46 protein-coding genes and 1 pseudogene are annotated in these 53455 nt (G+C 60.1%); 33 read left to right on the top strand and 14 right to left on the bottom strand.

What is annotated here, in order from left to right; genetic code table 11:
• The 5 genes and pseudogenes from B2P82_RS12450 to B2P82_RS12430 form a co-directional block, all read left to right on the top strand.
• Positions 1–117: pseudogene (locus B2P82_RS12450) on the top strand (ubiquinol-cytochrome c reductase iron-sulfur subunit); the annotation flags it as partial.
• A 16-nt stretch (positions 118–133) separates the two neighbouring features.
• The gene (locus B2P82_RS12445) at positions 134–1591 is read left to right on the top strand and encodes a cytochrome b (RefSeq protein WP_290497267.1); all 1458 of its coding nucleotides are present in this window, start codon (positions 134–136) and stop codon (positions 1589–1591) included.
• A gap of 18 nt (positions 1592–1609) precedes the next feature.
• Positions 1610–2602, top strand: a complete 993-nt coding sequence (locus B2P82_RS12440) for a cytochrome c1 (protein WP_034810471.1) — start codon at positions 1610–1612, stop codon at positions 2600–2602.
• Between the two features lie 80 nt (positions 2603–2682).
• Positions 2683–3561: an S-methyl-5'-thioadenosine phosphorylase gene (locus tag B2P82_RS12435; protein ID WP_290497266.1), complete on the top strand. Its 879-nt coding sequence runs from the start codon at positions 2683–2685 to the stop codon at positions 3559–3561.
• Between the two features lie 74 nt (positions 3562–3635).
• Positions 3636–4547 carry a hypothetical protein gene (locus tag B2P82_RS12430; protein WP_290497264.1) on the top strand — a complete coding sequence of 304 codons (912 nt, stop codon included), beginning with the start codon at positions 3636–3638 and terminating at the stop codon, positions 4545–4547.
• A gap of 6 nt (positions 4548–4553) precedes the next feature.
• Here B2P82_RS12430 and B2P82_RS12425 read toward each other — a convergent pair whose 3' ends face one another.
• Entirely contained in the window at positions 4554–6077 is a 1524-nt protein-coding gene (locus B2P82_RS12425; protein WP_290497262.1) for a helicase HerA-like domain-containing protein, read from the bottom strand.
• A gap of 131 nt (positions 6078–6208) precedes the next feature.
• Here B2P82_RS12425 and B2P82_RS12420 point away from each other — a divergent pair, with 131 nt between their 5' ends.
• On the top strand, positions 6209–7336 hold the full coding sequence (locus B2P82_RS12420; protein WP_290497260.1) for an AI-2E family transporter: 1128 nt from the start codon (positions 6209–6211) through the stop codon (positions 7334–7336).
• A gap of 358 nt (positions 7337–7694) precedes the next feature.
• Positions 7695–12422: an NAD-glutamate dehydrogenase gene (locus tag B2P82_RS12415; protein WP_290497258.1), complete on the top strand. Its 4728-nt coding sequence runs from the start codon at positions 7695–7697 to the stop codon at positions 12420–12422.
• 287 nt (positions 12423–12709) lie between these two features.
• On the opposite strand, the gene B2P82_RS12410 is transcribed toward B2P82_RS12415, so the two are convergent.
• Positions 12710–15433, bottom strand: coding sequence for a M1 family metallopeptidase (locus B2P82_RS12410; RefSeq protein ID WP_290497255.1), 2724 nt, complete (start codon positions 15431–15433; stop codon positions 12710–12712).
• Positions 15434–15557: 124 nt separating this feature from the next.
• Between B2P82_RS12410 and B2P82_RS12405 the strand changes: the two genes are divergently transcribed.
• From B2P82_RS12405 to mtgA, 3 genes are read left to right on the top strand one after another with little or no spacing between them, the layout of a single operon-like run.
• Complete coding sequence (locus B2P82_RS12405) at positions 15558–16232, top strand: glutathione S-transferase family protein (protein ID WP_206991358.1); 675 nt, start codon at positions 15558–15560, stop codon at positions 16230–16232.
• Between the two features lie 3 nt (positions 16233–16235).
• Positions 16236–17348 carry a tRNA epoxyqueuosine(34) reductase QueG gene (queG, locus tag B2P82_RS12400; protein ID WP_290497254.1) on the top strand — a complete coding sequence of 371 codons (1113 nt, stop codon included), beginning with the start codon at positions 16236–16238 and terminating at the stop codon, positions 17346–17348.
• Positions 17348–18379 (top strand): monofunctional biosynthetic peptidoglycan transglycosylase, encoded by a 1032-nt coding sequence (gene mtgA, locus B2P82_RS12395; RefSeq protein ID WP_290497253.1) that lies wholly within the window; start codon positions 17348–17350, stop codon positions 18377–18379. Before queG ends, mtgA begins: the two co-directional genes overlap by 1 nt.
• 9 nt (positions 18380–18388) lie before the next feature.
• Here the strand turns inward: mtgA and B2P82_RS12390 are convergent, their stop codons facing one another.
• Complete coding sequence (locus B2P82_RS12390) at positions 18389–19969, bottom strand: mechanosensitive ion channel family protein (protein ID WP_290497251.1); 1581 nt, start codon at positions 19967–19969, stop codon at positions 18389–18391.
• 11 nt (positions 19970–19980) lie between these two features.
• A complete protein-coding gene (locus tag B2P82_RS12385; protein ID WP_290497249.1) occupies positions 19981–20898 on the bottom strand; it encodes an SDR family NAD(P)-dependent oxidoreductase in 918 nt (305 codons plus the stop codon).
• Between the two features lie 102 nt (positions 20899–21000).
• Here B2P82_RS12385 and B2P82_RS12380 point away from each other — a divergent pair, with 102 nt between their 5' ends.
• The 5 genes from B2P82_RS12380 to B2P82_RS12360 all read left to right on the top strand — a co-directional run bounded on the left by B2P82_RS12380 (position 21001) and on the right by B2P82_RS12360 (position 23823).
• Positions 21001–21651 carry an HAD-IA family hydrolase gene (locus B2P82_RS12380; protein ID WP_290497247.1) on the top strand — a complete coding sequence of 217 codons (651 nt, stop codon included), beginning with the start codon at positions 21001–21003 and terminating at the stop codon, positions 21649–21651.
• Positions 21638–22222 carry a hypothetical protein gene (locus tag B2P82_RS12375; RefSeq protein WP_290497245.1) on the top strand — a complete coding sequence of 195 codons (585 nt, stop codon included), beginning with the start codon at positions 21638–21640 and terminating at the stop codon, positions 22220–22222. Before B2P82_RS12380 ends, B2P82_RS12375 begins: the two co-directional genes overlap by 14 nt.
• A gap of 3 nt (positions 22223–22225) precedes the next feature.
• Positions 22226–22519: a 4a-hydroxytetrahydrobiopterin dehydratase gene (locus B2P82_RS12370; protein ID WP_290497243.1), complete on the top strand. Its 294-nt coding sequence runs from the start codon at positions 22226–22228 to the stop codon at positions 22517–22519.
• A gap of 99 nt (positions 22520–22618) precedes the next feature.
• Positions 22619–23389: an SDR family oxidoreductase gene (locus B2P82_RS12365; RefSeq protein ID WP_206991351.1), complete on the top strand. Its 771-nt coding sequence runs from the start codon at positions 22619–22621 to the stop codon at positions 23387–23389.
• A 62-nt stretch (positions 23390–23451) separates the two neighbouring features.
• On the top strand, positions 23452–23823 hold the full coding sequence (locus tag B2P82_RS12360) for a VOC family protein (protein WP_034810488.1): 372 nt from the start codon (positions 23452–23454) through the stop codon (positions 23821–23823).
• Here B2P82_RS12360 and B2P82_RS12355 read toward each other — a convergent pair.
• The gene (locus B2P82_RS12355; RefSeq protein WP_290497242.1) at positions 23810–25054 is read right to left on the bottom strand and encodes an MFS transporter; all 1245 of its coding nucleotides are present in this window, start codon (positions 25052–25054) and stop codon (positions 23810–23812) included. The genes B2P82_RS12360 and B2P82_RS12355 overlap by 14 nt on opposite strands.
• Before the next feature lie 159 nt (positions 25055–25213).
• Between B2P82_RS12355 and B2P82_RS12350 the strand changes: the two genes are divergently transcribed.
• From B2P82_RS12350 to B2P82_RS12335, 4 genes are all read left to right on the top strand, one after another.
• Positions 25214–25507 (top strand): YggT family protein, encoded by a 294-nt coding sequence (locus tag B2P82_RS12350; RefSeq protein ID WP_034810489.1) that lies wholly within the window; start codon positions 25214–25216, stop codon positions 25505–25507.
• Positions 25508–25511: 4 nt separating this feature from the next.
• Positions 25512–25808 carry a DUF167 family protein gene (locus B2P82_RS12345; protein WP_290497240.1) on the top strand — a complete coding sequence of 99 codons (297 nt, stop codon included), beginning with the start codon at positions 25512–25514 and terminating at the stop codon, positions 25806–25808.
• A complete protein-coding gene (gene folD / locus B2P82_RS12340; RefSeq protein WP_206991349.1) occupies positions 25789–26676 on the top strand; it encodes a bifunctional methylenetetrahydrofolate dehydrogenase/methenyltetrahydrofolate cyclohydrolase FolD in 888 nt (295 codons plus the stop codon). The genes B2P82_RS12345 and folD overlap by 20 nt, the downstream gene beginning before the upstream one ends.
• A gap of 86 nt (positions 26677–26762) precedes the next feature.
• On the top strand, positions 26763–26927 hold the full coding sequence (locus B2P82_RS12335) for an HNH endonuclease (RefSeq protein ID WP_242517395.1): 165 nt from the start codon (positions 26763–26765) through the stop codon (positions 26925–26927).
• Here B2P82_RS12335 and B2P82_RS12330 read toward each other — a convergent pair.
• The gene (locus tag B2P82_RS12330; protein ID WP_290497239.1) at positions 26924–27664 is read right to left on the bottom strand and encodes a LytTR family DNA-binding domain-containing protein; all 741 of its coding nucleotides are present in this window, start codon (positions 27662–27664) and stop codon (positions 26924–26926) included. The two genes, B2P82_RS12335 and B2P82_RS12330, sit on opposite strands and share 4 nt — an antisense overlap.
• Positions 27665–27826: 162 nt before the next feature.
• Here B2P82_RS12330 and B2P82_RS12325 point away from each other — a divergent pair, with 162 nt between their 5' ends.
• The 8 genes from B2P82_RS12325 to odhB all read left to right on the top strand — a co-directional run bounded on the left by B2P82_RS12325 (position 27827) and on the right by odhB (position 38311).
• Positions 27827–28249 carry a DUF2141 domain-containing protein gene (locus B2P82_RS12325; RefSeq protein ID WP_290497237.1) on the top strand — a complete coding sequence of 141 codons (423 nt, stop codon included), beginning with the start codon at positions 27827–27829 and terminating at the stop codon, positions 28247–28249.
• Between the two features lie 23 nt (positions 28250–28272).
• Positions 28273–28824, top strand: a complete 552-nt coding sequence (locus tag B2P82_RS12320; RefSeq protein ID WP_290497236.1) for a DUF2306 domain-containing protein — start codon at positions 28273–28275, stop codon at positions 28822–28824.
• 75 nt (positions 28825–28899) lie between these two features.
• Positions 28900–30072 carry an alkaline phosphatase D family protein gene (locus B2P82_RS12315; RefSeq protein ID WP_290497234.1) on the top strand — a complete coding sequence of 391 codons (1173 nt, stop codon included), beginning with the start codon at positions 28900–28902 and terminating at the stop codon, positions 30070–30072.
• Between the two features lie 37 nt (positions 30073–30109).
• The gene (locus tag B2P82_RS12310; RefSeq protein ID WP_206991344.1) at positions 30110–31360 is read left to right on the top strand and encodes an MFS transporter; all 1251 of its coding nucleotides are present in this window, start codon (positions 30110–30112) and stop codon (positions 31358–31360) included.
• Between the two features lie 122 nt (positions 31361–31482).
• Positions 31483–32679, top strand: coding sequence for an ADP-forming succinate--CoA ligase subunit beta (gene sucC, locus B2P82_RS12305; RefSeq protein WP_206991343.1), 1197 nt, complete (start codon positions 31483–31485; stop codon positions 32677–32679).
• Positions 32680–32685: 6 nt separating this feature from the next.
• Complete coding sequence (gene sucD / locus B2P82_RS12300; protein ID WP_034810499.1) at positions 32686–33588, top strand: succinate--CoA ligase subunit alpha; 903 nt, start codon at positions 32686–32688, stop codon at positions 33586–33588.
• Positions 33589–33752: 164 nt separating this feature from the next.
• A complete protein-coding gene (locus B2P82_RS12295; RefSeq protein ID WP_290497230.1) occupies positions 33753–36761 on the top strand; it encodes a 2-oxoglutarate dehydrogenase E1 component in 3009 nt (1002 codons plus the stop codon).
• Between the two features lie 29 nt (positions 36762–36790).
• The gene (gene odhB / locus B2P82_RS12290) at positions 36791–38311 is read left to right on the top strand and encodes a 2-oxoglutarate dehydrogenase complex dihydrolipoyllysine-residue succinyltransferase (protein WP_290497229.1); all 1521 of its coding nucleotides are present in this window, start codon (positions 36791–36793) and stop codon (positions 38309–38311) included.
• Here odhB and B2P82_RS12285 read toward each other — a convergent pair.
• Positions 38308–39009 carry a class I SAM-dependent methyltransferase gene (locus B2P82_RS12285; protein WP_290497227.1) on the bottom strand — a complete coding sequence of 234 codons (702 nt, stop codon included), beginning with the start codon at positions 39007–39009 and terminating at the stop codon, positions 38308–38310. The genes odhB and B2P82_RS12285 overlap by 4 nt on opposite strands.
• 520 nt (positions 39010–39529) lie before the next feature.
• On the opposite strand from B2P82_RS12285, the gene B2P82_RS12280 reads away from it, so the two are divergent.
• Both B2P82_RS12280 and B2P82_RS12275 read left to right on the top strand, forming a co-directional pair.
• Positions 39530–40717 carry a mechanosensitive ion channel gene (locus B2P82_RS12280; protein WP_034810502.1) on the top strand — a complete coding sequence of 396 codons (1188 nt, stop codon included), beginning with the start codon at positions 39530–39532 and terminating at the stop codon, positions 40715–40717.
• A gap of 151 nt (positions 40718–40868) precedes the next feature.
• A complete protein-coding gene (locus B2P82_RS12275) occupies positions 40869–41213 on the top strand; it encodes a chorismate mutase (RefSeq protein WP_290497225.1) in 345 nt (114 codons plus the stop codon).
• Here the strand turns inward: B2P82_RS12275 and B2P82_RS12270 are convergent.
• Complete coding sequence (locus B2P82_RS12270) at positions 41174–41554, bottom strand: Hpt domain-containing protein (RefSeq protein WP_290497224.1); 381 nt, start codon at positions 41552–41554, stop codon at positions 41174–41176. The genes B2P82_RS12275 and B2P82_RS12270 overlap by 40 nt on opposite strands.
• A 187-nt stretch (positions 41555–41741) precedes the next feature.
• On the opposite strand from B2P82_RS12270, the gene B2P82_RS12265 reads away from it, so the two are divergent.
• Entirely contained in the window at positions 41742–41885 is a 144-nt protein-coding gene (locus tag B2P82_RS12265) for a hypothetical protein (protein WP_156947764.1), read from the top strand.
• 77 nt (positions 41886–41962) lie between these two features.
• Positions 41963–44068: a hypothetical protein gene (locus tag B2P82_RS12260; RefSeq protein ID WP_290497223.1), complete on the top strand. Its 2106-nt coding sequence runs from the start codon at positions 41963–41965 to the stop codon at positions 44066–44068.
• Here B2P82_RS12260 and B2P82_RS12255 read toward each other — a convergent pair whose 3' ends face one another.
• The 3 genes from B2P82_RS12255 to B2P82_RS12245 all read right to left on the bottom strand — a co-directional run bounded on the left by B2P82_RS12255 (position 44069) and on the right by B2P82_RS12245 (position 47434).
• Positions 44069–44962, bottom strand: coding sequence for an EamA family transporter (locus B2P82_RS12255; RefSeq protein ID WP_290497222.1), 894 nt, complete (start codon positions 44960–44962; stop codon positions 44069–44071).
• A 33-nt stretch (positions 44963–44995) separates the two neighbouring features.
• Complete coding sequence (locus B2P82_RS12250; protein WP_034810507.1) at positions 44996–46537, bottom strand: 2-isopropylmalate synthase; 1542 nt, start codon at positions 46535–46537, stop codon at positions 44996–44998.
• 153 nt (positions 46538–46690) lie between these two features.
• Positions 46691–47434 (bottom strand): TVP38/TMEM64 family protein, encoded by a 744-nt coding sequence (locus B2P82_RS12245; RefSeq protein WP_206991336.1) that lies wholly within the window; start codon positions 47432–47434, stop codon positions 46691–46693.
• A 140-nt stretch (positions 47435–47574) separates the two neighbouring features.
• Between B2P82_RS12245 and bioB the strand changes: the two genes are divergently transcribed.
• The gene (bioB, locus tag B2P82_RS12240) at positions 47575–48576 is read left to right on the top strand and encodes a biotin synthase BioB (protein WP_290497220.1); all 1002 of its coding nucleotides are present in this window, start codon (positions 47575–47577) and stop codon (positions 48574–48576) included.
• A 3-nt stretch (positions 48577–48579) separates the two neighbouring features.
• Here the strand turns inward: bioB and B2P82_RS12235 are convergent, their stop codons facing one another.
• The 3 genes from B2P82_RS12235 to B2P82_RS12225 all read right to left on the bottom strand — a co-directional run bounded on the left by B2P82_RS12235 (position 48580) and on the right by B2P82_RS12225 (position 50553).
• The gene (locus B2P82_RS12235; protein ID WP_206991335.1) at positions 48580–49353 is read right to left on the bottom strand and encodes an SDR family NAD(P)-dependent oxidoreductase; all 774 of its coding nucleotides are present in this window, start codon (positions 49351–49353) and stop codon (positions 48580–48582) included.
• A 106-nt stretch (positions 49354–49459) separates the two neighbouring features.
• The gene (locus B2P82_RS12230) at positions 49460–50050 is read right to left on the bottom strand and encodes a fatty acid desaturase CarF family protein (RefSeq protein ID WP_290497218.1); all 591 of its coding nucleotides are present in this window, start codon (positions 50048–50050) and stop codon (positions 49460–49462) included.
• 140 nt (positions 50051–50190) lie between these two features.
• Positions 50191–50553 carry a YbaN family protein gene (locus tag B2P82_RS12225; protein ID WP_290497217.1) on the bottom strand — a complete coding sequence of 121 codons (363 nt, stop codon included), beginning with the start codon at positions 50551–50553 and terminating at the stop codon, positions 50191–50193.
• A 171-nt stretch (positions 50554–50724) separates the two neighbouring features.
• Here B2P82_RS12225 and B2P82_RS12220 point away from each other — a divergent pair.
• The coding region (locus tag B2P82_RS12220; RefSeq protein ID WP_290497215.1) for an alpha-2-macroglobulin family protein at positions 50725–53455 on the top strand (2731 nt) is incomplete at its 3' end.

Genomic DNA, 53455 nt, shown 5'->3' with positions numbered 1-53455 from the left:
TGCCACGGCTCGCACTACGATACGTCTGGCCGTATCCGCAAAGGCCCGGCCCCCACAAACCTCCCGGTTCCGGACTACAATTACGTGTCCGACTCCGTGATCAACATTTCGCTTTAAGGGAAGGATACCGCAGATGAGTGGACACGAATCCTCCTACACGCCGACCAATGCCTTTACGAAATGGCTTGATACGCGTTTGCCGCTGGTCCGGTTTGCCCAGGACACGGCGATCAATTTCCCGACCCCGAAGAATTTGAACTACTGGTACACGTTCGGCGGCATCCTTGCCGTCTGTCTCGTGATTCAGATTCTGACCGGTATCATCCTGGCCATGCACTATGAGGCCAGTGTCGACGGCGCGTTTGCGTCTGTTGAGCGTATCATGCGCGATGTGCCCTATGGCTGGCTGCTCCGCTACATTCACGCCAATGGCGCGTCGATGTTCTTCCTTGCCGTCTATATTCACATGTTCCGCGGGCTCTATTACGGCTCCTACAAGGCGCCGCGCGAAGTGCTGTGGATCCTTGGCTGTGTCATCTACCTTCTGATGATGGCCACCGCCTTCCTCGGCTACATGTTGCCTTGGGGCCAGATGTCCTATCACGGCGCCAACGTCATTACGTCGCTGTTCGGCGCCATCCCGCTGATCGGCGAGAGCCTCCAGACCTGGATCCTCGGCGGACCATCGATTGGTAACCAGACTCTGCAGCGCTTCTTCTCGCTGCACTATCTGCTCCCCTTCATGATCGTCGGCGCTGTCATCCTGCACGTCTGGGCGCTTCATGTGCCGGGCAACAACAACCCGACCGGTGTTGAGGTTCAGGACGTTGCGAAAGACACCGTGCCATTCCACCCGTATTACACGGTGAAGGACGCCTTCGCGATCGTGATCTTCCTGATCATGTTTGCCGTCTTCGTCTTCTACGCACCGAACGTGCTGGGCCATGCCGACAACTATATCGAGGCCAACCCGCTGGTGACGCCTGCGCACATCGTGCCGGAATGGTACCTGCTGCCATTCTACGCCATCCTGCGCGCGATCACGTTCGATCTCGGCCCGATCCCGGCCAAGCTGCTCGGTGTGATCTTCATGTTCGCAGCCATCGCGGTCCTGTTCATCCTGCCTTGGCTCGACACGTCGAAAGTGAAGTCCATGCGCTACCGTCCGGTGGCCAAGCAGTTCTTCTTCGGCTTTGTCGCCGTCTGCCTGCTGCTCGGCTGGTGTGGCGCGGCCAATCCGGACGATGCCGTCATCCCGGCGCTGCAAGGTGACCCGAAACTCGTGGTCAGCTACACGGCGGATGGTCAGGAAGCGACCAGCGAATACAAAGGTGGTGGCGAAGCCTATATCGACGCGAAACGGTTCATGGAGAGCCTGCCAGCTGACTCGAACCCGTCTCTGTCGGCTGTGTCGGCTGAGACCTTCAGGTTCCGTCACTTCTCGCTGTTCCTGACCTTCTGTTATTTCGGCTTCTTCGTTCTTCTGTTCTTCCTTGGTCTGACCGAGAAGCCGAAGGAATTGCCGGAATCGATCCATAAATCCGTGCTGAAGCGCCACAAGGCGTCAGCGTCGGCCGTGCCGGCTGAATAGGGAGCTTTGGGGAAAATCATGAAAGCGTTCCGCATTCTTACTGCCGGTCTTGCCGGTCTCATGATCGCCGCGTCAGCGCATGCTGCCGGCGGCGCTGCTCACCCGCACGAACCGGAAGAGGGCTGGCCCTTCGAAGGCGTGACGGGTCAGTTCGACCAGGCCTCGCTGCAGCGTGGCTATCAGGTGTACCAGGAAGTCTGTTCGTCCTGTCACTCCATGAAGCTGCTCAGCTACCGCAACCTCGGCGATCCGGGTGGCCCGTTCTATGACGAGGCCTATCCGAACCCGAACGACAACCCGTATGTGAAGGCTCTGGCCGCGCAGAACGAAATCCTCAGCCCGACGCCAAATGAAGTCGGTGACTATGATTTCCGTCCGGCGACGCCCGCCGACACATTCCGCAGCCCATATGCGAACGACAGTGCGGCCCGTGCGGCCAATGGCGGCGCTGTGCCACCAGACCTGTCAGTGATCTACAAGGCCCGCCATGATGGCGCGTCTTATGTGTACAGCCTGCTGGCAGGCTATCCGGACGAGGACGTATTCTCAGAGCGCGTTGTCGCTGAAGCATCTGACGGGGGCACGCCGGATGATCCGAGCGACGATACGCCTGCCGAAGTTCAGACCGTTATCGACGCGTCCAAGCTGCATATTGGTCATGGTGATGACCATTACGAAGGCTACCTGATCCAGAATGCCGGCCAGTACTACAATCCGTACATGCCGGGCGATACGGTTCCGCAATTCGAAGGCGATCCCCGCCATGCGCCTCCGGGTGGCTTCCTTGCCATGCCGCCGCAGCTCGTTCCGGGCCGCGTCGAGTATAGCGACGGCACCGAAGCGACCATCGATCAGATGGCCTATGATGTCGCGCAATTCCTCGCTTGGGCAGGTGAGCCGAAACAGACCAACCGCAAATCGCTTGGCCTTGCCGTGATGGTGTATTTTGGCATCCTCGCGATCCTGCTCTGGTTCTCCTACAAGCGCATCTGGCGCAACGTAGAGCACTAGGCAGTTCTGACAGAACCTTGAATTGACGACCCCGCCCCTGGCTGATCCAAGGGCGGGGTTTTCTTTTTCCGGAGCAGATCATGAGCAAATGGACCCTCGGCATTATCGGAGGCTCGGGCCTTTACGAAATTGACGGCCTGGAAGACCGCCGCGAGGAACAGGTCGAAACGGCCTGGGGCAAGCCATCTGACGTGCTGGTGCGCGGCCGGATAGGGGAGGTGGAGCTGGTCTTCCTGCCGCGCCACGGAAGAGGTCACCGCATCACGCCGACCGAGGTGCCTTACCGCGCCAACATCGCCGCACTGAAGGCGGCGGGTGTGACGGACATCCTGTCAATTTCGGCTTGCGGCAGCCTGAAAGAGGAATACGCCCCCGGTGACTTCGTCGCCGCAGACCAGTTCATCGACCGCACATTTGCGCGCGACAAAACCTTCTTCGCAGCTGGCATGGTGGCGCATGTCTCCATGGCCTACCCGGTCTGCCCGCGCCTGTCGGGGCTTGCAGCAGATGCGGCGGAAGCTGTCGGCTCAAAGATGCATCGCGGCGGCACGTATCTGGCCATGGAGGGGCCGCAATTCTCTTCGCTCGCAGAATCAAAACTCTATCGGCAATGGGGTTGCGACGTGATTGGCATGACCGCGATGCCGGAAGCCAAGCTCGCCCGAGAGGCCGAGTTGCCCTACGCCATTCTTTGCATGGTCACCGATTATGATTGCTGGCGGGCAGAAACCGAGGCGGTATCGGTGACGAATGTGCTGGAAATCATGGGCCAGAACAGCGCGGTGGCCCGCAAGGCTGTTGTCCGGCTTGCTGAAGCCCTGTCCGGAATGGAGCGTACGCCGGATCCGAACGGCACGGATACGTGTCTGGATTATGCGTTGATTACTGCGCCACAGGCGCGCGACCCGGATTTGCTCGACCGTCTTCAAGTGATTGCAGGACGTGCGCTCAAGGGCTAAGGTTTACCAACACTTAACCGGTCGCCATGCGGGGGAAGCATGGTTTACGGTGGACGCGTTGAGGGGATCTCAGAATGAGTGAAGCGCAATTCTACACATTCTTCACCGGCGGGCTCGGCCTGCTTATCGCAGCAGCATTGATGATCGCCTGGCAGCTTTGGCGGCTGAGGGATGAAGAACGCGATGGCGCGATCTCCGCCCTCGACGGCATCAGCCATGAGATGCGAATAAATCTCCAGCGCATGGTGAATGAGGTCGCCCAGATCGTCGACACGCAGGAAGCCGGACCAGATGTCCTGCTGCCTGTCCAGCATCCGCAGCTCGACGGTGTAAACGCTTCCCTGATCAAGACCAATCGCAATGCGATCGCCGTGATCGGCGCGACCTATCAGGAACTTGAGGCGCGCAAGATGGCGTTGCGGGCGGTGCTGGCCCAGAAGCGCGATCTCAGCGCAACGCTCGACGATGCGATGGATGCGACGATCAACGGCATTGCGACGCTCTACATGTGGGAAGAGCACGCCGGTGTACGTCCTTCAGAGGCGGGCACTGTGCGCAGCTGGCACGTGCGCGACTGGATGAAAGCGCATGGCTTCTCGGCAAATTCCTTTCCGGGCATGCATCTGCGCGATGAAGTCGTTGAACGTCTGCGCCAGTACGGTCTGCACCTGACGCCGCGCCCGCTGACCCATACCGCTCATGAATATTACAGCATGCAGTATGACCGGAAAGCCGATCCGCATGCGCCATTCTGGAAGCGCAAGCCGAAGACCGACGAAGTCATGGCCGTCGCGGCAGCCGACGAAGCAGCTGAATATATCGATGAGGACTTCGAGGACACCTATGAGGGCGAAGCCGATATCACGCCGTCGGAAAACGTCGATGCCGCCCTGGCCGAGATTGAAGCGATGGACGACGACCTGTCGGAAGAGGACGAGGCCTATGCCGAGGAAGACTCCGACGAAGCCGGCCGCTTGCCCAACTGATCCCCGCTAGCGTTTGAACGTGCCCATGATGCCGCGCAGGATGTAGCGGACGACTTCCCGGCTGGCCGTTCGGGCGGCCTGATTTCCCGCTTTCTCGAGCGAACTCATCCGGCGGGAGCTGCGGCGCGTGGTCGTTTTCTTTTTCTTCTTGTCCAGCTCGGCTTGAGCCTTGGCCTCTTTCTTGGCGAGTTCCTCAGCTTCCTTGGCGGCTTTCACTTCGCGCGCTTCCAGCACTTCATAGGCCGACTCACGGTCAATCGACTTCTCGTACTTTCCGGCGACGGGACTGGCATTCTGGACCGATTTGCGCTCCGCGTCCGTTGCCGGGCCAAGTCGTGAGGCTGGTGGGCGGATCACGGTCCATTGTACCACGCTCGGCGCGCCCTTGGCGTCCAGCGTCGAGACAAGTGCCTCGCCAACGCCAAGCTGGGTGATGACTTCCTCTGTGTCAAAAGTCTCATTCTCGCGGAAGGATTGCGCCGCAGCGCGTACGCCTTTGCGTTCGGCGGGCGTATAGGCGCGCAGGGCATGCTGCAGCCGGTTGCCCAGTTGTGCGAGCACGCTTTCCGGCAGGTCGCGCGGGTTTTGGGTAACGAAATAGACGCCTACACCCTTGGAGCGGATCAGCCGCACGACCTGCTCGATCTTCTGCATCAGCGCCGCAGGAGCGTCGTCGAACAACAGGTGGGCTTCATCAAAGAAGAAGACGAGGCGCGGCTTGTCCGGATCGCCAATCTCGGGAAGCTGCTCGAACAGTTCCGACAACAGCCAGAGCAGGAATGTGGAGTAGAGTTTTGGACTGTTGATCAGGCGGGTGGCATCCAGCACGTTCACGATGCCGCGCCCATCGGTATTGGTGCGCATCATGTCCGACAATTCCAGTGCGGGTTCGCCGAAGAAGAAATCGGCACCTTCGCGTTCCATGACGAGCAAGTTGCGTTGCACCGCGCCAAGTGACGCAGAGGCAATGTTGCCGTATTCCTTGCTGAGTTCGTCGCGGACCTCCTTGTCGCTCATATGAACGAGCAGTTTGCGCAGATCCTTCAGGTCAAGCAGCAGCAGGCCATTATCGTCGGCATATTCGAACGCGATGTTCAGCACGCCTTCCTGCGCGTCGGTGAGGTCCATCAGCCGCGAGAGGAGCAGGGGCCCCATTTCGGAAATCGTGGTGCGGATCGGATGGCCCTTCTCGCCGAACACGTCCCAGAACACGGTTGGCGCAGACGTGTACTCATACTCGCCGAGCCCGATCTTGTTGGCGCGTGCAACGAATTTGTCGTGCAGCTTGTGATCCGTGCTGCCGGGTATGCAGATGCCCGAAAGGTCACCTTTCACGTCTGCGCAGAAGACAGGAACGCCCGCATCGGAAAAGCCCTGAGCCAGGTTTTGCAGGGTGACTGTTTTGCCGGTGCCGGTTGCGCCCGCGATCAGGCCATGCCGGTTTGCGATTTTCAGCAACAGGTTCTGCGCCACATTTGGCGTGCCGGTGCCCTCGGCATCTGCCCCCCCGATAAAGATGGAATCCATCATCCTGTCCCCTTCATTCCTTACAGGCTGCGACGCTAGAGAATTCGCCGGATTCGGCAAGGGTGGAGGCGCAGGCTCTTGACGGCGCGCGAGGCTCTCCTCACCCTGTGGTAACCACAGCTCCGGGGGATATTATGGATCGCGCGACGAAGACCGGCATCTGGATCATCGCGACCGGCGTCATCCTGACCTTCCTTCATTTTGGCCGCAGCATCCTCGCGCCCTTTGCGCTGGCTGTGTTCCTGTTCCTCGTCATCGAGGGCTTTGCCACTATGATCGATAATTGGTCTCGCGCGCTCAAGATCGGGCACGCCCGGGTTTTCGCGGTCCTGATTGTTTTGGGTGGATTTTTCGGATTCATGGCGCTGCTCGCAAATGGCATCGCCGAATTTGGGCGCGACGCCGGAGAGTATGAAAACCGGATCAACGACATGATCGCGGACATGTATGAGGTGGTGCACATGTCGGGTGCGCCGACACTGCAGGAACTGCTGTTCAACGAAACCGGACAACGTTTCTTTGCGACCATCGCCAACGAAACCGGTGACCTGTCCGGCGATCTGGTCCTGATCCTGATCTATGTCGCCTTCCTGTTCCTGGCGCAGTCCAGTTGGACCCGGAAACTGGACAATATCTTCCCCGGTTTCGAGCAACGCGCGCAGGTGCGCCAGGTGGGCGATGAAGCGCGGCGCAGTATCGAAACCTATCTGTGGACCCAGACTGTGATCTCCGCCCTGATCACCGCATTGACCTATTTCTCATTGCTGGCCTTGGGGGTGCAAAATGCGCTCTTCCTGTCGGCTTTGATATTTGTGCTCAATTATATCCCGACTGTGGGGTCAATTGTTGCGGCACTGGTGCCCCCGCTGTTTGCCATCGTGCAGCCGGAACTTCCGGCCTGGGTGCCGGGCACACCACCGCAAGACAACTACATCTATGCGGCGATCGTGTTTGCTGCCGTCAGTTTCTGGCAGTTTTCGATCGGCAATTTCATCCAGCCGCGCATGATGGGGGAGTCGCTTAATTTGTCAGCTTTGGTCGTCCTGCTTTCCCTGGCCATCTGGGGTGCAATCTGGGGCATTCCCGGCATGTTCCTGTCGGCACCTTTGACGGTTTTGATGATGATATTCTTTGCGCAATCTTCCAGCACCAGATGGATTGCAATCCTGCTTTCTGCAGATGGTAATCCACAAGGCAAGGGTACCAATACGGAGCCGCCGGGTGCAGTCAGCGCTGCTCAGACCTATGGTGAAAATCGATAAATTATGCGAAGTGTTAGGCAAGTTAATAATTGCGAATCCGGTTCAGAGCCCATACTCAATTATTGGTAACATCAGGCGCTGCTGACGATGACTTGTATTCGGCACAGCGCTTGCAAATTTAGTGAGATCAGGCCCTCCGCGTGCGTCCCCCCACCCAGCCTGCGGAATAGGCCTGTAGGACCCGCCGGACACGTCCCCGTTCGGCGGGTCCGCTTATAACGGGCCCTGAGGGCCCAGGATGCAATCCCCCAAAGACCTGTCATGACGCTGGGGCAATTCATTTGCCCCTATGTGTTGTGCCGGTGTGCCAACGCAGTCTAGATGGGAACATCGTTAAGTTCTTTCGCGAGACACCCACATGACAGTAAATTCTGCTTCACATGAGCCGTTGGAGCAAGTTTTCGACCAGATTCAGCGGGAATCAGGGCACGAAGACCTCACCGGACTGACGGATGGCGACCTAAAATTTCTTGCGCGCCGCCATTGGGAATGGGCAGAGACGGTCGCTCCGGGAGAGCAGGATGTGCGCGTCCTGCTGGAGGTCGATGGGGAAAACGGGGCCTCCCTGTCACGTACCATTCTAGAGACCGCCAGCCCGGACATGCCATTCCTCGTGGATTCGGTGCTTGGCGAGTGCGGCGCGCAGGGGTTTGAGGTCGCGGCCCTGTTTCATCCGATTGTCAAACGACAGGACGGGCGCAGCGTGTCCGTCATCCAGGTTCATTTGCCGATCCTGACCCACGATGAGGCGGCGCGCCTGAAAGCCGGAGTTCGCCTGGCGCTGGCGCACAATGCGGTTGCCGTATCGGACTTTGAGTCCATGCGGGCGCGCATGCAGCAGGAGATCGACCGGCTGAAGGGCGTCACGCATCTCAAAGAGATGGACCGCGACGAAGCAGTTGCCTTCCTGAAATGGCTTTCGCGGGAACATTTCGTTTTCCTCGGCTGCCGCGAATACGAATTCGAGACAAATGCCGATGGGCAAGTGCTGCCCGAAGAGCCGATCATGGTGGAGGGCTCCAATCTGGGCGTGCTGCGCGATGAAGAACTGAACGTTCTGTCTCGCGAGGCCGAACCCCTCGTGTTGACGCCCGAGATTGGCGCACATCTGTCGGAACCGTATCCGATCCTTGTTGCCAAATCGACGCTGACCAGCCTCGTGCACCGCCGGGTCGCTTGCGACTATGTCGGCGTGAAGAAATATGATGCGCAGGGCAGGGTGAATGGCGAAGTCCGCTTCCTCGGCCTGTTTACCGCTGAGGCCTATGACGAAACGGCCCGCTCGATCCCGCTGATCCGCCGTCGAATTGCCGCCATCCTCGAAGCTTCTGGCGCAACGCCCGGCGGACATACCGAAAAGGCGTTGACCAATCTGCTGGAAACCTGGCCGCGCGACGAGTTGTTTCAGACCTCGTCGAAAATCCTCCATCCGATCATTGTCGGCGCGCTGCATCTGATCGGGCGGCCACGCACGCGCCTGTTCGTGCAGCAGGACCAATTTGACCGGTTTGTCACCGCAATCGTCTATGTGCCGCGTGAAGCCTATGACACCGCCATGCGCCAACGCATCACGCAGGAACTGGTCACCGCTTACAATGGGCACGTAACGCGCTTTCGTCCGTATTTTGATTCTGAAACCCTGGTTCGGGTGCATTTCGAAATCTGGCTGGGACAGGGCCATCCCTTGCCGGACCTTGCGGCGCTCGAGAAGCGTATCGTCCAGATCACGCGAACATGGGAGCAAGGCTTCCGGTCGGCGCTGGTCCAGTCTGACCTTGAACGCGTACATCAGGAAAATGCACGTTCCTTCATCGGGGCTTTCAATGCAGCCTATCGCGAAGCCTTCGGGCCTGACGAGGCGATGCGCGATGTTGCGGCGATGGCAAATTTGTCTGCCGGTCACCCCATCCTGACGCGCGCCTACCGGCTGGAAGGGGATTCCGACAACAAGATACGGGTCAAGATATACTCCCGCAATGGTTCGATCCCGCTGTCTGCCTGTGTGCCAATCTTCGAGCAAATGGGTTTCTTCGTGGATTTCGAGACCGGCTATCCGGTCCGTCCGACGGAAAAGCCAGCCGACGATGCGCCCGAGACCTACTGGATCCACGATGTAGTCATGTGCGCGACGGCCGGCGCAGCAATTGACCTCGATGCAATCCGAACCGCGCTGGAGGATGCGTTTGTTGCGGTCTGGAGCGGACGGGCCGAAAATGACGGCTTCAACCGGCTGGTGCTCAGCGCTGACGCAAGCTGGCGCGATGCGGCCCTGATCCGGGCGCTCGCCGGATATCGCCGCCAGAGCGGCATGGATCAACCGCAATATGTTCAGGAGACGGCGCTTTCGACTTATCCGGCGATTGCCCAGAAATTGCTGGACCTGTTCGCTATCCGCTTCGATCCGGCGCGCGATATGTCACTCGCCGAACGCACGCATGAAGCCGAGAAAATGCGCGCAGAGATCGAGGACGCATTACGCGACGTGTCGGCGCTGGCAGACGATCAGGTGCTGCGCCGTCTCGCTGATCTGATCCTGGCCGTTCAGCGGACCAATTTCTACCAGACCAATGGCGATGGCGCGCCCTACAGTTTTGTCAGCCTCAAGATTGCCAGCCGCGAACTGGAAGACCTGCCGGAGCCGAAACCCTTCCGCGAGATATATATGTCGAGCCCGCGGGTCGAGGGCGTGCATTTGCGCTTTGGCGCGGTTGCGCGCGGGGGGCTGCGCTGGTCGGACCGTGCATCAGACTATCGCACCGAAGTTCTGGGCCTTGTGAAAGCGCAGCAGGTGAAGAATGCGGTCATCGTGCCGGTCGGCTCCAAGGGTGGATTCTTGCCGAAACAATTGCCGGATCGTTCTGACCGCAACGCCTGGTTCGAGGCCGGACGGGATGCCTACAAGGAATTCATCCGGGCGTTGCTCGGTATCACGGACAATCTCGTGGAGGGGCAGGTCACCCACCCGGCGGACACGATTGTCTGGGATGGTGAAGACCCCTACCTCGTCGTGGCGGCGGACAAAGGCACGGCGACCTTCTCCGACACCGCCAATGCGATCAGTGAGGAGATGGGCCACTGGCTGGGCGATGCGTTCGCGTCGGGTGGTTCGGTTGGCTACGATCACAAGAAGATGGGTATTACTGCGCGGGGAGGCTGGGAAGCGGTCAAGCGTCACTTCCGCGAACTCGGCAAGAACATCCAGACCGAGCCTTTCACCGTGATCGGTGTGGGCGACATGAGTGGAGACGTGTTTGGCAATGGCATGTTGCTATCGCCGGAAATCCGGCTGATCGCGGCCTTCAACCACATGCACATCTTCATCGACCCGGACCCTCAGGACGTTGCCAAGAACCTGACTGAACGTCAGCGTCTGTTCGACAAGCCGCAATCGAGCTGGGCGGACTACAACAAAGGAATCCTGTCGAAAGGCGGCGGAATCTTCGAGCGCTCCGCGAAGTCGATCACGCTGAGCGATGAGATCAAGGCGCTGAGTGGCTTGTCAAAGGATGCGGTCACGCCCGACGAGTTGATCCACGCCCTGCTGAAGACGGATGCGGACTTGCTCTGGTTCGGCGGCATTGGCACCTATGTGAAGGCCGCGCATGAAACTCATGCGGCCGCCGGTGACCGTGCCAATGATGCGATCCGGGTTGATGCAAATCAGCTGAAGGTGAAAGTCATCGGGGAGGGGGCCAATCTGGGCGTCACCCAAGCCGGGCGAATCGAGTTTGCCCTGCATGGGGGACGGATCAATACGGACGCGATCGACAATTCCGCCGGCGTCGATTCGTCTGACCACGAAGTGAACATCAAGATTCTGGCTGCTGAGGCGGTTCGTGAGGGCGACCTCGATCCGGCAGACCGCAACGACCTTCTTGCGGAGATGACCAGTGACGTGGCGGCGCTTGTCCTGCGTCATAATTATACACAGACCTTTGCGCTGACCCTGGCCGAAACGACCGCCAAGGAAGACCATGATGCGCTTGAGCGCCTGATGGAGTATCTGGAAGACCGAGGCGTATTGAACCGCGCGCTGGAAACCTTGCCGGAGACCGGTGAGATGAAGGTGCGTGCCGAGCGCGGCCAGCCATTGACCCGGCCGGAACTGGCCGTTTTGCTCGCCTGGTCGAAGATCACCCTGTTCGACGATATTGTGGCCTCCGATATTCCGGACGATCCGTATTTCGAAGACCTGTTGGTCAATTACTTCCCGAGTCCGATCAACACCTATTCAAAGGCGATGTCGAACCATCGCCTGAAGCGGGAAATTATCGCGACGATCATTGCCAATCGTGTGCTGGACATGGCCGGGCCGGTGGCCCTGCTGCGCCTGCGCGAAGTGACCGGCGGCGACAATGCGCAAGTCGCGCGCGGGCTCGAAGCGGCGCGTGCCGTTTTGAACTTTGACGGCTTCCAGCGCGAGGTCGACCAGCTCGACACGATCGTGCCTGCGGATGTGCAAATCGATCTGCGTCTGCATGCGGCAAGCGCCATGGTCGATGCGGCGCTCTGGTTCATTGAAACCCATCCGGACCTGCATGTCGGTGACGCCGTGCAACATACCGAAGCGCCTCTGAACGAGTTCAAGGCCATTCTCGCCGGCATTCACTCGCCGTTCCCGGCTGCGCGCATAGAGCGCGAAGTGCGTAGCCTGATGAAGCGCGGCGCGTCGGAAGAGATTTCGCGATGGGCGGCTGCGATGGGCCAGTTTGCTCAAGGGCTGCTCGTGGTCGATCTGGCTGGCAAGGCGGGTGTCAGTGTGGAGGCGGCCGGCAAGGCTTTCTACACGATTGGCGACCAGCTGCGCATCGACCGGCTTCGCGCCATGGCGCGGGACAATCTGCTGCATGCAGATTATTGGGATCGCGTGGCGGGCCGTCGCCTGTTGAACGAACTGGTTCGGATGCAGGCGGATGCCACCGAGAAGGCTCTCGCCGGAGACGGGGCAGATGCCTGGCTCGCCGAGCGCAATGATGCGCGCAAGGCATTGCTCGCAGAGTTGCATACGCTGGGCAAGGATCGCAATTGGGCGTTTGCGCGATTTGCGCTTGCGGCCGACGCGTTGCGCCAGTTCATGCGCCACTGATCGTTGCACCAAGAGCCGGACAGGGCGTGTGCCCTTCCGGTTTCCTGTCATCCAAGGTCCTTGCGGACGGAAGGCGGCGCCTTCGGCAGGGACGGTATTCATATTGGTGTGGGAAGTCGTGCCCCTGCAGCGGACCGCCTCCCATCCGCTGGCCGGGGCCTGAGCATACCCCGACCGGACCGCCGCTTCCCATTTGGGCAAGAAGCGACCCGGACAAGATACAAGCCGGAGATCTCAGACAAATTCGATTAGCGACAAAGCCCGTTATCCGGGCGGTGCCGGGCCGATTACTGTTGGAAGAAGTTGTTCACATCCAACGCTTTCTGAGCCCTTAGCGCGCTGCAGAGCGTTGCCTTCTCCGTGCCCTGGGCCAGGGATCGCTCATAGCCTGGGATCAGCTGCGCATTCTGTTCAAAAAAGTCTTCCGCCTCTGCGGCCTTTCTGACGCTGCAGAAATATCCCGTCAGGCCCGCGAGCTTTGGCTGACGGATTTCGGGCATGCGCTCCACAACCGTCTCGAAGTTTGTGGTTATCAAATCCCATGCGGTGTCTTGTGCTGCCGGGTTGGCCATGGCGCCATAGACAACCGTAAAGACTTCGTCTGTCGAGTTCGGGCCGTTCAGAACCGCCGAGAACAGGTCTGACACGACATCCTTGCTTCCGCGACTGGCCAACACTCTCAGGATTGTCGAGCGTTCATTCTGATTGGTTGCAGTGGTGACATAGGCCTTGGCAGCTTCATAGAAGTCAGCGCCGCCATCCTCTATGCCGATGATCATGGCCGTGGAGAGATCCTCCGGCGCAAGCGCCGTCGCGTCCGGGCTGCCTTCGAGTCCGACATACTGCCGGGCACGGGCGAGCAGGGCGCGGCGCTCAGCGGGCCGCTCGCCATACTCCAGCAACAAGCCATATAGCCTGTCGCGCAAAAGCATCTCCTGCTGGCTCAGCGCTGTTGCCGGACGGGATTCCAGATATTCGGCCAACGGCCCATAGGTGCGCTGGACCCACGCGCGAAGGCCCGCTTGCTCTGATGGCTCCAGCATGCGGTCGAGCGTGCCAATAATGCCGAACCCTTCAGAAACCGCACGCGGATGACCGCTTGAGGTTGCGGCCAGTCCAGCCATCAGGTCATCGGTGCTGATCCGCCCTGCACGGAAACCGGAGATCAGTGCATCCGCAAACATGATCTGTTCGGCGTCAGACAAGCTATCAAAGTTGGAAATCAGCGCCGTCAGGTTTTCCGCATTCGTATCGAAGCGCCAATAGCCCGTGCCGCCGGCATTTGGCATCACCCAGTCGGGGCAATCGCCATCCAGAGGAATCTCGGTGACCGGCGCGGTCAGTATCTGACGGATCGTGCGATCACCCACAGGCCCTTTCAGGCGCGCAGCAAACGGCACGCTCCAGGTCTGAGCACTGGTATCGATATCAGAGCCAAGCGGCGCATAGCGCTTTTGAGTGACCGTGATCAGGCCCGCATCTGGAGCAGGGCAGGACACGGCGACATCCAGCGATGGGATGCCTGGCTGGTTGATATAGCTGGTGAAGGCTTCAACAATATCCGGCTGGCCGGACCCGTCGGCGAGGCTCTGCATGAAATCGTCGGCATCAGCGACGCCATCCTCGAAGCGACGCATGTGCAAGCGGATACCTTCGCGGAAGGCTTCTTCGCCCAGATAGGTCTCGAACATGTTCAACACGCTGCCGCCTTTGCGATAGGTAATGGAGTCGAACGCGTCGAGAATATCGCCATTGGTTTTGATCGGATTGCGAATCTGGCGCGCCGATTGAAGACTGTCGGCCCCCATCGCGCTGAGCCCTGCCAGGATTGGGCTGAGGCCCCACTCGCCGTCCGGGTCAACCCCGTCCATCGTCTTGTAACTGATCCACGTCGCAAAGGCCTCGTTCAGCCAGATGTCGTTCCACCATTTCGGCGTGACGAGATTTCCGAACCACTGATGGCCAAGCTCGTGGGCATGCGTCGTCAGGATACCGCGGCGGCGGGACAGGCTGGTCTGCTCATTCATCAGCAGCGCGGCTTCGCGGTAGATGATCGCGCCGGCATTCTCCATCGCGCCATAGGCAAATTCCGGCGCGGCGATCAGGTCCAGTTTTCCATAGGGGTACGGATAGTCGAAATAGTCCTCCTGCCAGAGCAACATCTCGTCAGTGATGTCGAGTGCCTCGCTGAGCTGGTCTCTCTTGCCGCGGGCAGCAAAGCCGCGCAGGGGCACCGGCACCTCGCGCAGGGCATTGGCCGGAATGGCCGGGGTGGGCCGCATCTCGTAAGGGCCGACTGCGAGGGCGACCAAGTAGGACTGGATCGGGCGCGTTTCGGCGAAGACATGCCGGGTCCAACCGTCTTCGGCCGGTTCGGCGCTGATTTCCTCGCCATTGGAGATGACCTGCATGCCTTCTGGCGCGGTGACGGTCACGCTCCACGGTGTCTTGAAGCGCGGTTCGTCAAATGAGGGCACCATCCGGCGCGCATCAATCGCTTCCATCTGGGTGGCAAGATAGTCCGTATCGGATTGAACCGCCTTGTAGAGACCGGCAAGGCCCATATTGTAGGGCGCTGTATAGCTGATTTCGAGCGTGGCCGTGCCCGCCGGGATCGGCGAGTCGAAGTCGAGCCTTGAAACTCCGCCCGGTGCCTGATTGCCAGTAAAAGTTGCCGGGATATGTGTTCCATCGTCCAGCACGGCCTTGGCCGACAGCACCGTCTGATCCACCGAATGCAACCAGATGCGCGCATGCGGCGCTGTCAGGGCCACATCAATGGCTACATTACCCGAGAAACTGTCGGCATCTGGATCAGTTTTCAGCTCCAGCCGGTAGGCCAGTGGTGTAACATCCGTCGGCAACTGCCCTGCGGGCGGTACTTGAATCTGGACAGGCTGGGTCTGGGAACCGAGGCTTGCGTCAGAAGTGGAATTCGCATTTCCGCAGGCGTGAAGTGCAAGGAGAGAGACCGCGCCCGCCAAGGCAGCGCGAAACCGGGAATCGTGCATGAATGTGGTCCTGTAACGGTGGAAACAGTTTGAAGCCAAAAAACATAGGATACGGCCCAGCAAAAGCGATCAGATGCAGCTGAATTTAACACCCCTTTCAGTGATGCCATGAGAAGTTGAACCCATGAAACGGCTCTACCATTGGCCTCTTGATCCGGCCGGACGGCTGGTCCGCCTCGCCTTGGGCGAGAAAGACGAGGGATTCGAGGCGTTGGAATCGCCGCCCTGGTCAGCTCATCCGGACGTGCCCCGCCTCGCACATGGGGCTGTTGCGCCCGCTTTGGTTGAGATCGACAGCGAGCCGCGCATGTTTGCCTGCGGCACGCGCGCCATATGCGAGTATCTTGAAGAGACCTCCAGCGGACGGGGCCTGTTGCCATCAGATCCGGCGGCGCGCGCTGAAGTCCGACGCCTGTGGGCCTGGATTGAAGCTGCGTGTGAAGAGGTTACCGACACGCTATTGACCGAACGCGTAATGCAATGGGTGCGCCGCGATCGGCACCCGGATTCAGCGCGTTTGCGCCGGGGGGCGCATGCGCTGCGCGGACGTCTGACCTTCCTGAATGGCCTGCTGGAGCTGAATGGCTATCTTGCCTGCCGGGAGCTCACCCTGGCCGATCTGGCTGCAGCGGCGCACTTGTCTGCCTATGACTATTTCGGCGATGTCGAATGGAATGCTGTGCCGGAGCTGAAAGACTGGTATGCCCGGATCAAGTCGCGTCCGAGCTTCAGGCCCTTGCTGGCCGACCGGTTGCAGGCGGTGCGGCCCGTAGCGCACTATACCGATTTGGATTTCTAGACCTTGCCTGATCACCTCCACATCCGCGTCAAGCACCTCGCCCGGTCGCTTGGCTTTGATGACGTGGCGATAGCGCGGGCGGATGAGGCGTGGGACGCAGGCGACCGGCTGGAAGCATTCGTAGAAGCTGGCCATCATGGCAGCATGGACTGGATGGAGACGACGCTGGAGCGGCGCAAGGCGCCGACTGCGATGTGGCCGGATGCCAAATCTGCCGTCGTCGTCGCGCTCAATTACGGCCCGGACCATGATCCGCTCCACACTCTGGAACAGAAGGCGCTTGGTAACATCTCCGTCTACGCACGGGGGAGAGACTATCACGACACGTTGAAGAAGCGGTTGAAACAGCTCGCCCGGGAGTTCGTGGCCCAGACCGGCGCTGAGGTGAAAGTCTTTGTCGATACCGCGCCTCTGATGGAAAAGCCGCTGGCCGAAAAGGCCGGGCTCGGCTGGCAGGGCAAGCACACCAATCTGGTCAGCCGCGAACTGGGGTCTTGGTTTTTCCTGGGTGTGATGCTGACCGCCGCGGAACTGGAACCTGATCAACCGGAGGCGGATCATTGCGGTTCGTGCCGCGCCTGTCAGGACATCTGCCCGACCAATGCGTTTCCCGCGCCCTATCAACTCGATGCGCGGCGCTGCATTTCCTATCTTACCATCGAGCATTCGGGGCCGATCCCGGCAGAGTTTCGCGCGGCGATGGCCAACCGCATCTATGGGTGTGATGATTGCCTTGCCATCTGTCCGTGGAACAAGTTTGCCGAAGCCGCCAGCGAGATCGCCTTCCATGCGCGGCCTGAACTCAAGGCGCCGGGGCTGGATGAACTTGCCGCGCTGAACGATGCCACATTTCGAGAAGTGTTCTCCGGTTCGCCCATCAAGCGGATCGGGCGGGACCGGTTCGTGCGCAATGTCTGTATCGCCATCGGCAATTCAGGGGAGGGGGCGCTGGTCGCCAGCCTGCTGCCGCTGCTGGATGATCCGGCGCCGGTGGTACGTGGGTCTGCTATCTGGGCGCTCGCCCGCCTTGATCGTGCCCGATTTGCGACGGAAAAGGCCGTCCGGATGGAGCCGGAAACGGATCCGGGCGTTCTGGCGGAATGGATGACAGAGTGATGAGCGGTTTCTGGACCTTTCTGACATGGGCGATGCGCATTCTGGCGGGCCTGTTTGTGGCGTTTCACCTCTATGCGCTGGCGCTGGTCTGGCTGCCCATTCCGGGCACGGTGCTGATGGTGCAGCGCGCGGCAGGTGGCGAGACGGTACGGCGCGACGCGGTGCCCTTGTCCGAGATTTCGACTCACCTTGTGCGCGCGGTCATCGCGGCGGAGGATTCCCGCTTCTGCGAGCATAATGGAATTGACCGTGCCGCGATTGAAAAGGCGCTGGACGAACGTCGTCAGGGCAAGGGCACGCGTGGAGCTTCCACAATCACACAGCAGACCGCCAAGAATGTCTTCCTCTGGAATGGGGGCGGCGTGCCGCGCAAGCTGGGCGACATGTGGATGGGAGTGTTCATCGACAAGTTCTGGGGCAAGGCCCGGGTCATGGAAGCCTATCTGAATGTCGCCGAATGGGGCGATGGCCTGTTCGGCGCAGAGGCCGCCGCGCAGGCGCGGTTCGGCAAGTCCGCCGCCGACCTGACGGAGCGCGAGGCCGCACTGCTGGCCGCCGTTCTGCCGAGCCCGAACAAATGGCGCGTCGATCCGCCGGGGCCCTATGTCAACACACGCGCCGGCACGCTGCAGGCGCGCATGCGAGTGGTGCATAGCCAGGGCTTGGCGGCCTGTGTGCTGGGCGATACGCCGCCTCCGGCACGCCCGCAGCCACAACAGGGCCAGCCGGCCCCGCAGCCGGAGCCATTGCCGGACCTGCCGCCTGAGCCGGAAACCGGGCCTGAAGCGATCACGCCTGAAGAGGTGCAGGCCGCGCCAGAAGATGACGAGTTCGATGCGTTTCTGGAAGGCGCGCAGGAACGGTTTGGCGAGGCCGGGCAATCTCCTGAACCCATCGAGGAAGAACCTGAGCCGTTGGAGCCCGAAGCCGCAGCGAGCCAGTCGGAAGCGCAGGATGGCGGGCCGACCGATCTGCGTCCGCGGTCTCTGGAGCCGGTTGAAGACCCGGCCAGTGAGGACTCCCCCGAGTAGCGCGCCGTCTTAATCGGCTTCCGGCGGTCGCGCTTTTGTTTCATCCTGTTTCGCACTGTCCGGTTCCGGCTCATTTTCCTCCGGTTCCGGTTCCGGTTCCGGTGCGGGGGCCGGATCAGGTGTACGCTTCGGGTGGGATATCTCGACCTTGAGCGCGGAGTCCGGTTCGATGAACAGCTCCTTGCGGCGCAGCGGCACGGACATGCCATTCTCGGTGAAGCGTTTCCAGACTTCGCGCAGGATGTTGGAGCCGACATTGGCCGTGCCATTTTCCGGGTCGATGATCCAGAAGCGCATCTCCAGAACAATGCACTCATCGGTGAAGTCTTTGACCAGGCAGACGGGTTGCGGCCAGCTGATCACGCGCTCGGTCGCCTTGGCGGCGGCGATGACGATGGCAATCGCCTCTTCCAGGTCGGACGTATAGTCGATGCGCAACTCTTTGTGGATGCGCACGCGCTTGTTGGAAAAGCTCCAATTGATCACCGTATCGGTCATCAGCTTTTCGTTCGGGATCAGGAATTCCTTGCCTTCCTGCGTCGTGATCGACGTGTAGCGCAGGCCGAGGGATTCCACGACGCCGAACGTCTCGCCGACCTCGATCACGTCCTGCGGCTTGATCGAGCGCTCCGAGAGCAGGACGATGCCGGAGACAAAGTTCGAGACAACTTTCTGCATACCAAAGGCAAAGCCAAGGCCGATGGCACCGGAGATGACCGTTAGCGCGCCGAGCGGAATGCCCAGCCCGGCCAGGGTGAGCAGGGCGGCGGCGACGATGAATACGATCTGGATCGCATTGCCGATCAGGATACGGATCGAGGGCTCGACTTTGGGAATATGGTTGACCCGCCGCTTCATGGATTTCGCGGCGCGGTTTGCAATGAACAGCAAGACAGCGGCGGTCAGGATGGCCTGGAAGATGAAGACTGGGCTGATCCGCCGATTCCCGAAGGATGGACCAATACTCGAAAGCCAGTTCATGACATCCGGCAAAACGCCAAGGGCGAAGAATATCGCGAACGTCCATGTCAGGAATGATGCAAGACCGCGCAATTCTTCCGGCAGAAAGGTCATGGTCACGCGGATGGCAAGCCAGGCAATCGCGAGTGACAAGGCTGTCCGAACCAGGATCAGCGAGTGGTCAATGGAACTGAGCAATGAGACCGCAAGCGCCAGAAGGATGGACCAGAGCGCCGGACGAACCGCCTTGTGCAAGACGTCCAGTCCTTCGCGGCGGGGCGGCTCGACAAAGCGTCGCAGCGTGACCGTGATCAGGCGCTTGAAGGGTGGGGTGAGCAGGGCGCCCAGCGCGAGCGCCAGGATGATACAGCCGAGCTGGATCAGGATGGGATAGAGAAATTCAGGCTGTTGCGCCTTTGTCTGAAGCCAGCCGGCTGGGTCGTCGAGAAAGGGTCGAGCAGGCTCTATCCATTTGAGTAGCGGATTAATGACGTCTTCTACCGGCGGGAGGATATCCTCCGATGGCGGAGTGGCTTGTCCGGTCGCTTCCGTCGCATCCACCGGACGGCAATAGGTTTCCCCATCACCGCCGGTGATGCATTTCTGGTAGGTGACGCCATCTTCCGCCAAGCGCTACCCGCCTAGACTGGGTCGTAGGGGAAGACACTGGCCGAGGCGCCCATGTCGAAGAAGTTGGCTTTCATGGCGGGCATGGCCTGTTCGAGCAGGCTTTCCGGCGTCCAGCCCTCCATACGCGCCAGCGACTTGACCGGACGCGGCTGGTCGAACAGCACGACTTCATTGCCGCGCACGGCAAAAATCTGTCCGGACACGTCATTGGCCTTGTCGGCGCAAAGGGCCACAGCCAGTTGGGCAACCTGGTCGGCCCGCATGCCCTGGCGCATCCGCTCGACACGCTCTGCGCCGGCTTCGTCCTTGACCGGGATGGAGGCGATCATGCGCGTCCAGGCAAATGGCGCGATGACATTGGAGCGGACATTCTTGCGCGCGCCTTCCATGGCGACGATGCGCGACAGGCCGACAATGCCCATCTTGGCGGCGGCATAGTTCGCCTGGCCGATATTGCCGATCAGGCCGGATGTGGAGGTGAAGAGGACGAAATTGCCGTCTTCCTTTTCGCGGAACAGTTCGATGGCCGCGCGGGTGACGTTGAAGCTGCCCCGCAGGTGCACGTCGATGACGCTGTCCCAATCATCTTCGCTCATCTTGTGGAACATGCCGTCGCGCAGGATGCCGGCCGGGTTGACGATCGAGTGCAGGGCGCCGAACTCGTCCTTGGCCTGTTCGATCATGCCTTGGACCGCTTTCATGTCGGTCACGCTTTCCGAGTTCGAGACAGCCTCGCCGCCCGCCTTGCGGATTTCCTGAGCCACGGTTTCGGCCGGGCCTGCACTGCCTTCATCGGCGCCGGTCAGGCTGCCGCCCAGATCGTTGACGACCACTTTTGCGCCTTCGCGCGCCGCGAGCAGGGCGGTCTCCTTGCCGATGCCATTACCACCGCCGGTCACGAGGACCACTTTGCCTTCCAGAACGCCCATCAGACGAAACTCCCTTTATATGTTGCAGTCGCGGCCACACTAGAACTCGGCCCGTAATGTTCAAGGTTTGAAATCGTCGCTGGTGCGGGTAGAGGTGCTGGCATGACAAAGACATTCCAAGCTGTAATCTGGGATTTCGGGGGCGTATTCACGACCTCTCCCTTCGACGCCTTCACCCGCTACGAGGCCGAGCATGGCCTGCCAAAGGATTTCATCCGCACGGTCAATGCCACCAATCCGCTGGACAATGCCTGGGCCAAGCTTGAGCAGAGCCTCGTCACGGCGGCAGAGTTCGACGGCATGTTCCGAGAGGAATCAAAGGCGATGGGGCATGAGGTGCCCGGGGGTGAAGTGCTGGCGCTGTTGTCCGGCTCGCTGCGGCCACGCGTGGTCAAGGCGCTGAGCGTCTGCAAGACCAAGGGCAAGGTTGGCTGCATCACCAACAATGCGCCGGTCGGCAAAGGCGCCTCGATGACCAATGACGAGGCAAAAGCGCGTGAGGTGGCCAAGGTCTTCGACATGTTCGACCATGTGATCGAGAGTTCAAAGCTCGGCATTCGCAAGCCCGATCCGCGCATCTATGCTCTGATGTGCGAGACGCTCGATGTTGATCCGGCAAGCTGTGTCTATCTGGATGACCTCGGGCACAATCTGAAACCGGCCCGTGATATGGGCATGACAACGATCAAGGTACTCAATGAAGACCAATTGTTGTCAGACCTTCAGGCGGCGACCGGGTATGCACTGGGCTAACGCCCTCATCGGCGCGCTGGCGGCCATGCTGCTGGCGGCGTGCTCGCCTGCGGCCGAGCCGGAACGGCCATTGGTGCCGGATGAATCCCTGATGCAGCCGCCACAGGTGCCTGAGCCGGTCGTGCTGACTGAAGAAGCAGAGGCAATGCGGGACCAGTTATTGTCGCATGCGAAAGCCGGATCGCTCAGCCGTTTGTCGCGAGTGGCCAATGCGAATGACGGCTTTGTCTCCAATCTGGGCGGTACGCCGCACCGGCAGTATTGGGATTTGATGCGCCGGATTGGCGCCGATCCGAACCGCAGCTTGCGCAAGTTGTTCGAACTGCCTCCCGGCATGCGCGAGATTGATGGCGAAGTCTGGTATGTCTGGCCAGACCTTGCCGCGCGTGACGCTGAGGACCTGATCCCGGAAAAACTGTCCTTCCAGGACCGGCGACGCCTCATGGAACTGATTGGCGAAGAGGGAATTGAACGGATACGGCAGGGCGAAGGCTATCCTGGCATGCGCACCGCCATCGCGGGCAATGGCCGATGGGTCTATTATGTGCTCGGTCAGGATGCAGAGGACTGAGCCATGACAGACAGGATTGGCGCAGATGCAGCGCTCTCAAAACTGGGCGGCTGGGCAAAAGGTGCCGGTGACCGTGACACGATCGAGAAGACGTTCAAGCTGGCCGATTTCAAGACGGCCTGGAGCTTCATGTCGGCTGTCGCACTGAAAGCCGAGCAGTTGGACCATCATCCTGAATGGTTCAATGTCTACAACAAGGTCGAGGTTACGCTGACGACGCATGATGTGGACGGTGTGTCTGAAAAGGACGTTGAACTGGCCCGGTTCATGGATGAACTGGCTGCGAAACTTTCCTGATCCTCGCGGCAGAACTGTCGCCTCTCCCAAGGTCAAGCTGGCCCGGTTTCGAGTGCACTGTTACGGGTAGGAAAACCTGAAACAGTGGAGGAGACAGACATGGGTCGCGTACAGGGCAAGAAGGCATTTATCACCGGCGGTGCGCAGGGGCTGGGCGAGGCAACGGCGCGTATGATGGCTCGCGAAGGCGCCAAGGTAACCGTCACCGATGTGAACGGGGCAGGGGCCGAAGCTGTCGCCGCCTCGATCAATGACGAACATGGCGCGGGCACGGCCTTTGCCTGGCAGCATGACGTGACCAATGAGGCGCAATGGCAGGAAGTGCTGCAAGCGGCGCATGATGCGATGGGCGGCCTGAACGTGCTGGTCAACAATGCCGGCATCGGTTCGCTCGGCTCGGTCGAAGACGAAAACTACGACATGTTCAAGAAGGTGCAGACCGTCGATGTCGATTCCATTTTTCTCGGCTGCAAGTACGCCATTCCGCTGATGCGCGCGCACGGGCTTGGTTCGATCATCAACATCTCGTCCATTGCCGGTATCATCGCGAGTGCGAACTACGTGTCCTACAACACCGCCAAGGCGGCCGTGCGGCATATCTCGAAATCCATCGCGTTGCATTGCGCCAAGGGCGGCCAGATTCGCTGTAACTCGGTGCATCCGGTCTTCATCAATACGCCGATCCTGGATCGGACGAAGGAAATGTTCGGCGAGGAAGAAGCGCTCGCCAAGCTCGGTCGCCAGATCCCGCTCGGCAAGGTCGGTGAGCCGGACGATATCGCCTATGCGGTGCTCTATCTCGCATCGGATGAGTCGAAGCTCGTCACCGGAATCGAGCTGAAAGTGGATGGTGGCATCTCGGCCATGTAAAGGCTTGTCGCTCCCGACTGTTCCTGTTATGTTCCGTTCTGTCCAATTGATGGGAGGGACTTATGATCGGGTATGTAACAGTCGGGACGTCAGACCTGCAGCGCGCTGCGAAATTCTATGATGCCATTGCGGCCGAGATGGGCACTGGGCGGATGATGGATTTCGACACATTCATCGCCTGGGGCACGCCCGGCGGTGCAGCAGGCGTGGCGGCGACCCTGCCATTCGACAAACAGCCTGCCACTGTCGGCAATGGCACGATGGTGGCGCTGCAGGCCAGGGACAAGGACCAGGTGCACAAGCTGTATGAGATCGCGCTGGCAAATGGCGGCAGTGATGAAGGCGCACCCGGACCGCGTGGCGATGAAGGGTTCTATGCCGCTTACTTCCGGGATCCGGATGGCAATAAGCTCAATGCTTTCACGATGGTGTAAGCGGGCGTTTCGACGTCACGATCACGGCATAGACGGCGAGTGTGCCGACCAGGCCTGCCGATACGTAGAGCGGGAGTTCCGGCATGAATGAGTACAGCATAGCCCCGATAAGGGGGCCGAAGATGAAGCCGGCCGGGGGCGCTGCCGCGAGCAGCGCTGCCGCTGAGCCTTGCTCCTCGCGAGAGACCGAAAGGCTGCCCAGCGCATTTGCGGCGGGCACGGCCAGCGCCGCGCCACACCCAACAGCAAAGAAGCTGAGTGCGAGTGACCAGAACGGGAAGAAGAGGTCGGCTGAAACATAGCCCATGGCCACAATGGCGAGGCCGATGGGCAGGATGCGTCGCGGATCGGGTTTGCGCGGCTGAACAAAGCCGAACTGCACCATGATCATGCCCGCAGCGATGCAGGCGAAGGCAATCCCTGAATGAAGCACGACGGCTTCGCCAGCAGAGCGGCTGGCTGTGTCCACAAACTGGTAGCGATCTTCGATGAACCAGCTGATCGTCTGCTGTACGATTCCGATTCCGATGAAATAGGTGAACAGGAAAAGCAGGTGCGGGAAGACGCGCGGGTCGCGCACCGCGAGTGGGGTGGGGCGTTTGGCCGATTTCGGGCGCGGCCTGGTCGGGGGCAGAAGCACTGCCAGAACAAGCGCTACGATCAGATTGAAGGCGATAGTCCCCCAGATCGGCATCAGCGCCCCAAACGGGGCGAGCGCGGTGGCACCTGCCGGGCCGAGGATGGATCCGATGCTCATACAGGCGCCAAGCATGCCGAGCCCGCCGGCCCGGTCGAGCGGCGTGGTGGCATCCGTCATCGCGGCCATGGCGGCTGGTTGCAGACCGGGCGACAACAGGCCGAACCAGAGGCGCACGAAGACAAGTGTGAAAAAGGCGGTCAGCCCGGTCAGGATTCCTGCCAGCGCGGCGCTCAGGGCGAACACGAAGATCATGTTGGTCAGGCCCATGGCCGCCAGCGAGAAAACCATGACGCGTTTGCGGCCGAACCGGTCAGCCAGCCGGCCCCAGGTTGGAATGAGCAGCGCATAGACGGCCGCAGACAGGGTCAGGATACCCGCGACCTGAATTTCGGTCAGGCCCGCCTTGCGGGCGAGGGGGGCAACGACCACGAAGTTGATGCTCATGCCCGCGCCCATGGCCACCATGGCAATGCCGATCATCGCTTTCTGGACCCCGGTGAGCGGTAGCAGCGGCCTGTCCGGATCTGTCATGCAAGCGGGCTCCCTCGGCAATTGTTATAATTGTTTGTGTTTGCCCGCCTTGCCAAACGGAATGTGTTCCCAACTGGCAAAGCTAGAGAGAACGCCTTGCACAAGCTAGGGGCATCACCCTAAGTGAAGGCAACAACAGAAAAATCGGAGCGTTGCCCCATGGCCGCCATTCTTGATCTCATCATGGTCGTTCTGCGGATCGCCACATTCATCATCATCATTCAGGCTGTCTTGTCCTGGCTGGTCGGTTTCAATGTGCTGAGCCTCCAGAACCCCACCGTACGCAGTGTCTGGGGTGGATTGCAGCGTATTACCGAGCCGGTTTACCGCCCGATCCGCAACATCCTGCCGCCCATGGGTGGGCTGGACCTGACGCCTATGGTGGTTCTGCTGATCATTTTCTTCCTCGAGCGTGTGATCGCGCGCTACGGCTACGGCATCGTCCCGTTCTGATCGCATGCACAGGCTGATCGTTCGCGTTCAGCCGAACGCCTCGGCCGACCGGGTCGAAACATGGGAAACAGACGCTGCGGGCCGGACCTATTTGAAGGTTCGTGTGCGCGCCGTGCCGGAGAGTGGCAAGGCGAATGCAGCCGTTGAAAAACTGATCGCGAAATGGCTGGGCGTGCCAAAGTCTGCGGTCAGGGTGGTGACGGGCCCAAAGAACCGGTTAAAAGGCCTCGACATTGACGGGCCGCCCGATCTGGCGGCGAAACTGGCCGGGGATCAGGGCAATGAGCGCGCAGGTAATTGACGGAAAATCGGTTGCGGCAGATGTCCGCGCAGACGTGGCAAAGGCGGTCAGCCAATTGCCCGGACAGCCTTCACTGGCTGTGGTCCTTGTGGGGGAAGACCCTGCGAGCCAGGTCTATGTGCGCAACAAAGTGCGCCAGACCGAAGAAGTTGGCATGGTCTCCGTGCACCACCGCCTGCCGGATACGGCCAGCCAGGCCGATGTCGAGACCCTGATTGCAACCCTGAATGCCGATCAAAGCGTCGATGGCATCCTGCTGCAGTTGCCGCTGCCCAAGGGTCTCGATGCTGATGCGGCGATCGAGAAGATCGACCCCGACAAGGATGTCGACGGACTGACCGAAGTGTCTGCCGGTCGCCTGACGCTCGGCAAGCCGGGCCTGCGCCCGTGCACACCGACCGGCTGTGTGATCCTGGCCAAGCGCGCGCTGGGCAGTGACCTCTCCGGCAAACATGTCGTCGTGATTGGTCGCTCTATTCTCGTCGGCAAGCCGGCCGCGCTATTGTTCCTGGCTGAGAACTGCACGGTCACCATCGCGCACAGCCGCACAAAGGACCTGCCGGCCATGTGCCGCGAGGCCGACATTCTCGTGCCTGCCGTCGGACGTCCGCAAATGGTCAAGGCCGATTGGGTGAAGCCGGGCGCGACCATTATCGATGTCGGGATCAACCGGATCGACGCGCCCGAAAAGGGCGAGGGGAAGACGCGTCTGGTGGGCGATGCCGACTATGCCGCCAGCGCGGAAGTTGCGGGTCACATCACGCCCGTGCCGGGCGGGGTCGGGCCCATGACCATTGCCTGCCTGTTGCGCAACACGGTGCTGGCCGCCTGCGCCCGGCGTGGCTGGCCTGTTCCAGACGGTCTGTGAGCCAGTCCTTTTCCCCGCCGGACACGCCGCGATTCCGGCAACTTTGGGAAGATCAGGATGGCCTCTGCGCCCTGTGTGGAAAGCCCATGCCCCCCAGCCGGGCCGATGTGGCGCATTCCACGCTCTGGAAGAAATGGCGGCCGACATTCGACCATATCATACCGCGCGCGCATGAGGGGTCGGACGAGATCAGCAATCTCCGTCTTGCCCATGCCATTTGCAACAAACGCCGAGGCACCGGAAAGGGCTAGGCGAGGCCTGCAGCCCGGACATTCGGCTGGTAGGTACGCGAAACCGGTGCTTCCTGACCGGATTTCAGGATGAGAACCAGTTTGCCATTGGTGCGCCGCGTATCGGCGACGCCATTGTGCGAGACCCACCATGAGCGATGAGTCTGCAGGCCATTGTCTTCGCCCAGTTCTCGCATCGCATCGGCCAGCCGCATCAGGATCAGTTCTTCTCCCCGGTCTGTATGAACGCGCAGATAGTGATCTTCCGAGGAGATGGCCCAAAGATCTGCCCCCCGATATCGCACTGGCAGGCGCGACAGGAAGCCCGCGACCCGGTCTTCCGGTTCGGCGTCTTCCAGCTCGGCCAGTTGACGGGCCCGATCAATGAGGAATCCGCCCGTCGTGATGACGAGCGAGATCGCCAGCACATAGGCAAACTGGATGGGGATGTGCACCAGGGAAATCGACGCGCCCAGAAAGGCCAGGAAAATACAGAGTGAGATCGTGACCGGAATTGCAAGCAGGACGGCCGCGGCCACAATTCTCAGGGCCGGGTGGGACGTCTTCATGTGCGTGTGGAAGACAAAGGGTACGACCCAATAGGATGCGACCGACCCGACCAGCATTGTGACGAACCACATCAGGAATCGGAGTTTGAGAGAGCCGCCGGCGCCATAGACTCCGAACCATGTGAAGCCAGCCGCCAGCAGGGTGACGATGCCGAGTGTTTTTCCAATATCCTTCAGGGCTGATGCCATCGTGTCATCCCGTGTATTTCGCGCTTCGTGAATGGGTTTGCAGGTATTTGGCGAAGGATTCCAGCCCGTCCGCGCAATCTCCGTAGCGCTGACCCGGCCCGCACCACACTCTGTCTTCATCACCCACCACGGGGCGACCGCCCCACACTATGGAGACATCAAATGAACATCAACCGCACACTCGTATCGATCCTGGCTGCCATCGCCATTGTGCCTGTTTCGGCGTCTGCCGCTGACCTGACGCTCAAGGTCGAAAATCTTGGTGAGAATACCGGGGCGCTCCACATTGCGATCTTCAACGAAGGCGGCTGGTCCGGAAATGACTCCGTTGCAGCGGACATTGTCGACGTTTCAGAAGGCGCTGATTCCGTCGTCTTTGAAGGGCTGGAGCCTGGCACATACGGTGTGAAGCTGTTTCACGACGTAGATGGCGACGGCGAACTGGCGCGTGGAAATTTCGGTATTCCGACAGAACCCTATGGTTTCTCCAATGACGCGCCGGTTCGCTTTGGCCCGCCAAGCTTCGGCGATGCCGCGTTCGCCCTGCCGACTGATGGCGCCGTCCACACAGTCACGATGCGCTAAGCCTGTCGCCAAGGAGACCTGCCATGAAAAGCCCTGCCTTTGCCCTGCCATCCGGACTGCCCCGCCTGTCGCCGGGACGGCCCAGCAACCGCACCGTGATCCTGATCGGCCTTGCCGCCTATGCGGTGATCAGCTGGATGATCCTGAAAAGCGCGGACAATCCTCCGATCCGGTTCAGGCTGGATGCCGCGCGTCTGACCGAGTCGCCGGTCGTGCTAAAAATGCACCTGGCGGGAGCGCTCAGCGCGTTTGGTATCGGCACGGCTTTGATGATGGGCGTGAAGGGCAGGGGGCTGCACAAGCGGCTTGGCTATGCCTGGGTTGTGGCGATGGCGATCACGGCGATCAGTTCCTTCTTCCTGACAGGCCTCAATGGCAACAGCTTCAGCTGGATCCATGGCCTGTCAGCCTGGACAATCATCGGCCTGCCCATGGGCATCGCTGCAGCGCGGCGAAAGGACATTGCGAAGCACCGCAAGGAAATGACCGGAATGTTCACAGGGGGCATGTTGTTTGCTGGCCTGTTTACCTTCCTGCCGGGCCGCATGATGTGGTCGATCTTCTTCGGCGTTTGACCGGAATAAGCCTCTTACCGACCCCTCCAAAGACCGCTACACCTATTGCAGGTAGAGGTACCTTGGAGGGGTAGAATGAAACGTATTGTCAGTGCGATTGTCGTTGCAGGGCTCGCGGCGTGTCAGGCGCCGGGGCCGATCACCATTCCGGGCATAACGCGCGCGCCGCAGAGTGCCGAAGACGCGCTCGACGCATATTACCGCACATTGCCGGAAGAGTTTTATCCGACCGCGCCCGCCGGATTGCCGCTGCCTTCGAAAGACTCTGTCCTGTCGCGCGTGCTGGTTGGCTCTTGTCATGATGAGGAAGAAGCCGGACCGTCCGATACATTGCAGCGCATCGCCGCCGAAGACGCGGACCTTTTCCTGATGATTGGCGACAATGTCTATGGCGACAAGGACGGCATGAGCTATGCCACCAACCAGGCTGAGCTCGACGAACTTCGCGAGAGTTTTGCCGATCTCGCCGCCCGTAGCGACTTTCAGGCCGTGCGGGCAAGCCATCCGATGATGGTGGCATGGGACGACCATGACTATGGCGCCAATGATGCGGGCCGAGAATTTCCGTTCCGTCGTCTTGCCGAGCGCGTGCACGAACGCTTCTGGGGGATCGAGAATATGGATGTCGGCGCCTGGCCCGGCACCTATTATGCGCGCAGCTTTGGCCCGGAAGGCCAGCGCACCCAGATCATTATGCTGGATACCCGCTTCTTCCGGTCGCCGCTGACCGCGACAGACGAGTATGGCGTGACCGGCAAGGAGCGTTACATCCAGTCTTCCGATCCCAATCAGGACATGCTGGGCAATGACCAGTGGACCTGGCTGGAAAACCAGCTGCAAAAGCCGGCGGATTTGCGCCTGATCGTCTCGTCGATCCAGGTCTTGCCGACCGATGGGCATGGCTGGGAAAGCTGGTCGCGCCTGCCAGCCGAACAGCAGCGCCTCTACAGTCTGATCAGTGAGGCAGGTGCGAACGGCGTGGTGTTCGTGTCAGGCGACCGGCACGCATCCTACCTCTATCGCAGTGAGACGGCGCTGCCATACCCGGCCCATGAGCTGACGGCGTCATCGCTGAATGTGTCGTTCCAGGATACGACGGACGAGATGGACTCAGCACAGGTCGGCGAAGGCTTTTCGCAGGACAATTATGGTGCAATCGGCATCGATTGGGCCGCTGGGTCTGTCGATCTTGAGATAAAAAACGCCGCAGGCGAGACGGTTCGTCAAACAACCGCCCAATTCCGGTAGCTATGCCACGCGGCAACGGAAAGGCCGCCTGTAGATTATGACCGATACCCGCAATGTCTTCGCCCTCATCCTGGCGGTGATGATCCTGCAAATTGCGGGCGGCTTGTTGAGCATGTTGACCCCGCTTGGGCTCGAAGCGCTGGGCACGGCGCCCCAATTCATCGGTGGCATCGCCGCGCTCTATGCGACGGGCTTCATGCTGGGGGCATGGACCGCACCTGCAGCGCTTGCCTCCTTTGGCAACATCCGCCTGTTCGCTGCTGCCGCAGCAGTCACTTCGGCGGGGTCCATTGCCTTGTCCCTGTGGTATGAGCCCGGCTTCTGGGCCATCGTACGCATCGTACAGGGTGTCAGTTTTGCCTACATGTTCACGAGCGTGGAGAGCTGGTTGGGTCAGGCCGTGCCGGACAAGTCGCGCGGCAATGTCATGGGCCTGTATCACATGGGCGCGAAACTCTCGCTGATGATTGGTCCGTTCTTCGTGGCCGGCCTGTCGCCGCTCGACAGCCGCGCCTATAGCTGGGCCGCATTGTTTCTGACCTTGGCGCTCGTGCCGATCTGCCTCACACAGCAGGAACAGCCGGAAGCGCCGGATCGCAAGGCAATGCCGATTGGGCGCCTGTACAAACTGGCTCCGGCGGCTGTCATCGGGGTGATGCTGGCAGGCGTCATCAATACCGGTACGCTCGCTTTGCTGCCGATCTATTTTGAAAGCTTCTCCATTGGCGGAGGAGGGACGGCGGCTGCCGCAACCGCCCTGGCGGCTGCGTGGCTGGGCGGCTTCATCATTCAATGGCCTGCAGGGCGGTTGTCCGACCGAATCGAGCGCCGATTGGTGATCGCGGTACTGTGCGCCATTTCGGGGATGGCTGCGATGGTGATCGCGATATTCGGACGCAGCCTCGGAGAGGTTGGCGTGATGATGGTGCTGGTTGTGTGGGGCGCCGGTGCGTTGACGTTTTTCGGATTATGCGTGGCCCACGCCATTGACCGAACCCCCAAGGGAAAGATTCCGCAGGTCATGTCCGGTCTGCTTTTCATTTGGGCCGGTGGATCAATTGTGGGGCCACTATTGTCGGGTATCGCCATGCGCGGTGCAGGTGCGACAGGCCTGTTCGGTCTGTCTGGCTTGTTGCTCATCCTGTTGGCGTTGATCATGGTCTGGCGGGTTTCCGCAAGGGCAGCTCCGGAAGAGCACCAACAAGAGGATTGGAGCCCGATCCTGCCAACGCCTCTGGCCAGCGTGGAACTCGATCCGCGCAATCCGGACCGGGAAGCCGAAACCTGAGTCCAGACTTGAATACTCAGCTGGTTTACGGGCCTGCCAAGACTGTTATATAGCGCGGACAATCAAACGGGCCGGCCTGTGCCGGCTCTTTCCGCAAGCCAGGGCAGACAAGGCAAGTTTCCATGAACATACACGAATACCAGGCCAAGGCCGTGCTGAAATCTTTCGGCGCTCCAGTGGCAGAAGGCGTACCCGTTCTTTCTCTCGATGATGTGCAAAAGGCGGTCGATACGCTGCCGGGGCCGCTCTGGGTCGTGAAGTCCCAAATTCATGCCGGTGGACGCGGCAAGGGCAAGTTCATCGAAGCCGCAGCTGGCGAAAAGGGCGGTGTTCGCCTCGCCTTCTCCAAGGAAGACGTTCTGGAGCACGCCAAGGCGATGCTGGGCAATCACCTCGTCACAGCGCAGACCAGCGATGCTGGCAAACAGGTCAACCGCCTCTACATCGAAGACGGCGCCGACATTGACCGCGAACTCTATCTCTCCCTTCTGGTCGACCGCGCCACAGGCCGCCCGGCCTTTGTTGCCTCCACCGAAGGCGGCATGGACATTGAGGAAGTTGCGCACGAGACGCCTGAGAAAATCCTCACCCTGCCAATCGACCCGACGGCTGGTGTGACCGAAGCCGATGCGGCGCAGCTCTGCGACGCGCTGAAGCTGGACGGTGCGGCCCGCGAAGATGGCATGAAACTCTTCCCGATCCTCTACAAGGCCTTCATCGAGAAGGACATGGCGATGCTCGAGATCAACCCGCTGATCGTCATGGAAAATGGCCGTCTGCGCGTGCTCGACGCCAAGGTCAGCTTTGACGGCAACGCCCTGTTCCGCCACCCTGACATTGTCGAGCTGCGGGACACGACCGAGGAAGACGAAAAAGAGATCGAGGCCTCCGAATGGGACCTCGCCTATATCGCCCTCGACGGCACGATCGGTTGCATGGTCAACGGCGCGGGCCTCGCCATGGCGACGATGGACATCATCAAGCTGTACGGTGAAGAGCCAGCCAACTTCTGTGACGTTGGCGGCGGTGCAAACGCCGAGAAGGTCGCTGCGGCCTTCAAGATCATCATGAAGGACCCGAACGTGAAGGGCATCCTGGTCAACATCTTCGGCGGCATCATGAAGTGCGACGTCATCGCCGAAGGCGTGATCGCCGCGGTGAAGGAGACCAACCTCGCTGTGCCGCTGGTTGTGCGCCTCGAAGGTACGAACGTCGAAATGGGCAAGGAAATCATCAAGAATTCCGGCCTGAACGTCATCCCCGCCGATGACCTCGACGACGCCGCCCAGAAAATTGTTGCCGCTGTTAAAGAGGCCTAAGGAAACATGTCCATTCTCATCGACAAGAATACCAAAGTCATCGTCCAGGGCCTGACCGGCAATACGGGCTCTTTCCACACCAATCAGGCGCTGGAGTATTACGGCACGCAAATGGTTGCCGGTACGCACCCGAAGAAGGCTGGCCAGAAATGGACCGCTGACAACGGCACCGAACTGCCGATCTTCGCCAATGCCGGTGAAGCCGCCAAGGCAACCGGCGCCAATGCGTCCGTGATCTACGTGCCGCCAGTCGGCGCCGCCGCCGCCATCGAAGAAGCCATCGATGCGGAAATCCCGCTGATCGTCTGCATCACCGAGGGCGTTCCTGTGCTCGACATGGTGCGTGTGAAGGCGAAACTGGAAAAATCCAAGTCACGCCTGATCGGTCCGAACTGCCCCGGCCTGTTGACGCCGGAACAGTGCAAGATCGGCATCATGCCCGGCAAGATCTTCCAGAAGGGCACTGTTGGCGTTGTGTCGCGCTCCGGTACGCTGACCTATGAAGCCGTTTACCAGACCTCTCAGGCGGGCCTCGGCCAGACATCTGCAGTCGGTATCGGCGGTGACCCGGTCAAAGGCACCGAGTTCATCGACGTGCTGGACATGTTCCTGTCCGATGATGAGACCCAATCGATCATCATGATCGGTGAAATTGGCGGCAGTGCCGAAGAGGAAGCTGCGCAATTCCTGATCGACGAAGCCAAAAAAGGCCGGAAAAAACCGATGGTCGGCTTTATTGCGGGTCGGACTGCGCCGAAGGGGCGCACGATGGGCCATGCCGGTGCTATCGTTTCAGGTGGCCAAGGCGATGCCGAGAGCAAGATTGCGGCGATGGAAGAGGCGGGTATTCGCGTTTCCCCGTCACCTGCACGTCTCGGGACAACCATGGTTGACGTATTGAAGGGTTAGCGCCCGGATATACATCTAAGCCAGGACGGCCCGTCCGGGCCAGTCTGGCGAGGCCAGAATCTGTCCCCGCACAGGCCGTCCTGGAGAACTTCAGTCCCGGTAGGAACCGGGCAAGTATTTTGTTTCTTAATGTCAGGGAACAGGTCCCAAAGGACGGATTGAAAATGGCAGATGATGGCAGCCCGGTAGACGGCTCGCGCGGCGCAGGTAACAGCGCCATGCTGGAAACAGCGTTCCTGTATGGCGGCTCGGCCCAGTGGCTGGAGCAGATGCAGGCCGCATATGCGAAGAATCCCGCGTCAGTTCCTGAGAGCTGGCGCGAATTCTTTGCAGAATTGGGCGATGATTCGGGCGACGCCGCGCGCAATGCCGGGGGCGCCAGCTGGAAACGGGGCGACTGGCCCCGTCCGGTCAGCGACGAACAGGTCGCCGCTTTCGATGGCAATTGGGCGCTGGTCGAGCCAAAGCTCGAGAAAAAGCTGAAATCTGCCAAGCCGGGCGCCTCTGCCGAGGAAATCGCGCAGAACGTCAAGGATTCGATCCGCGCGATCATGATGATCCGGGCCTACCGCATGCGCGGCCATCTGGCCGCCCAACTGGACCCGCTTTCGCTCGATACGCCTGAGAAACAGCCTGAACTGGACCCGGCCAGCTATGGCTTCGGTGCAGAAGACATGGGCCGCAAGATCTTCATCGATGGCTATCTTGGTCTGGACCATGCGACGGTCAGCGAGATGCTCGACATCCTGCAGCGGACCTATTGTTCGACCATCGGCATTGAGTTCATGCATATTTCCGATCCGGAAGAGAAGGCCTGGCTTCAGGAGCGGATCGAAGGCCCGGACAAGGGCGTTGCGTTCACGGATCAGGGCAAGAAGGCGATTCTCGCCAAGCTGATCGAAGCGGAAACCTTCGAACGCTTCCTGCACAAACGGTATCCAGGCACGAAGCGCTTTGGCCTTGATGGCGGTGAAGCGGCGGTGCCGGCGCTGGAACAGATCATCAAGCGCGGCGGCGCGCTTGGCGTGCGCGAGATCGTTGTCGGCATGCCGCACCGTGGTCGCCTCAACATGTTGGCCGCTGTGATGGGCAAGCCCTACGAGCAGATCTTCCACGAATTCCAGGGCGGTAACACGCAAGGCGCGGGCGAGTTTGGCTCGGGCGATGTGAAATACCATCTCGGGGCGTCGTCTGACCGCGAGTTCGACGGCAATGAAGTTCACCTCTCGATGAACGCCAACCCGTCCCACCTGGAAGCGGTGGATCCGGTTGTGCTGGGCAAGTCGCGCTCCAAGCAGGAAATGCTGCATCGTGAGAGCGGGACGCTGGACCGCTCGACTGTGCTGCCATTGCTGCTGCACGGCGACGCCGCCTTTGCGGGGCAGGGCGTCGTGTCGGAATGTTTCGCATTGTCGGGCCTGTCGGGCTATCGCACAGGTGGGACCATCCACTTCATCGTGAACAACCAGATCGGCTTTACGACAAGCCCTATCTATTCGCGGTCTTCTCCGTACCCGTCGGATGTCGCCCTGATGGTTCAGGCACCGATCTTCCACGTCAATGGGGATGATCCGGAAGCGGTTACCTATGCGGCCAAGATCGCGACCGAGTACCGCCAGAAATTCGGCAAGGACGTTGTCATCGACATGTTCTGCTATCGTCGCTTTGGGCACAATGAGGGCGACGAGCCCATGTTCACCCAACCGGTGATGTACACCAAGATCAAAGGTCATGCCTCGACCCGTGAGATCTATGCGGAACGCCTCGTCAAGGAAGGCATTCTGACGGCTGAGCAGGTCGAACAGCAAGTCGTCGATTTCGAAGCCTATCTCGACCGCGAATTCGAAGCCGGCAAGACATTCGAAGCCAAGAAGGCCGACTGGCTGGACGGCGAGTGGAAAGGTCTCGGCCTGCCCGATGATGACGAGCGCCGTGGCAAGACCGGCGTGGCCAAGAAACGCCTGCAGGCGCTTGGTCAGACCATCACCACAGTGCCCGAGGGCGTTGACATTCACCGCACGCTTGCGCGCGTCATTGACGCACGGGCGACGGCCATCTCGAAAGGGAAGGGGCTCGATTGGGCGACGGCGGAGCATCTGGCTTTCGCGACCCTGCTGGATGAGGGCTTCCCGGTCCGTCTGTCCGGTCAGGATTGCGGTCGCGGGACGTTCTCCCAGCGCCACAGCCACATCATCGACCAGACCAATGGTGATCGCTACACGCCGCTGAACAATATCAGCGACAAGCAGGCCCATTACGAAGTGATCGACTCGCTTCTGTCGGAAGAAGCTGTTGTCGGATACGAGTACGGATATTCGCTGGCCGACCCGAACACGCTGACCATGTGGGAAGCCCAGTTCGGGGACTTCTCGAACGGTGCGCAGGTCTTCTTCGACCAGTTCATTTCGTCGGCTGAGCGCAAATGGCTCCGCATGTCGGGCCTGGTCCTGCTCCTGCCTCATGGCTATGAAGGTCAGGGTCCGGAGCATTCCTCGGCCCGGCTCGAGCGCTTCCTGCAAATGTGCGCGGAAGACAATTGGCAAGTCTGCAATCTGACGACGCCGGCGAACTATTTTCACGCCCTGCGCCGCCAGATCCATCGCGACTTCCGCAAGCCGCTAATCATCATGACGCCGAAATCCCTTCTACGTCACAAGTTGGCAACGTCCAGTCTGGACGATCTGAGCACGAAGTCATCCTTCCACCGCATCTTGTGGGATGATGCCGAGACGCCAGGCCGTGAAGGCAAGGTGAAACTCGTCAAGGACAACAAGGTGCGCCGCGTCGTGCTGTGTTCGGGCAAGGTCTATTATGATCTGTTCGAAGCGCGCGAGGAAAGCGGTGTGGACGATGTCTATCTGCTGCGCGTCGAGCAATTCTATCCGGTGCCACGCAAGTCGCTGATCCATGAGTTGAAGCGCTTCCCGCAGGCCGAGATTGTCTGGTGTCAGGAAGAGCCACGCAACATGGGTGGCTGGACATTCATTCGGGACGAGTTGGAATGGTGTGCGAACCAGGCTGGATCATCCTCTCCGCGTCCGTCCTATGCGGGTCGTCCGCCATCTGCTGCTACGGCAACAGGTTTGCTGTCCAAGCACAAGGCTGAGCAGGATTCCTTGATCTCAACAGCCCTTGGCAAAGACCCTGTAGCTGACAACATCGTCGCCACCTGATTCTGATTTATTACAAACGGACTGATTTCATGACCGATATCACAGTGCCTACTCTCGGCGAGAGCATCACCGAAGCCACAGTTGGCCAATGGCTGAAAGCCAAAGGCGACGCTGTGAAGAAAGATGAAGTGCTTGTCGAACTCGAAACAGACAAAGTGTCTGTCGAGGTTTCCGCCACCGAAGACGGCGTCTTGTCCGAGATTCTCGCCAATGAAGGCGAGACGGTCGAAATCGGCGCGCTGTTGGGCAAGCTTGGTGGTGGGTCCGGCGCATCGGCGAAGTCCGAAACGGCTGCGGCGGCACTGCCGGCACATGGCGGTCCGAAGGATCCGGGCGGCGTTCCGGGCAAGGCCGACAAGGGCGAACTGATGGATGTCGAAGTGCCGACCATGGGCGAAAGCGTCGCCGAAGGCACGCTGTCTACATTCCTCAAAGCACCAGGCGATGCGGTCAAGAAAGACGAGACAATCGCCGAGATCGAAACCGACAAGGTTGCACTGGAAGTACCTTCACCCGCTGACGGCATTGTCGCCGAACTGCTGGTTGGTGAGGGGGACTCGGTTACGCCCGGATCTGTTATTGCGCGCATCAGCGCGGGCGGGTCGGCCGCGGCCGCTGCGCCGGCGGCGTCGAAACCTGCAGCCACCACATCGGCTCCTGCCGCAACGGGCGAGCGCCCTGTCTCTCCATCCGTGCGCCGCATTTCATCAGAAGCCGGCGTGAACCCCGCTGATATTCCAGGCTCAGGCCGTGATGGCCGCGCGACAAAGGCTGACGCGATGAATTATGTGAACAGCACGCCGAAGGCTGCTTCGGCTCCGGCAGAAGCGAAGGCACCGCGCGACATTGGTCCGCGGGAAGAACGCGTCCGCATGACGCGCCTGCGCCAGACGATCGCTCGCCGCCTGAAAGAGGCTCAGGACAATGCGGCCATGCTGACGACATTCAATGATGTCGACATGGGCGCGATCATGGACCTCCGGAAAAAGCATCAGGAAGCTTTCGTTGCCAAGCACGGCATCAAGCTGGGCTTCATGAGCTTCTTCGTGAAGGCGTGCGTCAACGCGCTGAAGGAAGTGCCTGCGGTGAACGCCGAGATCGATGGCACGGACATTATCTACAAGAACTATTATGACATCGGCGTCGCGGTCGGCACCGACAAGGGCCTTGTTGTACCAGTTGTGCGCGACTCAGATGACCTGTCTCTGGCTGGCATTGAGAAGTCTATTGCAGACCTTGGCAAACGCGCCCGCGATGGCTCGCTGACGATTGGCGACATGCAGGGCGGTACGTTCACCATCTCCAATGGCGGGATCTATGGCTCGCTGATGTCGACCCCGATCCTGAACCCCCCACAGTCCGGCGTGCTTGGCATGCACCGGATCGAACAGCGCCCTGTGGCCATCAATGGCGAAGTCAAGATTCGCCCCATGATGTATCTGGCGCTGTCCTATGACCACCGGATCGTGGATGGCAAGGAGGCCGTGACCTTCCTCGTCCGCGTCAAGGAAGCTCTGGAAGACCCAGAGCGGATGCTGCTCGAAGTCTAGGCCTTCGCGGTCAGCCAGCCTCGGATAAGTCCTGCCTGCATGCACTGTGCTGGCAGGGCAAATCCGGCACTCTCCATCATGTGTTCAACCTTTGCCGGTCCGTGGCACGCAAACTGTGAGCCGAACATCTGCTGGTAGTGAGCCCGACCCTCCGGGGTCATGCCCGTACGGGACAACAGGTTCAGCCAAAGCTCCATCAACATCGGGAAGTGGGGCGCGTTCATGTTGGCGCACAAGTCGGCATTGAAGAGCGGTGCGCCGGGGCGCAAGCGATCCGCGATGGAACGGAAGTAAGCGGTCCGCGAGTCTGCCTGGGTCAGGAAGTGCGAGACGAGCAGACTGGTTGCGCCATCAAAGTCGAATGCTTCGACCTCCGAGACATAAGCATTGTGAAACGTGCAGCGCGCCGCGAAGCCTTCAGCCTCCGCATGCCGGCGAGCGACATCCAACATGGCGCTGGAAGGATCAATGAGCGCAAACTGCCATTTGGGAAATCGTGTGGCGAGGTAGCGGACTTCAGCCCCGGTTCCGGCCCCGGCGACAAGAATGCGTGCATTGTCCGGCAGTTTTCCCAAACCGGTTTCCAGTATCAGATGCAGCAGCCCCTTGATGGCCTGCAATTCTTCGAACTGGTTGTCATATGCTGAGGCATGATCCGGGCCGAAGGCTTCAGACAAAGCGAACTTGTCTTGCGACATGGGAAGCTCTCCATACATGTTATTTTATAACATTAACGTTTGACCCATGTGACCGCAACCGGAAAAACGGTCGAGAATGCCTTTGCGGGGTTTTTTGCGAAATTGACGTGCGGGTTCACGAAAAAGGGCAGGTGCGTTTCTGCACCTGCCCATTCGCGTCGTCCCCTTATCGCGGCCTGCCAGGGGGGCGTCTCCCCACCCTCCGCGATGTGCTGTATTTATTACGCGTCACAACACAGGTTATGTACATAAGGGGGGCTGATTGAATGGTTCCCCAATGCCTTGTTATTTCACGTTCATTTGATCCGAGGTAGCAAAAGCGGTACGCTTTGGTGCGCTCCGTGGTCGAAATCGACTTCAATCCCTAGTGTGGGTGAGCGCACACAAACGGAGGCGGTGGGCATGTGCTGGGCTGGCATTTTCCAAGCGAAATTTGTTGGCACGCGCAACCAGGGGCTCCCCCAATGCGTATTTGATTGAGCCTCAACTGGCGCAACACAACTAAAGGGGACTAACTTCAATGGACGAATTCTGGCGAAATACGGTCGATCAGGCGCAGGCCTATGGTCCACAGCTGATCAAGGCCGCCTTGGTCATGATTGCCTTCATCATCGGCGCTTTCATCGTGCGCTGGCTGATTGCGGCAGCCATCGACCGGACAGGTCTGGCCAAGAAAGCCAACGCATCAACGGCCACCAGTGACAGCAAATCGCTTGGCACCAGCCTTGCGCAAGCGGCATTCTGGGTCACGATCCTGATAGGTTTGATGCAAGCGCTCGCGATCGCAGGCGCAACGCAGATTTCGAGCGCGCTACATGGCGTGATCGATCCGATCCTGTCCTATCTGCCAAATGTCATCGGCGCGGCACTGATCTTCGGCATTTTCATCATTATTGCCAATGTCGTGCGTGAGACGCTGAAAGCCGTACTTGTATTCGGTGACGGCATGCCGGAACGCTTCGGCTTGGCGACCGGACGCGTAAACATCTCCGGCATTGTGGCATCCGTGGCATTCGCCGTTCTGGTGATCATCGGCGCTATCATGGCGTTTGATGTGCTGGCCATCGAGGCGATCTCCGCCCCGGCAAATGAGCTGCTGACCGACATTATCGGCATTATCCCGAATGTACTGGCCGCTGGCGTGATCCTCGCAATCTTCGTGCTGATCGGCCGATTTGTTGCCAATCTGGTGCTGAAGACGCTGCCAGGTACAGGCGTGGATTCGGCTGTTTCCGAACTTGGCCTGCTCAAGGGCGCAGATGGCGGGCTGACTGCCAGCACGGTAATTGCCCGGGTTGCGATGTTCCTGATCGTGCTGCTTGGTCTGGTGGCTGCGCTGAACGCGCTGGGAATTGAGTCGCTGACCTATGCGATGAATGTTGTGCTCGATATGGGCGTCCAGATCATCTTTGGCGCGCTGATCATCTTCGCGGGCGTGTTCATTGCCAAGCTTGTGAGCTCGGCCATGGATTCCACTGGGGCAGGGGCAACGGATGTCACTGCACGCGTTATGAAATGGATCATCATCGTGCTTGCCGTGATCCTCGGCATCTCCCGCATGGGCCTCGACCCTACGGGTGGCGTGTTCATTCTGGAAGTGGCCAAATGGATTGTCATCGGCGGTGCCGCAGCCTTTGCCATCGCCTTTGGCTGGGGTGGCCGCGAATGGGCCGCCCGGATCCTCGAATCCTGGCGCAGCACACGCTAGACAGCGCTCAACCCATAAAACAGGGGCCGCTCGAAAGGGCGGCCCTTTTTCATGTCCATGTGGTCTGGAGGCGCTTCGTCGCAGCTGCTTTGTTGCGGTGGCGATTGGGGTCATATATGCGCAAACCTCTCGGCAACAGGGCATATTCCGCATGACCACCTACACTTCCGATCAGCGACGTCACTCATCCGAGACGGCTGAAACCATGTCCGATGTTCGTTATGAGATCGACCGGATTGATCGTCTGCTCGTCGAAATCCTGGCAGAGCGCCAATCCTTCATGGATGCTGCGGCGCGTATCAAGCCGGACCGGTCGAAAGTCCATGACAGCGCGCGGATCGAAGATGTCGTGACAAAGGTTAAGGCTGCTTGCGAAGGCGCGGGCTTGTCGCCGGCCATCGCCGAGCCGGTCTGGCGGACCTTGATTGACCGTTGCATTGCGTATGAGTTCGGCAGCTATGACGCGCGGCGTGGCGGCGACAACGTAAACTCGTAAAGCACCTGGGCGACCTCTTCGAGCGTGTCCCCCAGCGCATCCTTGATATCGCTGATCATGACTGCAGCGGCCGTGACGCTGGGCGGGGTCTCTGACCGGCCGGCTTTTTCGGCTTTTTCACATTTCGACGCCAATAGGATGGCACCAATACCAAGGCTGGCGCCCTTGAGCGTGTGGGCGGCGTCAGCCCATTGGCTCGCCTCGGCGTGCGGATCCAGCATACGTGACCAGATTTCGGCCTGATGCCGGAAAATTTCGATGACTTCCACGGCGAGATCATTGTCGCCTCCGGTCATTGCTTTGAGGTGCTCGCGATCGAGTAAGGCAAAGGTCTCGGTCATGTCAGGCGTCTCCCACAGAATTTGACCGTGACACGAGGCTGCTGCCCAATCGTTAATGATTTTAGCTTTTCAGAGAATCTTTGATCGGGCTGAATTTATCGATTGTCGAAAAGGCAAACTTGAATTATTATTCATCTGTGCCGAGTTTTGACGTGGCACAATTCGTATTTGGCTCTGGGGAATTACGATGTTGGATTTCGTCGTGTTGGTTCGTAATCTGGTTTTGGCAGCTGCTTTGGCGTGGCTGGGACTGGAATTTGCGCCGGAGCAGGATGACAATTCCGAAGCAGCCCGTCAGGACTCTGTGGTTACGGCCCTGCTGGCCCGTTAACGCATTCGGCCTTCCAAACCTAGAAATGCACACATTCTGGTCTCGCGCCGGTCGAATTGTCGCGGTATACTCCGGCTATGACCGAGCCGTCTGCCGCTCGCCCGTCTGGCCGCGATCTGCTTGTCAGGCAAGAGGCGTCTGAAAACTTCGAGCTCGCCCGCAGTGGTGGCAGCTGGATGGTTGTGACCGGTTTTGTCGTTGCAATATTCTGGATATTCGGCGCGGCTGCGATGGCAGTTGGCCTTTGGGGTGTTGATGGCCTGAAGGAATTACAACCATTGGTCTTGGTCGGCGGAGCCATGGCATTGGTCGTCCCGGCGCTGCTGATGATCATGGCGGGCTATATGGGGCGCACCAATCGTCGCTCTTCTGCCTCGAATGCGCTGGTGATGGAAGCCGCCGTTCGCCTGATGGCTCCGGCGCGTGAAGCTGGCACCGAGGGCATCACTTTTGCCGAACAGATGAAACAGGCCGCAGCTGAAGTGGATCGCGCCATGGCGCATGCGCTGTCAGCGATGAAGGCCATGGCGGGAGAGATCGGAGACGAGCGCCTGCGGTTGGAATCGGTGGCTTATGCCAGCGCGGACAATGCCCGCGACCTGACCGAACGGCTTGGCCAGGAAAGACAGGCTCTGGAAGGACTCGCTCGAGACCTGCGCACGCATATGCAATCTCTGAACGAAGCCATCCCGCGACAGGCCCAGATGATGGTGAGTGCCACGCGTGAAGCCAGCGAAGAGGTTTCCCGCGCCGATGAAGCGCTGACGCGCCGTCTGGAAGCCATGCAGGTGGCGGGTCGCACATTGTCTGAGAAACTGATCGAGCTGGATGCGCTCGCAGGTGATGCTGCTACGCGCACCGAAACGCTTACCTTTGCGGTCACACGCGTCGAGGAAAAGCTCGACCAGTCCCGCCGCACGGTAGACGCTGCTGTGCGGGCAGGGGAGATCGCTGCAGCTGCCGCAATGACAACCGGCGACGCCTTGAAAGACGCCGTATCTTCAGCCCTGGATGGTGCTCGCCGGGCGAACAACGAAATCAATACTTCTACGCGCGAGGCCGCCGAAAACGCGGCGCGCGCATTGGCCCGGCTGCGCGAAGCCGGTGAGGAAGCTGCCGCAGCGATCCGCTCGGCGGAGTATGCCGCCAAGGTCGACACGGTCCGGATGGACCACAAGACACGTGAAGCTGCGTCTCTGGCATTGGCGAGGGATGATCTTGCGAAACCGGTCGTGCCTGAGCGCGCGCCTGAGCCGGAGCCAAAACCCAGCATCATTCCCGCTTCCGCACACCAGTCCGACGAGCTCCACGACGATGACGGTCTACATGATGACGAAGCGTTCGAGCCAATGCCTGTCCGCAATGGCAATGGGCATACGAATGGTTTCCATCTTGAGGACCGCAACGGCCGCACGCCAGAAATGCCTGAGACCCCCGTCGCGCCAAAACCCAAGCCTGCGCCACGTGCCAGCATGGATGACGAACTGTTCGATGCGGCGGCCGACGCCTTGGCCAGCGCTGCGCTGACGGACAAGCCGGACACATCGGCGCAGGACGACACCTGGGATCTGAGCCGCGCCCTCGAAGAGAAGACACCTGAACCGGTGACGCAGCCCCTCCGCCGCCGCCATGATGACACACCCGCCGTTACCGAAAGCCCATTCGATGAAACGCCGCGCCGGCGCGCAACAGACTTGGTCCCTGACGAATCTGATATTCTGGAGCCCGAGCCAGTAGACGAGCCGATGCCGCTCGTACCTGTGCGGCCGTCCTCGCCGTCATCGGGTGCGGAAATGGGCTGGCGCGACATCATTTCGGATATGAGCCGCGAGGACAAACCCCTGCGCGACCGTGAAGATGTCGCCGACGAACTGATCGACCGGCTGCAGACGTCCGGTATCGTCCTGCCCGAGGCAATCCGCCCGAAAGCCAAACGCAAGATTGCCGAAGCCGCCCGGCGCGGCGACAAGGAGCGCAAGTCTGCAATCCTGTCCCAGGCGGGTCGCCAGGTGGAGCGCGTCACACAACGCCTGCGCAATGACCGCGACCTGATGGATCTGGCGCGGGACTTCCTCGATATGGAAGCTGACGACGCGTTGCACGCGCTGGAGCAAACGCAGAAGACTGGCCGCAATGCCAGCGCCCGGCTTGCCGCTTATCTGCTGCTTGATGCGGCACTCTGATCAGCCGCCAAGCAATACAATCCCAATCACACCCGAAGCCACGAGCAGGATACCTGCCAGTTCGCGCGCCGTGATGCGCTCGCGAAAGACCACATGTGATGCAATCAGGGTAAACAGGATTTCGACCTGACCGACAGCCTTTACGCTGGCAGCGTCCTTGAGCGTGAACGCCATGACCCATGCCATTGATCCGAGGAAGCCGATCAGGCCAACCCATCCGGCTTGTCGCCATGCCCCGAACAGCTTGGCGACCTGGCCGGGCTCGCGCAGTCCGAGCCAGCCGAGCAACATGACCGACTGGATTATCGTGACGAAGGCGAGCGTGGTTGTGGTGCTGAGCAGCAGGCCGACCTCGCCAAGCGACAAGGATGCGCCGCGAAGCGACACGGACGATACGGCGAAACAGGCTCCCGACAACAGCCCGATCCAGAGCGAACCGTCCGGCGTCCATTTGTGCCCGTCAGCTTTGGAAAGCGAGATCAGGATGATCCCCAAAATGCTGGCAATGATCGCCAGAAGGGCGGGCAAGGTGAGCGTATCGCCGAGCAGGATAATGCCGACGAGCGCAGCCTGAACAGGTTCGGTCTTGGTAAAGGCCGTGGCAGCCGCGAAATTGGCCCTGGAGAACAGATGGATCAGCAGTCCGGTCGCGAGCACCTGACTGATTCCGCCTACAATCGCATAAGCAAAGAAGGCAGCGGGCGGCGCGGGCAGGGGCGTGCCCCGCCCGATGGTCAACACCGCCAGCAGGCCGACTGCCAGCGGCGCTGCATAGACGAAACGTGAGGCCGTCGCGCCCCATGTGTTCAGCGTCTGCTTCAGCTGTTTCTGAAGCGCTGAGCGACCATTCTGGCAGAATGCAGCCGCCAGCGTCATGGGAATCCAGAGATCCATGCAGCAATACTCTTTGAGAGGAGACGGGGCTTACTAGGCGGCCTGCGACCGCTTCGCTTTGCGCGCTTCCAACTTATTCACGGCGTGGAGGTAGGCTTTTGCACTCGCGACAAGCGTGTCCGGATCCGAGGAACGACCGGTCGACATGATGCCGTCGCTGTTGAGACGAACAGACACGGTCGCCTGGGCATCGGTGCCGCCAGTGACGGCGTGGACCTGATAAAGCTCCAGCTTGCCTTCATGCGGCACGATCTCGCGAATGGCGTTGAACACCGCATCCACGGGGCCATTACCGCGGGCGATGGCGAATTTCTCTTCGCCGTCCACAACGAGATCAATCTCGGCCGTTTGAGGGGCGTCTGTTCCTGCAACCACACGCAACCGCTTGAACGCGATCCGTTCGCCTTCTGCAGCCAACTGGTCATCGACCAGTGCGATAATGTCATCATCGAAGACGTGCTTCTTGCGGTCGGCAAGGGCCTTGAAGCGCTTGAACGCATCATTCAATGGATCGCCTTCCATCGTGTATCCGAGCGCTTCCAGCTTGTCGCGGAAGGCGTGACGACCGGAATGCTTGCCCATGACCAGTGATGTCTTGGCAACGCCGACATCTTCGGGCCGCATGATTTCATAGGTCTCGGCATTCTTCAGCATGCCGTCCTGATGGATGCCGCTTTCATGCGCGAAGGCGTTCTTGCCCACGATTGCCTTGTTGTACTGGACCGGGAAGCCGGTGATGCGGCTGACCATGGCAGAGGCACGGGAAAGATAGGCGGGCTTGATGTCAGTCTCGAAGGGCAGCGTATCGCTGCGCACTTTCATGGCCATGACAATCTCTTCCAGCGCGGCATTGCCGGCACGTTCGCCGAGACCGTTGATGGCGCATTCCACCTGACGCGCGCCATTGGCGACGGCATTGATGGAGTTCGCGACAGCCAAGCCAAGGTCATTGTGACAGTGGGCCGACCAGATGACCTTGTCAGAGTTCGGGATTGTCTCGATCACACGGCGGAACAGGGCGCCATACTCATCCGGATGTGAGTATCCGACCGTGTCAGGCAGGTTGATTGTGGTTGCGCCGCTGGCAATGGCCACGTCGATACATTTGCACAGGAAGTCGAAATCGGTGCGCGTGGCGTCTTCGGCGCTCCATTCAACATCGTCAGTATGGTTGCGGGCCTGGGCGACCGAGCGGCCTACCGCTTCGAGCACGGCATTCGGCCCCATTTTCAGCTTGTGCTTCATATGGACCGGGCTGGTCGAGATGAAGGTGTGAATGCGTGGGCGGGCCGATTTCTTCACGGCTTCGGCGCAGCGCTCGATATCGTTCGGCGTCGAGCGGGCAAGGCCGCAGATGATGGCTGACTTCGACTGTTCGGCAATAGCGCTGACGGCGGCAAAGTCGCCTTCGGAGGCGGCAGGAAAACCGGCTTCGATCACATCAACGCCCATCGTCTCCATCAACTCGGCGAGTTCGAGCTTTTCATTATGGGTCATGGACGCGCCGGGTGATTGCTCACCGTCGCGCAGGGTCGTGTCGAAAATACGGATATGAGGATTGGATGACGTGGACATTTTGGAGCTACCGGGTCTGGGAATGGGAAACAAGGCTGGTGATCACCCCTGACCGCGCGGCTGCCCTGGCTGACCTAGGCAGACATCACCGGCCAGGGGCCGGTAAGCAGTAGCTGAAGAGGCATTTTATTCCACATGGGGTGTTACATCGGCCTATGGGGCGGCGGTGTCAACCTCGTTTTGCGGGATCAGGGCAACAGATTGCCCGGTTTTGCGCATTCGGGCACGGGCATAGGCGGCGATGGCAATATAAACGCCGACGGCGGCAGCGGCCGCTGCAATAGCAACCAGTGGATTCCCCGTGAAGGCAGCAAACAGGCTTTGACCGGCGAAGGCGATCAGGGCGATCTTGGGAATGATCCCCACCCCCATGCCGGCCCAGTAATGGAGAAATTTCGCATGACTCACGCCGAAAGCCATATTGACCAGCAGGGCAGGGCCCGCAGGCACATTGCGTACGATCGCGCTCGTCATCATGGCATTGCGACCAACGAACGTGGATAGCTTGTTGGCGGTTTCACCCGCATACCGGCGAAACGCTTTTTCGCCTGCAAGGCGCCCAGCATAGAAGGTGGCGGCGCCTGCCACCATGTTTGCGATCCAACCAAACATCGCGCCGAGCCAGGGGCCAAACATGGCAATCGCGATGGCCAGCAATGCAAATTGGGGAATGCCGAGAAAGGCGCCGACCACAAATAGCAGGATCAAAGCTGGCAGGGCCCACGGGCTGGAGGCGATATCCTGCATGAGGGCCTGCAAGGTGGCGATATCCAGCAGATTGGTCGTCTTGCCGATTGCGAACAGCAAGATGATTACAGCCAGCGCGATACCGCCAATGATGGCGCCGCGACGGGCATTGGCATCCAGGACTTTCTTCGGGGCGGGCCGAGTATCCATGACAGGGGGCTTTCAAGCTCGAGCCGATTTACGTCAATCCGCCGCCTGCCGCAAAGTTAATTTCAGCAGTGGTTGATCCCGTTGGTCCCCCCGGATACGAACTCCGCCGAACTCTAGTGTCGCTTAAAAGGATTCCGCGCATGACAGACCTCTCCCCTCGCCATGACTGGACCCGAGACGATATCGCGAATCTCTACGCCTTGCCGTTGGACACGCTGATGGCGCACGCATTGACGGTGAAGCAGGCCAACTGGCCGGATGGGAAAGTTCAGAAGTCTCAACTGCTATCGATCAAGACGGGCGGCTGTGCTGAGGATTGCGGCTATTGCAGCCAGTCAGCCCATTTCGACACCGGGCTCGATGCCTCGAAATTGATGCCGCTGGATGAGGTGGTCACCGCCGCGCGCAGAGCCAAGGAAAATGGCGCGGACCGGTTCTGCATGGGCGCGGCCTGGCGCAGCCTGAAGGATCGCGATGTCCCCAAAGTTGCCGCCATGATCGAAGCCGTGAAGGCCGAAGGCCTGGAAACCTGCGTCACGCTGGGCATGCTGGATGACGGCCAAGCCGAAGCGCTGAAATCGGCCGGGCTCGATTACTACAATCACAACCTGGACACTTCACCGGAATATTACGGCAAGGTCGTCTCCACTCGCACCTATGATGATCGGCTTGAAACGCTGGGGCGTGCGCGAACGGCTGGCCTGAAGCTCTGTTGTGGCGGCATTCTGGGAATGGGTGAAAGCCGAGAGGACCGGATTGGCCTGATCCATGAATTATCCAAACTGACGCCGCACCCGGAAAGCGTTCCGGTGAACATGCTGGTGCCGATTGAAGGTACGCCGCTCGGCCACAGTCCGGCCATTTCGGTCATCGAGATGGCGCGGGCCATTGCCGTCTGCCGGGTCGTGTTCCCACAAAGCTGGGTACGTCTGTCCGCGGGCCGCGAAGGCATGACGGAAGAGGGGCAGGCACTCTGCCTGCTGGCGGGTGCGAACTCGATTTTTGTCGGCGACCGCCTTCTGACAACTGACAATCCGGAAATCGACGAGGATGATGCGATGATGGGTCAGATGGGCCTGGAGGCCGCCGGCCGGGCAGAAATGGAAGCCCCGGCACGGCGGACCACGCTGATCGGCAGCTGATCCCTATCGGGTCTGCCCACCGTCGACAGGCACGATGGCACCGGTGATGAAGCTGGCCACCGGGCTGAGCAGGAAGGCTGCCGCTGAGCCGATCTCTTCAGGCTTGCCGAAGCGCTGGAGCGGGACTTCGCGCTTGATCCAGCGGTTCCAGGCGTCTCCACGCTCACCATTGATGCGTTCTTCCCATTCTCCATCCGGGAAGATGATGTTTCCAGGGGCGATGGCGTTGATGCGCACATTGTTGCGGCCGGATACCCGGGCGAGTTCCTTGGTCAGATGGTTCATCGCGGCTTTTGACGTGCCATAGGTCAGCGGCGTGCCGAGGCCGGTAAGGCCTGCAATCGAAGAGATCATCAGGATGGCGCCTTCACCACGCGGGTCCATGCGTCGCAAGGCCGACCGGGCTAGGAAGAAGGCGGAATCGAGGTTTTGCGAAATGCCGGCATCCCAGGTGGCATCGTCGACTTCAAATCCGGGCGGGCAAGGGTGCAGGCCGACATTGGCGACCGCGCCCCAAAGCTCGCCGAGTTCGTTCTCGATCGTGTCTATCATCGTCTCGACCGTGCGGGAATCGCGCAAGTCTCCGGCGCGGGCCCAGACATTCTCCTCGCCATACTGGGCGGCGAGCCGCGCACGTTCCTGTTCCAGCTTCTCTTCCCCACGAGCGGCGAGGGCGACTTTCGCGCCTTCTGCGAGGCAGGCCTCTACGATGCCAAGGCCAATGCCCCGGCTGGCGCCTGCAACGAAGATGGTTTTTCCCTTTAGGCCCAGATCCATGTGCGTTTCTCCCTTTTGGTTATGCCCAGCAGACTAGACGCCGCGTCGACAAAAGAAATCCCCGCCCTCAGGGAAGGCGGGGAAGGATGAGGTGCGTATCTCAGGATCAGGCCGCCTTGCGATAGCGTTCATTGACGCTTTCATCGAGACGTGGGGACCGGCCGGTAGCGATTTTGACAAGGCGTTCCAGGGCCGGGAAGAACCGGGCGCGTTCCAGGACCGGATTGGTGTAGTTGGTAATGACGCAATAATGGGTGTCCTTGCCCATGCGGTGATGGGCGGCGTGATGCTGGAAGGACTGGGCGAAGCCGGTTTTCTGCAGGGCGTTGATCAAACGGCCATTCTCCTTCGGGCTGCGATGGGCAGCGCGATGGAACTCATTGGCGAAGACGCCGAACAGGACAGCCGAACCGGTGAACAGGTTCAGCGTGCCCGTGGCCCAGAAGCCGGCGAGGAACAAGGCGCCAAACACGAAGACTTCCTTGTTGCGCGACAGGAATGAGCCAGCCAGAAATGCACGCGGTTTGAAATGGTGTTCCTGATTGGCGCGGATCGTATGGCCCAGCACAGGCCATTTCGGATTTCCGTACCGGTCTTCAAACCAGTGGATGAGGCCTGAAATGAAATCGGCCAGAAACAAGCCTCCGAAAACGGACGCGGCGGATTTAAGGGCAGTCGCGACAATCGTGACCGGCATGGGGTCATCTCCTTCTTGCTGTCGAACACTCTTGTGAGGTTAGTATGTGATCATTTGCTCGCAAAAGAGGGCGAAATTGTGGCAAGTGAGAGATCAATCACTCGATTCCTGTGCGGGTCTGAGAGCAGCAGGAGAGGGATCTATTCGTCGCGCAGGGGTTTGCGCGTGATCACATAGACAGCACCGACGGCGATGAGGCCGAAGCCTGAGCCCAGTACCCACGGCTTATGATAAGCAAACGCGGTGACAATCAATGCGGCCAGGCCCATACTGCAAACAGCGGCGATTTTCGCTTCACGCGCCATGGCGCCCGTTTCGAGGAAGGTCTTGATTGCCGGGCCGACGCCCGGCTGACGATAGATCCAATCCGCCCAGCTGGGATTGGATTTGGCAAAGGCCAAAGCGGCGACAATCCAGAAAATGGTGGTGGGCCACACCGGTAAGGCAAGGCCTATCGCGCCGAGCGCGAATGCCACAACTCCGACTGCTCGCCAGATCCACATGAGAAACCCATTCCGCGCTGTGGGGTGGCTGGCAACCCCCCAAAGCAGGCCACCTCAGCTGAATGCGGCTGAAATTTGCAAGAATTTCTTTGATTTGACCCATTCACGCCCTGTTCGCGCCGTGGCGAAGATGTGTAAGAGTTGTAAGAAAGCTCAAAGGAGAGGGTTTCCATGTCGCACTTCATATCGGGCACGCGGGGAATTGGTCGGACACTGGTCACAGCCATGATGATCGCCGTGCTCGCGGCGTGTGGAGGCAACAAGGAAGACCGACAATCTGATACTGCCAGTGATGAAGGCACGATTGTCACGCGCTCCGCCGCTGACAATGTGGCTGCTCGCCAGCGCGAACGCCGTCGTCAGGCCGCGATTGACGAGGTTGAGCAGGATTTCTCCTATTTCCGCTACCGTATCGATACCGCCACCGAACAGCCGCTGGCGTGTTTCGTCTTTTCTGCGCCGCTTGATCCGGAAGCGGATTACTCGCCGTATCTCGAATTCCGTCCCGCTTTCCGACCTGCCCTCAGTGTTGAGGGACGCGAGCTGTGTGTTGGCGGTCTGACTTTTGGGTCGGAACGGTCTGCAACACTGCTTTCCGGCCTGCCTTCGGCTGATGGCCGCACATTGAAGAATGAGGAAGTTGTTCCGATCGATTTCGCCGACCGGCCACCTTATGTCGGCTTCAAGGGAGCAGGCGTGATCCTACCGCGCGAAGATGCAGATGGCCTTCCGATTGAAACGGTGAATGTCGACGAAGTTGAAGTAACCGTGTCGCGCGTCAATGATCGCGCGCTGGCCTTCAAGTCCATTACTGAAGGCCAAACCAATGCCCAGGGCCGCTATGCCTATACATGGGGTGAAGACAATCCTGAGGATGTTCAGGAAATTCTCTTCAAGGGACGGATGGACGTGGCCAGCGAGCAGAATGCGCCCGTAGTGTCGGTCTTCCCCTTGCAGGACGTCGTCGGCCCGCTGGAGCCGGGCGCGTATTATGTTTCGGTCAAGGACGCCGCAGACCTGGATAGCGCCGAGCAGCCGCCAGCCTCTTCCAGCCGGTGGATCATGATGACCGATCTGGCCATCACCGCCTATGAAGGTGGCAATGGGCTCGATGTCACACTGCGCTCACTGCAGGACGGTCGCCCAGTGCCCGATACAACCGTGCAGCTGGTCGCGCGCAACAATGACATTCTTGCCGAAGGCCGCACAAATGAAGTTGGCCGGGTGGCCTTTGATGCGCCGATCACGAATGGCCAGGGCAATATGGAGCCCAAATTGATCATGGCCTACAGCGCCAAGGGCGAACTCGCTGTGCTGGACCTGACCCGCGCGCCGGTGGACCTCTCAGAATATGCCGTAGGTGGCCGCCGGATCTCCGGGGACATCGATGCCTTCATGTATACAGAGCGTGGCATCTACCGCCCCGGCGAAACGGTACAATTGACCGCGCTGCTGCGTGATCATACCGGCAAGGCTATTGAAGACCGTGCCGGCAATATCGTCATCTATCGTCCGAATGGGCTGGTGGCCGGGAAGATACGTTTCGATGATCCTGAAGCGTCTGCAGTTGTTGAGGGCTATGAACTTACCAAGGGTGCATCTCGTGGCCAGTGGCGTGCGACGGTGGAAGTGGACGGTGTGTCGGGCGCATCCGGATCAGTCAACTTCGCAGTCGAGGATTTTGTGCCACAGCGCATTGCCGTTGACCTCGACACTGACAAGGACACGCCCGTCTTGTTGGGTGAGAGCCGCGGCGTCGAAGTTGCCTCGCGTTTCCTTTATGGCGCACCAGGTGCTGGCCTGACGGTGAAATCCGAAGCCCGCATTGAAGCGGCGCCGACCCCATTCCCGCAATACAAGGGATTCAAGTTCGGCAAGCATGATGAGAGTTTTCGTGAACGCATCCTTGAAATGGATAATACGACTACGGACGGAGCCGGGATCGCGACGGTCACGCTCGCGCCGGGAAATGCCGGCAGCAATGCTGGGCGGCCACTGCGCATCAATGCTGTGGTTAGCGTACTTGAACCCGGCGGACGCGCGGTCACAGAAAGCGTGCGCATCCCGTATCGTCCGGAACGCCTTTATGTCGGTCTGAAACCCGGTTTCGAGTATTCGGTCGAAGAAGGCCAAGATGCGGCCTACGAAGTCGTGGCCATGAATGAGAGGGGCCAGGCGATCGCGCAGCGGCTCAACTGGAAACTGCTTGCCATCGACTACCATTACGACTGGTACCGGGACGGTGATCAATGGCGTTGGCGCCGGTCTCGCACGGTGACCAAGGTCAATGAAGGCATCGTGACGACGCCGGAAGGCGGCAGCACCGAGATCCGCGTTTCCGGTCTGGATTGGGGCAGCCATGAACTGGTTGTCGAAGGCAGCGACGCGAATGCGTCCGCCGCGTCCAGTGACGATTTCTATGTCGGCTGGGGCGGAGGTGTCTCAGAGGATGGTGCCGAAGCGCCAGACCGTGTCCGCATCATCGGACCTGAGAAAGCCCCCTCTGCAGGTCAGAGCGCCGATATCACCATTGTGCCGCCTTATGAGGGCCAGGCGCAGATCGTTGTGGCTACCGATCGCATTCTGTCGGTCCAGAATTTGTCCGTTAGTGCACAGGGCACCAATGTGACCCTGCCGGTAACCGATGAATGGGGAGAGGGCGCCTATGTGATGGTCTCGGTCTATACCGAGCGCGATCCGATTCTGCGGGCAAAGCCGCGCCGTGCGGTTGGTGTGACACATGTGCCCGTCGATATGGGTTCGCGGACGTTCGAGTTGACGCTCAATGCGCCCGATATTGCCCGACCTGTTGGGGAGCAGGTGATTGAGGTCGAGTTTGATGGCGGCCCACGTGAGCCGGTCTTCCTGACACTGGCCGCTGTCGATGAAGGCATCTTGCGCC

This window comes from Hyphomonas sp. UBA4494, assembly GCF_002388935.1.
In the GTDB taxonomy this organism is placed as follows: Bacteria; Pseudomonadota; Alphaproteobacteria; order Caulobacterales; family Hyphomonadaceae; genus Hyphomonas.
The sequence above is the reverse complement of the archived record's forward strand: the minus strand, read 5'-3'. Positions and strand labels throughout refer to the sequence as shown.

Excerpts from the sequence above, each read along its gene's own strand:
- B2P82_RS12445 (WP_290497267.1), top strand. The coding sequence starts at position 134 with ATGAGTGGACACGAATCCTCCTACACGCCGACCAATGCCTTTACGAAA.
- B2P82_RS12440 (WP_034810471.1), top strand. The coding sequence starts at position 1,610 with ATGAAAGCGTTCCGCATTCTTACTGCCGGTCTTGCCGGTCTCATGATC.
- B2P82_RS12435 (WP_290497266.1), top strand. The coding sequence starts at position 2,683 with ATGAGCAAATGGACCCTCGGCATTATCGGAGGCTCGGGCCTTTACGAA.
- B2P82_RS12430 (WP_290497264.1), top strand. The coding sequence starts at position 3,636 with ATGAGTGAAGCGCAATTCTACACATTCTTCACCGGCGGGCTCGGCCTG.
- B2P82_RS12425 (WP_290497262.1), bottom strand. The coding sequence starts at position 6,077 with ATGATGGATTCCATCTTTATCGGGGGGGCAGATGCCGAGGGCACCGGC.
- B2P82_RS12420 (WP_290497260.1), top strand. The coding sequence starts at position 6,209 with ATGGATCGCGCGACGAAGACCGGCATCTGGATCATCGCGACCGGCGTC.
- B2P82_RS12415 (WP_290497258.1), top strand. The coding sequence starts at position 7,695 with ATGACAGTAAATTCTGCTTCACATGAGCCGTTGGAGCAAGTTTTCGAC.
- B2P82_RS12410 (WP_290497255.1), bottom strand. The coding sequence starts at position 15,433 with ATGCACGATTCCCGGTTTCGCGCTGCCTTGGCGGGCGCGGTCTCTCTC.
- B2P82_RS12405 (WP_206991358.1), top strand. The coding sequence starts at position 15,558 with ATGAAACGGCTCTACCATTGGCCTCTTGATCCGGCCGGACGGCTGGTC.
- mtgA (WP_290497253.1), top strand. The coding sequence starts at position 17,348 with ATGAGCGGTTTCTGGACCTTTCTGACATGGGCGATGCGCATTCTGGCG.
- B2P82_RS12385 (WP_290497249.1), bottom strand. The coding sequence starts at position 20,898 with ATGGGCGTTCTGGAAGGCAAAGTGGTCCTCGTGACCGGCGGTGGTAAT.
- B2P82_RS12380 (WP_290497247.1), top strand. The coding sequence starts at position 21,001 with ATGACAAAGACATTCCAAGCTGTAATCTGGGATTTCGGGGGCGTATTC.
- B2P82_RS12375 (WP_290497245.1), top strand. The coding sequence starts at position 21,638 with ATGCACTGGGCTAACGCCCTCATCGGCGCGCTGGCGGCCATGCTGCTG.
- B2P82_RS12370 (WP_290497243.1), top strand. The coding sequence starts at position 22,226 with ATGACAGACAGGATTGGCGCAGATGCAGCGCTCTCAAAACTGGGCGGC.
- B2P82_RS12365 (WP_206991351.1), top strand. The coding sequence starts at position 22,619 with ATGGGTCGCGTACAGGGCAAGAAGGCATTTATCACCGGCGGTGCGCAG.
- B2P82_RS12360 (WP_034810488.1), top strand. The coding sequence starts at position 23,452 with ATGATCGGGTATGTAACAGTCGGGACGTCAGACCTGCAGCGCGCTGCG.
- B2P82_RS12355 (WP_290497242.1), bottom strand. The coding sequence starts at position 25,054 with ATGACAGATCCGGACAGGCCGCTGCTACCGCTCACCGGGGTCCAGAAA.
- B2P82_RS12350 (WP_034810489.1), top strand. The coding sequence starts at position 25,214 with ATGGCCGCCATTCTTGATCTCATCATGGTCGTTCTGCGGATCGCCACA.
- B2P82_RS12345 (WP_290497240.1), top strand. The coding sequence starts at position 25,512 with ATGCACAGGCTGATCGTTCGCGTTCAGCCGAACGCCTCGGCCGACCGG.
- folD (WP_206991349.1), top strand. The coding sequence starts at position 25,789 with ATGAGCGCGCAGGTAATTGACGGAAAATCGGTTGCGGCAGATGTCCGC.
- B2P82_RS12335 (WP_242517395.1), top strand. The coding sequence starts at position 26,763 with ATGCCCCCCAGCCGGGCCGATGTGGCGCATTCCACGCTCTGGAAGAAA.
- B2P82_RS12330 (WP_290497239.1), bottom strand. The coding sequence starts at position 27,664 with ATGGCATCAGCCCTGAAGGATATTGGAAAAACACTCGGCATCGTCACC.
- B2P82_RS12325 (WP_290497237.1), top strand. The coding sequence starts at position 27,827 with ATGAACATCAACCGCACACTCGTATCGATCCTGGCTGCCATCGCCATT.
- B2P82_RS12320 (WP_290497236.1), top strand. The coding sequence starts at position 28,273 with ATGAAAAGCCCTGCCTTTGCCCTGCCATCCGGACTGCCCCGCCTGTCG.
- B2P82_RS12315 (WP_290497234.1), top strand. The coding sequence starts at position 28,900 with ATGAAACGTATTGTCAGTGCGATTGTCGTTGCAGGGCTCGCGGCGTGT.
- B2P82_RS12310 (WP_206991344.1), top strand. The coding sequence starts at position 30,110 with ATGACCGATACCCGCAATGTCTTCGCCCTCATCCTGGCGGTGATGATC.
- sucC (WP_206991343.1), top strand. The coding sequence starts at position 31,483 with ATGAACATACACGAATACCAGGCCAAGGCCGTGCTGAAATCTTTCGGC.
- sucD (WP_034810499.1), top strand. The coding sequence starts at position 32,686 with ATGTCCATTCTCATCGACAAGAATACCAAAGTCATCGTCCAGGGCCTG.
- B2P82_RS12295 (WP_290497230.1), top strand. The coding sequence starts at position 33,753 with ATGGCAGATGATGGCAGCCCGGTAGACGGCTCGCGCGGCGCAGGTAAC.
- odhB (WP_290497229.1), top strand. The coding sequence starts at position 36,791 with ATGACCGATATCACAGTGCCTACTCTCGGCGAGAGCATCACCGAAGCC.
- B2P82_RS12285 (WP_290497227.1), bottom strand. The coding sequence starts at position 39,009 with ATGTCGCAAGACAAGTTCGCTTTGTCTGAAGCCTTCGGCCCGGATCAT.
- B2P82_RS12280 (WP_034810502.1), top strand. The coding sequence starts at position 39,530 with ATGGACGAATTCTGGCGAAATACGGTCGATCAGGCGCAGGCCTATGGT.
- B2P82_RS12275 (WP_290497225.1), top strand. The coding sequence starts at position 40,869 with ATGACCACCTACACTTCCGATCAGCGACGTCACTCATCCGAGACGGCT.
- B2P82_RS12270 (WP_290497224.1), bottom strand. The coding sequence starts at position 41,554 with ATGACCGAGACCTTTGCCTTACTCGATCGCGAGCACCTCAAAGCAATG.
- B2P82_RS12265 (WP_156947764.1), top strand. The coding sequence starts at position 41,742 with ATGTTGGATTTCGTCGTGTTGGTTCGTAATCTGGTTTTGGCAGCTGCT.
- B2P82_RS12260 (WP_290497223.1), top strand. The coding sequence starts at position 41,963 with ATGACCGAGCCGTCTGCCGCTCGCCCGTCTGGCCGCGATCTGCTTGTC.
- B2P82_RS12255 (WP_290497222.1), bottom strand. The coding sequence starts at position 44,962 with ATGGATCTCTGGATTCCCATGACGCTGGCGGCTGCATTCTGCCAGAAT.
- B2P82_RS12250 (WP_034810507.1), bottom strand. The coding sequence starts at position 46,537 with ATGTCCACGTCATCCAATCCTCATATCCGTATTTTCGACACGACCCTG.
- B2P82_RS12245 (WP_206991336.1), bottom strand. The coding sequence starts at position 47,434 with ATGGATACTCGGCCCGCCCCGAAGAAAGTCCTGGATGCCAATGCCCGT.
- bioB (WP_290497220.1), top strand. The coding sequence starts at position 47,575 with ATGACAGACCTCTCCCCTCGCCATGACTGGACCCGAGACGATATCGCG.
- B2P82_RS12235 (WP_206991335.1), bottom strand. The coding sequence starts at position 49,353 with ATGGATCTGGGCCTAAAGGGAAAAACCATCTTCGTTGCAGGCGCCAGC.
- B2P82_RS12230 (WP_290497218.1), bottom strand. The coding sequence starts at position 50,050 with ATGCCGGTCACGATTGTCGCGACTGCCCTTAAATCCGCCGCGTCCGTT.
- B2P82_RS12225 (WP_290497217.1), bottom strand. The coding sequence starts at position 50,553 with ATGTGGATCTGGCGAGCAGTCGGAGTTGTGGCATTCGCGCTCGGCGCG.